The 57,671-nt window shown below is 50.4% G+C and carries 51 protein-coding genes and 1 tRNA gene (1 of these 52 running past the window's edge); 28 read left to right on the top strand and 24 right to left on the bottom strand.

Features of this window, described 5'->3' with window-relative positions; genetic code table 11:
- Positions 1–412: the beginning of an alpha/beta hydrolase gene (locus tag JW984_08225; GenBank protein ID MBN1573166.1), read on the bottom strand. 449 nt of this gene lie to the left of the window's left edge; 412 of the gene's 861 nt are visible here — the first part of the coding sequence; its start codon is at positions 410–412; its stop codon lies off the left edge, out of view.
- Between the two features lie 271 nt (positions 413–683).
- Here JW984_08225 and JW984_08220 point away from each other — a divergent pair, with 271 nt between their 5' ends.
- The 11 genes from JW984_08220 to JW984_08170 all read left to right on the top strand — a co-directional run bounded on the left by JW984_08220 (position 684) and on the right by JW984_08170 (position 10,748).
- Positions 684–782, top strand: coding sequence for an AURKAIP1/COX24 domain-containing protein (locus tag JW984_08220; protein MBN1573165.1), 99 nt, complete (start codon positions 684–686; stop codon positions 780–782).
- A gap of 758 nt (positions 783–1,540) precedes the next feature.
- Positions 1,541–2,137, top strand: a complete 597-nt coding sequence (locus JW984_08215) for an AAA family ATPase (GenBank protein MBN1573164.1) — start codon at positions 1,541–1,543, stop codon at positions 2,135–2,137.
- Between the two features lie 12 nt (positions 2,138–2,149).
- Positions 2,150–2,740 (top strand): YihA family ribosome biogenesis GTP-binding protein, encoded by a 591-nt coding sequence (locus JW984_08210; GenBank protein ID MBN1573163.1) that lies wholly within the window; start codon positions 2,150–2,152, stop codon positions 2,738–2,740.
- A complete protein-coding gene (gene ispE, locus JW984_08205) occupies positions 2,733–3,647 on the top strand; it encodes a 4-(cytidine 5'-diphospho)-2-C-methyl-D-erythritol kinase (protein ID MBN1573162.1) in 915 nt (304 codons plus the stop codon). The genes JW984_08210 and ispE overlap by 8 nt, the downstream gene beginning before the upstream one ends.
- Before the next feature lie 73 nt (positions 3,648–3,720).
- Positions 3,721–4,032 carry a septation regulator SpoVG gene (spoVG, locus tag JW984_08200; GenBank protein MBN1573161.1) on the top strand — a complete coding sequence of 104 codons (312 nt, stop codon included), beginning with the start codon at positions 3,721–3,723 and terminating at the stop codon, positions 4,030–4,032.
- A 541-nt stretch (positions 4,033–4,573) separates the two neighbouring features.
- A tRNA-Gln gene (locus tag JW984_08195) sits at positions 4,574–4,648 on the top strand.
- A 77-nt stretch (positions 4,649–4,725) separates the two neighbouring features.
- Complete coding sequence (locus JW984_08190; GenBank protein ID MBN1573160.1) at positions 4,726–5,688, top strand: ribose-phosphate pyrophosphokinase; 963 nt, start codon at positions 4,726–4,728, stop codon at positions 5,686–5,688.
- An 82-nt stretch (positions 5,689–5,770) separates the two neighbouring features.
- The gene (locus tag JW984_08185; protein MBN1573159.1) at positions 5,771–6,442 is read left to right on the top strand and encodes a 50S ribosomal protein L25; all 672 of its coding nucleotides are present in this window, start codon (positions 5,771–5,773) and stop codon (positions 6,440–6,442) included.
- A 217-nt stretch (positions 6,443–6,659) separates the two neighbouring features.
- Positions 6,660–7,316, top strand: coding sequence for an aminoacyl-tRNA hydrolase (locus JW984_08180; GenBank protein ID MBN1573158.1), 657 nt, complete (start codon positions 6,660–6,662; stop codon positions 7,314–7,316).
- A 58-nt stretch (positions 7,317–7,374) separates the two neighbouring features.
- Positions 7,375–9,465: a sodium-translocating pyrophosphatase gene (locus JW984_08175; GenBank protein MBN1573157.1), complete on the top strand. Its 2,091-nt coding sequence runs from the start codon at positions 7,375–7,377 to the stop codon at positions 9,463–9,465.
- Between the two features lie 287 nt (positions 9,466–9,752).
- On the top strand, positions 9,753–10,748 hold the full coding sequence (locus JW984_08170; protein MBN1573156.1) for a 4Fe-4S binding protein: 996 nt from the start codon (positions 9,753–9,755) through the stop codon (positions 10,746–10,748).
- Positions 10,749–10,982: 234 nt separating this feature from the next.
- Here JW984_08170 and JW984_08165 read toward each other — a convergent pair whose 3' ends face one another.
- The 10 genes from JW984_08165 to JW984_08120 all read right to left on the bottom strand — a co-directional run bounded on the left by JW984_08165 (position 10,983) and on the right by JW984_08120 (position 25,160).
- Positions 10,983–12,332, bottom strand: a complete 1,350-nt coding sequence (locus tag JW984_08165) for a potassium transporter KtrB (GenBank protein ID MBN1573155.1) — start codon at positions 12,330–12,332, stop codon at positions 10,983–10,985.
- A gap of 293 nt (positions 12,333–12,625) precedes the next feature.
- Entirely contained in the window at positions 12,626–13,162 is a 537-nt protein-coding gene (locus JW984_08160) for a hypothetical protein (GenBank protein MBN1573154.1), read from the bottom strand.
- 73 nt (positions 13,163–13,235) lie between these two features.
- On the bottom strand, positions 13,236–14,015 hold the full coding sequence (gene lgt / locus JW984_08155) for a prolipoprotein diacylglyceryl transferase (protein MBN1573153.1): 780 nt from the start codon (positions 14,013–14,015) through the stop codon (positions 13,236–13,238).
- An 8-nt stretch (positions 14,016–14,023) separates the two neighbouring features.
- Positions 14,024–14,551, bottom strand: coding sequence for a signal peptidase II (gene lspA / locus JW984_08150; GenBank protein MBN1573152.1), 528 nt, complete (start codon positions 14,549–14,551; stop codon positions 14,024–14,026).
- A complete protein-coding gene (gene ileS, locus JW984_08145; protein MBN1573151.1) occupies positions 14,551–17,346 on the bottom strand; it encodes an isoleucine--tRNA ligase in 2,796 nt (931 codons plus the stop codon). The genes lspA and ileS overlap by 1 nt, the downstream gene beginning before the upstream one ends.
- 345 nt (positions 17,347–17,691) lie before the next feature.
- On the bottom strand, positions 17,692–19,377 hold the full coding sequence (locus JW984_08140; GenBank protein ID MBN1573150.1) for a Na/Pi cotransporter family protein: 1,686 nt from the start codon (positions 19,375–19,377) through the stop codon (positions 17,692–17,694).
- A 214-nt stretch (positions 19,378–19,591) separates the two neighbouring features.
- The gene (locus JW984_08135) at positions 19,592–20,398 is read right to left on the bottom strand and encodes a hypothetical protein (GenBank protein ID MBN1573149.1); all 807 of its coding nucleotides are present in this window, start codon (positions 20,396–20,398) and stop codon (positions 19,592–19,594) included.
- On the bottom strand, positions 20,382–21,848 hold the full coding sequence (locus JW984_08130; protein ID MBN1573148.1) for a HAMP domain-containing protein: 1,467 nt from the start codon (positions 21,846–21,848) through the stop codon (positions 20,382–20,384). Before JW984_08130 ends, JW984_08135 begins: the two co-directional genes overlap by 17 nt.
- Before the next feature lie 66 nt (positions 21,849–21,914).
- Positions 21,915–24,281: a HAMP domain-containing protein gene (locus JW984_08125; protein ID MBN1573147.1), complete on the bottom strand. Its 2,367-nt coding sequence runs from the start codon at positions 24,279–24,281 to the stop codon at positions 21,915–21,917.
- 183 nt (positions 24,282–24,464) lie between these two features.
- Complete coding sequence (locus tag JW984_08120; protein ID MBN1573146.1) at positions 24,465–25,160, bottom strand: hypothetical protein; 696 nt, start codon at positions 25,158–25,160, stop codon at positions 24,465–24,467.
- Between the two features lie 210 nt (positions 25,161–25,370).
- Here JW984_08120 and JW984_08115 point away from each other — a divergent pair, with 210 nt between their 5' ends.
- Positions 25,371–25,844, top strand: coding sequence for a hypothetical protein (locus JW984_08115; protein ID MBN1573145.1), 474 nt, complete (start codon positions 25,371–25,373; stop codon positions 25,842–25,844).
- Between the two features lie 44 nt (positions 25,845–25,888).
- A complete protein-coding gene (locus JW984_08110) occupies positions 25,889–26,845 on the top strand; it encodes a radical SAM protein (protein ID MBN1573144.1) in 957 nt (318 codons plus the stop codon).
- Between the two features lie 135 nt (positions 26,846–26,980).
- Here JW984_08110 and folK read toward each other — a convergent pair whose 3' ends face one another.
- Positions 26,981–27,493 (bottom strand): 2-amino-4-hydroxy-6-hydroxymethyldihydropteridine diphosphokinase, encoded by a 513-nt coding sequence (folK, locus tag JW984_08105; GenBank protein ID MBN1573143.1) that lies wholly within the window; start codon positions 27,491–27,493, stop codon positions 26,981–26,983.
- Between the two features lie 208 nt (positions 27,494–27,701).
- Here folK and JW984_08100 point away from each other — a divergent pair, with 208 nt between their 5' ends.
- The 10 genes from JW984_08100 (at position 27,702) to JW984_08055 (ending at position 39,906) form a co-directional block, all read left to right on the top strand.
- Positions 27,702–29,138, top strand: coding sequence for an L-seryl-tRNA(Sec) selenium transferase (locus JW984_08100; GenBank protein MBN1573142.1), 1,437 nt, complete (start codon positions 27,702–27,704; stop codon positions 29,136–29,138).
- 137 nt (positions 29,139–29,275) lie between these two features.
- Positions 29,276–29,530 carry a translation elongation factor-like protein gene (locus tag JW984_08095; protein ID MBN1573141.1) on the top strand — a complete coding sequence of 85 codons (255 nt, stop codon included), beginning with the start codon at positions 29,276–29,278 and terminating at the stop codon, positions 29,528–29,530.
- 6 nt (positions 29,531–29,536) lie between these two features.
- On the top strand, positions 29,537–30,439 hold the full coding sequence (locus JW984_08090; protein MBN1573140.1) for an energy-coupling factor transporter ATPase: 903 nt from the start codon (positions 29,537–29,539) through the stop codon (positions 30,437–30,439).
- Positions 30,439–31,035 (top strand): hypothetical protein, encoded by a 597-nt coding sequence (locus tag JW984_08085; GenBank protein MBN1573139.1) that lies wholly within the window; start codon positions 30,439–30,441, stop codon positions 31,033–31,035. Before JW984_08090 ends, JW984_08085 begins: the two co-directional genes overlap by 1 nt.
- Positions 31,036–31,065: 30 nt before the next feature.
- A complete protein-coding gene (locus JW984_08080) occupies positions 31,066–32,838 on the top strand; it encodes a hypothetical protein (GenBank protein ID MBN1573138.1) in 1,773 nt (590 codons plus the stop codon).
- Positions 32,839–32,858: 20 nt separating this feature from the next.
- Positions 32,859–33,974 carry a DUF1175 family protein gene (locus JW984_08075; protein ID MBN1573137.1) on the top strand — a complete coding sequence of 372 codons (1,116 nt, stop codon included), beginning with the start codon at positions 32,859–32,861 and terminating at the stop codon, positions 33,972–33,974.
- A gap of 626 nt (positions 33,975–34,600) precedes the next feature.
- Positions 34,601–35,617 (top strand): patatin-like phospholipase family protein, encoded by a 1,017-nt coding sequence (locus JW984_08070; GenBank protein MBN1573136.1) that lies wholly within the window; start codon positions 34,601–34,603, stop codon positions 35,615–35,617.
- 193 nt (positions 35,618–35,810) lie between these two features.
- Complete coding sequence (locus JW984_08065; protein ID MBN1573135.1) at positions 35,811–36,890, top strand: hypothetical protein; 1,080 nt, start codon at positions 35,811–35,813, stop codon at positions 36,888–36,890.
- Positions 36,891–37,113: 223 nt separating this feature from the next.
- The gene (locus JW984_08060) at positions 37,114–38,199 is read left to right on the top strand and encodes a patatin-like phospholipase family protein (protein MBN1573134.1); all 1,086 of its coding nucleotides are present in this window, start codon (positions 37,114–37,116) and stop codon (positions 38,197–38,199) included.
- Between the two features lie 414 nt (positions 38,200–38,613).
- On the top strand, positions 38,614–39,906 hold the full coding sequence (locus JW984_08055; GenBank protein MBN1573133.1) for a DEAD/DEAH box helicase: 1,293 nt from the start codon (positions 38,614–38,616) through the stop codon (positions 39,904–39,906).
- 355 nt (positions 39,907–40,261) lie between these two features.
- Here JW984_08055 and JW984_08050 read toward each other — a convergent pair whose 3' ends face one another.
- The 12 genes from JW984_08050 to JW984_07995 form a co-directional block, all read right to left on the bottom strand.
- Entirely contained in the window at positions 40,262–41,623 is a 1,362-nt protein-coding gene (locus JW984_08050) for a sigma-54-dependent Fis family transcriptional regulator (protein ID MBN1573132.1), read from the bottom strand.
- Positions 41,620–43,893 carry a PAS domain S-box protein gene (locus tag JW984_08045; protein ID MBN1573131.1) on the bottom strand — a complete coding sequence of 758 codons (2,274 nt, stop codon included), beginning with the start codon at positions 43,891–43,893 and terminating at the stop codon, positions 41,620–41,622. Before JW984_08045 ends, JW984_08050 begins: the two co-directional genes overlap by 4 nt.
- 21 nt (positions 43,894–43,914) lie before the next feature.
- The gene (locus JW984_08040) at positions 43,915–44,481 is read right to left on the bottom strand and encodes a DUF4390 domain-containing protein (GenBank protein MBN1573130.1); all 567 of its coding nucleotides are present in this window, start codon (positions 44,479–44,481) and stop codon (positions 43,915–43,917) included.
- Positions 44,482–45,354: a UDP-3-O-[3-hydroxymyristoyl] N-acetylglucosamine deacetylase gene (gene lpxC, locus JW984_08035; protein MBN1573129.1), complete on the bottom strand. Its 873-nt coding sequence runs from the start codon at positions 45,352–45,354 to the stop codon at positions 44,482–44,484.
- Between the two features lie 92 nt (positions 45,355–45,446).
- Complete coding sequence (locus tag JW984_08030) at positions 45,447–46,118, bottom strand: hypothetical protein (GenBank protein ID MBN1573128.1); 672 nt, start codon at positions 46,116–46,118, stop codon at positions 45,447–45,449.
- Positions 46,111–47,127, bottom strand: a complete 1,017-nt coding sequence (locus tag JW984_08025; GenBank protein ID MBN1573127.1) for a hypothetical protein — start codon at positions 47,125–47,127, stop codon at positions 46,111–46,113. Before JW984_08025 ends, JW984_08030 begins: the two co-directional genes overlap by 8 nt.
- Positions 47,128–47,186: 59 nt before the next feature.
- Complete coding sequence (locus JW984_08020) at positions 47,187–47,927, bottom strand: hypothetical protein (GenBank protein MBN1573126.1); 741 nt, start codon at positions 47,925–47,927, stop codon at positions 47,187–47,189.
- Between the two features lie 282 nt (positions 47,928–48,209).
- Positions 48,210–49,385 (bottom strand): SPFH domain-containing protein, encoded by a 1,176-nt coding sequence (locus JW984_08015; protein MBN1573125.1) that lies wholly within the window; start codon positions 49,383–49,385, stop codon positions 48,210–48,212.
- Positions 49,386–49,420: 35 nt separating this feature from the next.
- Positions 49,421–49,975 carry a hypothetical protein gene (locus JW984_08010; protein MBN1573124.1) on the bottom strand — a complete coding sequence of 185 codons (555 nt, stop codon included), beginning with the start codon at positions 49,973–49,975 and terminating at the stop codon, positions 49,421–49,423.
- A 36-nt stretch (positions 49,976–50,011) separates the two neighbouring features.
- Complete coding sequence (locus JW984_08005) at positions 50,012–50,230, bottom strand: DUF2905 domain-containing protein (GenBank protein MBN1573123.1); 219 nt, start codon at positions 50,228–50,230, stop codon at positions 50,012–50,014.
- Positions 50,231–50,247: 17 nt separating this feature from the next.
- The gene (locus JW984_08000; GenBank protein ID MBN1573122.1) at positions 50,248–50,670 is read right to left on the bottom strand and encodes a hypothetical protein; all 423 of its coding nucleotides are present in this window, start codon (positions 50,668–50,670) and stop codon (positions 50,248–50,250) included.
- Complete coding sequence (locus tag JW984_07995; protein ID MBN1573121.1) at positions 50,660–51,244, bottom strand: epoxyqueuosine reductase QueH; 585 nt, start codon at positions 51,242–51,244, stop codon at positions 50,660–50,662. Before JW984_07995 ends, JW984_08000 begins: the two co-directional genes overlap by 11 nt.
- Positions 51,245–51,684: 440 nt before the next feature.
- On the opposite strand from JW984_07995, the gene JW984_07990 reads away from it, so the two are divergent.
- The 5 genes from JW984_07990 to JW984_07970 all read left to right on the top strand — a co-directional run bounded on the left by JW984_07990 (position 51,685) and on the right by JW984_07970 (position 57,128).
- Positions 51,685–51,882, top strand: coding sequence for a 30S ribosomal protein S21 (locus tag JW984_07990; GenBank protein MBN1573120.1), 198 nt, complete (start codon positions 51,685–51,687; stop codon positions 51,880–51,882).
- Between the two features lie 380 nt (positions 51,883–52,262).
- Positions 52,263–53,777, top strand: a complete 1,515-nt coding sequence (locus JW984_07985; protein MBN1573119.1) for a 1-acyl-sn-glycerol-3-phosphate acyltransferase — start codon at positions 52,263–52,265, stop codon at positions 53,775–53,777.
- A gap of 84 nt (positions 53,778–53,861) precedes the next feature.
- Positions 53,862–54,962, top strand: coding sequence for an FHA domain-containing protein (locus JW984_07980; GenBank protein MBN1573118.1), 1,101 nt, complete (start codon positions 53,862–53,864; stop codon positions 54,960–54,962).
- Between the two features lie 455 nt (positions 54,963–55,417).
- Complete coding sequence (locus JW984_07975; protein ID MBN1573117.1) at positions 55,418–56,044, top strand: hypothetical protein; 627 nt, start codon at positions 55,418–55,420, stop codon at positions 56,042–56,044.
- A 76-nt stretch (positions 56,045–56,120) separates the two neighbouring features.
- Positions 56,121–57,128 (top strand): hypothetical protein, encoded by a 1,008-nt coding sequence (locus JW984_07970; protein MBN1573116.1) that lies wholly within the window; start codon positions 56,121–56,123, stop codon positions 57,126–57,128.
- The last annotated feature ends 543 nt before the right edge of the window (positions 57,129–57,671 follow it).

The following is a 57,671-nucleotide window of genomic DNA, read 5'->3' as shown; positions in this document are numbered from 1 at the left end:
CGTGGATCTCGATCAAGACCATTTTAGACAAATATTTCGGATAGCGCTGGGCGAACTCCATTGCCACGTTACCACCGAGACAGTTGCCTATCAGGGTGACGTTTTTTAATCCCAGCTTGTCCATGAATTTCCTTCCGACCTCCACGAAATCCTCGACGGTAAAACCGGGCATCGGGGTGCTTCCGCCGTATCCGGGCCAGGCGGGACGATAGACGGTAAAGTACCGTCCGAAACCCTCGTGGCAAAGGCCGAAGGTGTCTTCGTGCCCTACCCAGCCGTGGAAAAAAACCAGGGGCGGCCCGGAGCCGCTGATCTTGTACGAAATAGTCAGTCCGTCAATGTCTACGGTCCTGAGCTCGTCGTTCTTTCCAGCAGTTGAGCATTTAATCTCTTTTTTCCTTCTAAATCTCATATCTTTCCAATCTGTTCAGACCTAAAAAAGCAACCAGTAAATATGATACAATATAAATAATATGTATAGTAAAAAATTTACCAGATATAAGGTGGAGTGTCAACCGATTAATTAGATAAATAGGCTAAAAATATGTCGTTTTTACATTTTTTGGGACATTCTTTGTACAAAAGGAAAATCGAAATTATTTTCAATTTTTCACAAAATTATCTTGATATATCAGTCTTAATTTGATAGAAGTTTAGATTATCTTAATTCTGGAGGTAACCGTTTGGGAAGTGTGATTAAAAAGCGCAGGAAGAAGATGAGAAAGCATAAGTATAAAAAGCTTCGCGACAAGATGCGGCACAAGCGCAGGAGGGGCAGGTAGTCCCTGCGGGCAGGAGCGGTGGTTTTTTAGACGCCGAGCTGTCCCGTATGTCCCGTCCGCCGTCTAATATCTCGATCAATAAATGGAGGGCCGGCAATATTTAGTGGGAGAACTGCAAAGTAATCTAACTAGGGAAGGTCGGTAAAGCAATCTAAAGGGAAGGGGATAGGATGTCGGGAAGACAGGCAAAGTAATAAGGGAAGCAATAAGATTTGGTGGAGACGATAAGTAACCTAACGGCGGCCGAGACGGACGGGCGGAGAAAGCAGGATTTGTAATAAGGCTAAAAACTACCTCCAAAGTGTCTTTCAGTAAATCTATTAAGAGCCGGTTTAACGGCTCTTCTTATATTGACATTAAGGGCGGATAAGCTTCTTCGTTTTCCATCACATATAGTTTTCAAGGAAACGTTTGCCGGGATTCCGGGATTCATATTATTGATTTTTGGCGGCCGAATATACAGTTCTAAAGTAGATCAAAGGCTTCAGGTTTAGAACGCTGCGGTTGTATACGGCCGCCCCCGGCGTTAAATGCTGCCCTAAATCCGGATTGTTTAGGGATTCCGGAAAGTTGATGATGAGATTAAGTCCCCGTTCCAGTTGCATGTCAACACCCCGCTCGGCCTATCCAAAAGGTTCCCGCACTTGTGCCATTCCAATATAGAGATTAATTTGAATGTTTATAGTCTGAATAAATTTTAAAGATCATTCCATGTACCTTTGAACCTATTTTCTATTTAATATTTTCATCCTAAACCGATGAAAAACATCAAAAGCCGCAAAGGGGAGCCGAGACAACACTTCCTCATTACAGGGCTCCCCGGCTCCGGAAAGACGACCCTGATCATCGATCTCATAGATAAAATCCCGGGCGAAAAATCGGGCTTTGTCACGAAAGAGGTGAGGAGCGAAGGCGAAAGGATGGGATTCGACATAATAACCGTCCCCTTCGGCGCCGGCTCGAAGAGGGTCCCGCTGGCGGTAAAGTCGAGCTTATTAAGCCCGGGAAAAGCGTCAAACATCGGTTCCGCGAGGATGGGAAGCTACACCGTCTTTCTGAAAAATGTCGAGGAGGTCGCCGTTCCCTCCATTTTGAAAGGCCTTGATTTCACGATCATAGACGAGATAGGGAAGATGGAATGCATATCGAAAAAATTCAGGAGCGCGGTCTTGGGGGCAATGGACTCCGCCGGAACGGTCGTCGCGACAATTTCCAAGAAATCGACGGGATACGATTTCATAACCGGTATAAAGCGCAGGGAAGACGTCAGGCTCTTTGAGATCACGAGGTTGAACAGGGACATCCTGCTGAACAAGATTTTGGAGGAGATGTCCAACGGCTGGCGAAAATATTAGGTTTTTTTAGCCATGAAAATCACAAAGGCGGAGTTTATCAGGGGGGCGACCGACCCGGGCGATTTTCTGAGGGGGCCGGGCGAAAGGCCGCAGGTGGCCTTCTCCGGGCGCTCCAACGTGGGGAAGTCCTCCCTGATCAACAGCATTGTGGGGAGAAAGAAGCTCGCCAGGACGTCCTCCACGCCGGGCAGGACGAGGGAGATAAACTTCTTTAACATCAATGACCGGCTCGTCTTCGTAGATCTCCCCGGCTACGGTTACGCCAAGGTCCCGGCCGGGATGAGGAGAGCGTGGCGCCCAATGGTGGAAAAATACCTCACCGGAAACGAAGCCCTAAAACTTGTCGTCGTGATTGTCGATATAAGGCGCGGGCCGGAAGAGGAGGAGCTTTCCTTTCTCCTGTGGCTCAAGGAAACCAACATCCCCTCCCTCGTCGTGGCCACCAAGGCGGACAAGGAGAAGCGCAGCAAAATAGACGGACGGCTCATCAAGATGGCCGAGACCCTCGAATGCAGGCCGGATGACATCGTTCTCTTCTCGTCTCTCAAGGGTACCGGCAAGGAGAAGCTCTGGTCAAGGATAAGGGAGGTCGTCGGTGTCTGAGATTTTAAAGTTCAAATCTCCCGCCAAGGTGAACTATTTTCTCAAGGTAGGCGAAAAACTCCCCAACGGCTATCACAAAATCGCAACGGTAATGAGCGCTATCGATATATACGACCATATCACCGTTGCCTTCGAGGGTAGTCGGATAGAGATCGAATCGGACAACACTAAAGTCCCGCAAGGCCCCTCAAACACGGTCTACAGGGCCATCGAGGCCCTCCTTAAAGAAGCAAACGTCGACATAGGTATAAAGGTAAATATACAAAAAAACATCCCCCTGGAATCTGGCCTAGGGGGGGCCAGCTCCAACGCCGCCTCGGTGATGCTCAAGCTGAACGACCATCTGAACCTCGGCTTAGGCCTAGACGAACTCCTCACCTTGGGGGTGAAAATAGGGTCGGACGTACCGTTCTTCATCTTCGGCTCCCCGGCTCTGGTCACGGGGATAGGAGAGAACCTCAAAAAGATCGAGGGCATCCCGGAGACATGGATGGTTGTCGTCAAACCGCCCGGCTCCGTTTCAACAAAATTAGCGTATAAAATGATTGATTTAGTATTGACATTTAACAAAAAAAGTATTATTATTCCGAAGTTTAATGGGACTCTTGGCGGTCTTATCGAGGGAATGGTAAACGACTTCGAGACCGTGGTGGGGGTCGAGCCGATTGTTAACGACAAAAGGAACGACCGGGATAGAGATGGGGGGGGGTATAGTGTTTATCTTCCCGAAGTGGGCCGGATCAAGAGAGAGATCGAAAGGCTCGGCTCATTAAAAGCAATGCTCACTGGCAGTGGGTCATCCGTTTTCGGCGTTTTCGGAAACCGGATCGAAGCAAAAAGGGCTTTCGAGGAGATACGTTCAAAAAATGATTGGACAGTTTTTTTGGCGCAAAATCTCTTCTACTAAGCGTTTTTTAGGAAATTTAACGGTTTTCAGCACGAAGGAACTTTTCAAGTAACACAAGGCTATGGAGGCATCAATGGAGATTACAGAGGTCAGAGTTTTCCCAGTAGGTGAAGAGAGATTAAAAGCATACGCAACCATAACGTTCGATGATTGTTTCATCATTCGAGACCTTAAGATCATCAATGGAAACAACGGACTCTTTGTGGCCATGCCGAGCAAAAAGAGAAAAGATGGAACCTTTCGGGACATCGCCCACCCCCTCAACAACAAGACCAGGGAGATGATAGAAGAAGTTGTCCTGAGAGAATATGAAAATGAGCTTGAAAAGGGGGGAGCCCCTGTAGGAGGGGAAGATACAGAGAAAAGCTTTGATGACGAATATTAGATTATTACCAAATCCGTAAATTGATCGGCCTCTTTGAGAACTGCAACACGGGACCGAAGATCCCTCGGTAAAACAGGGTGGACGGGAAGCAGGGGGGAGGGGATAAGAGAGAGGGGGAAAGGGACGTTGGGGTGAGCGTCGACAGGGGGAGGAAGGGGGAAACCCTATCGGCGGAAGGTGCTGTTTGCGGTGATTATTTATTGACGGCCTTTTACTTTTAAAGAATATCCGCCGTTGAGCCGTAAGCCTCCTCATAATTCTCGAAAAATTTGGGCAACGGCAATTTTAATGGGGCTATATCGTATTTCGTTATAGCATTTTTTACTTTTTTAAAACGGGAGACGCCTGGTAATCGATTATCTCAAAAACAGCTGCGGCACAGGGGGGAACTTGAACACTCGACCACACAAAGATTCATGGCAATGGAATGCGCCGGTTAGCCGATCATAAAAATTTTCGTGTTATCGAGGGATTCGATGTTTTATTCCGCTTCGGATCAAAAAAGAGACAGGTAGACCTGGGAGATAGAATCTTTACATCTTGGGGTGTCGACAAGCGGTAAGTCACGGGACTTTGGCTCCCGCATTCGGAGGTTCGAATCCTCCCACCCCAGCCAACTGGATAAATATAGGCCAATAACACAAGATAAAGACGGGTAAATCATAGATTAAAAAATAGCGACAGGGAATAGAGTTGAACAAGAAGATTAGGGTATTTACTGGAAATTCTAATCCGCAGATAGCCCGGGAGATATGTGATTTTCTGGGAATACCTCTGGGCAAGGCGGAGGTTGGCGCCTTTTCCGACGGCGAATGCTCGGTGGAGATACACGAGAGCGTCAGGGGAATGCAGGTCTTTGTCATACAGTCGACTTCTCCCCCGGTGAACGATAACCTCATGGAGCTCCTCGTTATGATCGACGCCTTGAAGAGGGCGTCGTCGGAAGAAATCACCGCCGTCATTCCCTACTACGGCTATGCCAGGCAGGACAAGAAGGTATTTCCGAGGGCGCCCATCACGGCAAAGCTCGTGGCGGATCTCCTTATTGCCGCCGGAACGCAGCGGGTTATCTCCATGGAGCTCCACGCGGGACAGATCCAGGGCTTTTTCAACATCCCCGTGGATCACCTTTACTCGTCCCCGGTAATGCTCGAATACCTGAAGGATAAATTCGGAAAGGATATGATAATCGTATCCCCGGACGCCGGCGGCGTTGAAAGGGCAAGGGCCTATGCCCAGAGACTCGGAGTGGGACTCGCAATAATAGACAAGCGCAGGCAGGGGCCGAACGTCGCCGAGGTGATGCATATAATCGGTGACGTAAAGAGCCGGAACGCCGTAATATTGGACGATATGGTCGATACGGCGGGAACGCTGGTCAAGGCCGCGGAGGCCCTGAAGGACAACGGCGCTAACAACGTCTACGGGGTCCTCACACACCCCGTCCTTTCGGGCCCGGCGGTGGACAGGATAAACAAATCGCCCATAGAAGAGATTATAGTCTCAAATACCATCCCCCTCAATAAAGAGGCAAAAAAATCCGGCAAAATAAAGGTGCTAAAGGTCTCAAAACTCTTCGGGGAAGCAATAAAGAGGATCCATAAACGAAAATCCGTAAGCGAGCTTTTCTATAAAAACCAAAAGCAGAAAAGATAATTAAAAAAGGACTCAATATCTATTCTTAAATATGTTGAGATGGGCTTTTAGGCCCTTATTTACTAAAAAAAGGTGACAAGAGATGGAAATTGAAAAATTGAAAATTTCAACGAGAGAATCTTCGGGGAAAGGAGCCGCCAGAAAGCTGCGGGGAAGCGGTATGGTCCCTGGAATCATTTACGGGTACAAGACCGAGCCCCTGATGATAAAAACCAACACCCACGATCTTAAAATGACCATGAAGGGTCTCGAAACCACAAACCCCTTCTTCAATATAATCGGAGAGGACGAAGGGGGAAAGAGACTCGATGGCAACATCGTCATTTTAAAGGAGCTCCAGGTTCACCCGTTGACCCGCGAATACCTCCACATCGATCTTCACAAGATCGACATGGAAAAGGAGTTGACCGCAGAGGTTCCAATACATTTCGTCGGAAAGCCGCAGGGCGTAAAGATGGGCGGGATTCTGCAGGAGATCCGGAGGCAATTGGAGATATCCGCCCTCCCTGCCGACATCCCCGAATATATAGAGGTTGATGTTTCAGAACTCAATGTTGGAGATTCCATTCACTTAGGCAACATCCAGCTTCCAAAGGGCTGCCAAACCGATACGAGCGTCAACTACACGATTGTCATTGTGGTTGCGCCCAAACTTTACGAGGAAGCCGTTGAAGAGGAGCTTGAGGCCGAGGAGGCAGCCGCCGAGGGCGAAGGGGAAGAAACGACCGAGGGTGAAGCGGAAGGAGAAGAGTAGACACTGTTGCCGCGATTTCCATCGGAGTGGCCAATTGGATTTTTTCAGGGAGTGGGCGATCCATTCGTTTGGAAGACTTGGGGCACCGTTGGAATCTCTAAAAGGTTGGAGTATTACGGCTGACCTCGATCGGATCCGATAATTCGAGAGAGAGATAGATATTTTTTGATCTTTTTTCTCGGCGATTAAACCCAAAACGTGGGTTACTTTTATAGATATGAAGGCCATCTTTGGGCTTGGAAACCCGGGCAGAGAATACAAAAAAACCAGACATAACGTCGGGTTTATGGTCGTCTCCTCCTTCGGGGAGGAGATCGGAATATCGATAAAAAAGCGAAAGTTCAACACCAAGATCGGTATAGGCAAGATCGGGGAGATTGAACGAGACAAAAGGGGCGATGGAAACGGGGGGGGTAAGGGTAATGACGGGGGAGTGAAGGGTAAAAACGGTGGGGGGAAGGATAAAGCAGGGGACGAGACGCTGCTTTTGGCCCTTCCCCAGACATATATGAACAGATCTGGGTACTCCGTATCGGCCGTCTTGGATTTCTACCGCCTCTCGCCCAAGGATATCATCGTCGTTTCCGATGATGTCGACCTTGACTTCGGGAGGATCAGGATTCGCCCGAGGGGGGGGTCCGGTGGGCACAGGGGAATGAAATCGATCATTGACGAGCTTGGCACATCGGACTTCATAAGACTTAGAATTGGAATTGGAAGGGACGATGATGAGAACACCGCCGATTTCGTTTTAGGCCGGTTCTCATCAAACGAGGCCCTTCAGCTTGAGGATATAATAGAGAGGGCGAAAGAATCCCTCTTCGTGATTCTACACGACGGAGTGGATTTTGCCATGAACAGGTTTAACGAATAGTTCAAAACCTCGGAGTGGCGGTCCACATTACTACAGTCTATTTATTGTGGAGGAAAGTATGAGTTACAAGTTGGCGTATTTTGCGCCGATAATTGGTCTCTTAGGACTCTTGACGGCACTGTTCATTTACATGTTCGTCAAGAAGCAGGACGACGGCACCGAGTTGATGCGGGACCTTGCCCAGCAGATACACGACGGAGCGATGGTGTTCTTGAAGAGAGAGTATTCGATACTCCTCATATTTCTCGCTGCCGTTGCCGTTTTATTGGGTCTCTTTGTCGATAAAAGCTGGATGACCACAATAGCCTATATCTCCGGCGCCTTTTCATCTATGTTAGCAGGCTTCTTCGGAATGAAGGCCGCCACAAGGGCAAATGTCAGGACATCTCAGGCGGCGGCAACGAGCGGCCTTGAAAAGGCCCTCACGATCTCATTCATGGGCGGCGTGGTTATGGGACTTTCGGTCGCCAGCCTCGGGCTTGTGGGCGTGGGGATCTTCTTCATAGTCTTCGGTGACCTCGAGACCGCCCAATACATCAACGGATTCGCCATGGGAGCCAGCTCCATCGCCCTCTTCGCCAGGGTCGGCGGCGGAATCTATACAAAGAGCGCCGACGTGGGCGCTGACCTCGTGGGAAAGGTCGAGGCCGGAATCCCCGAGGACGACCCGAGGAACCCCGGAGTCATCGCGGACAACGTGGGCGACAACGTGGGTGACATAGCCGGTATGGGCGCCGATATCTTCGAGTCCTATGTTGGGGCGATAATCGCCACCATCGCCATCGGCGCGACAGCTTCAATAGCCACGCTCCAGAGCGTCTTAAACGCCGGAATAGATGTAAATGAAGAAACCGCTACATTTCTTAAACAGGGCCTGATGGCGCTTCCCCTTGTGGTTGTGGCATTAGGTCTTCTCTGCTCGCTGGTGGGAATATTTTCCGTCAAGATATTCAGGAAAATCGGCCCGGCCGAAACACTGAGATACTCGACGTTCCTCGCCGCAGGTCTCTTCCTGATTGGTAACTACTTCGTAGCCAACGCCTTCGGAAGCAACGGCGCCTTTGTCGCAATCCTCTCGGGAACCTTCGCGGGTATCCTGATCGGGCTTGTTACGGAATGGTACACGTCGGAAAACACCTGGTTTACGAAGAATGTCCCCGTAATCCGTGTTGCGGAGGCCTCCCAAACGGGACCGGCGACAAACATCATCACGGGCCTCGCCTTGGGGATGGAGTCCACCATAATCCCGATCATTATCATCGTCGTCGCAACGCTCTTCTCATACAAGTTCGCCGGCATATACGGAATCGGCATCGCAGCCGTGGGTATGCTGGGAACAGTGGGAATTACAATGAGCGTTGACGCCTATGGTCCCGCCGCCGATAACGCCGGAGGAATCACCGAGATGGCGGGCCTTGGAAAGAACGTTCGGGAGATTACCGACAGCCTCGACGCATTGGGCAACACCACAGCGGCACTCGGCAAGGGCTTCGCGATCGGATCGGCCGCTTTGACGGCGCTTGCCCTCTTTACCGCCTACACCCAAACCGCAATGATCGATGTCGTAAATCTGATCCACCCGTTTGTCGTGGTAGGAATATTGATCGGGGCCAGTATACCCTTCTTCCTCGGCGCCAAGACCATGACCGCGGTCGGAAAGGCCGCCATGAGCATGGTCGAGGAGATCAGACGCCAGTTTCGTGAGATACCGGGGATCATGGAAGGTAAAGGGAAACCGGACCCCAGCCGCTGCGTGGACATCGCCACAAGGGCATCCCTCAAGTACATGATCGTTCCCGGGCTTGCGGCCGTAATCATGCCGCCCCTTGTTGGATTTCTCCTTGGCAAAGAGGCCCTTGGAGGAATGCTTGCCGGAGCGACCGCCACGGGCGTCCTCATGGCGCTCTTCATGGCGAACGGCGGAGCCATCTGGGATAACGGCAAAAAGTATATCGAGCAGGGACATTTCGGAGGCAAAGGCTCTGGTCCCCACAAGGCGGCCGTCGTTGGCGATACCGTAGGCGACCCCTTCAAGGATACATCGGGCCCCTCAATGAACATCCTGATAAAGCTGATGAGCGTTGTGTCCCTTGTCATCGCTCCTGCCCTCGTAAAATTCGGCGAAGGCGTCCTGGAGAAGTTCTTTTAGGACTTAAATCAAAGCCTTGAAAAAAGGGGGGAAGAGCCATTCTTCCTCCCTTTTTTTATTTATAATCCCGTTAATTCAAGTCTTCCTCCCCATACTTTCTTGACAAAAAACATGGCTAAATGTTACTATGGCACAAATGATGTTTCGCGTGCCCCTTCAATTGTTCTCTGATTCACTTTCTGGCGCGTTTTTCAGTTAATGCCCTTAAATTAGATATTTGGTGTATTCCTTGAATCTACAAATAGGCTATTTTCAAATGTTTTCTCCCACTATTGACGGAGTAAAAAATGACTGAAGAAAAGAGTATCTACGAACAGATGTCCGACAGGATAATGACCTCTGGATCTAAGATGATCCCCCAGCTATTCGAGTTCATCGCAAATAAAGAGGAGGCGATCCTGTTGATGGCGACTCCCGGGACAGCGGAAGAGCTTTCGGAAAAGATCGGAAAGGACAAGGAGACCACCCAGAAGATGCTTGACGAGCTTTTTCACAAGGGCCTTATCTTCAAGTCGAAAAAGGAGACCGGCACGATCTACAGGATGTGCCGCGACCTCGTTCAGTTCCACGATGCCACGATCCTCTGGCCGGAGGCCCCCAAGTCGTATCACGACATGTGGCTGAAATATATGAACGAGGAGTGGCCCGGCTACGCCAAGATAGTGGAGCAGGTGATAAAAGACCCCTTCACCCGCATCGTCCCCATCGGGGAGACGATCACACCGGAATCGAAAATAGAGGCGATCGACGACGTAATGACGATCCTCGACAACGCCAGGAGGTTCGCCGTGACCAACTGCACCTGCCGGACGATAGACGGGAAGTGCGGGGCGCCCCTGGAGGTCTGCCTTCAGGTGGACAAGTCCGCCGACTATTCCATCGAGAGGGGAACGGGAAGGGAGCTTACCAGGGACGAGGCGAAGGCCTTAATAAGAAAGGCGGACGACGACGGGCTTGTCCACGTCATCATGAACAGCAAGTCTAAGCAGAATTTCATCTGCAACTGCTGCAGCGACTGCTGCCAGACGCTGCCGATATTCATCAACGAGGGCGTAAAGATTGTCGCCCCGAGCAGGTTCTCGGCAAGGGTGGACGCCGACCTATGCACCGGCTGCGAATCCTGCATCGAGCGGTGCTTCTTCGGGGCGCTTGCGATGACAGAAGACCTGACCGCCGCAGTCGACCCGGAGAAGTGCATGGGATGCGGGCTATGCGTTCCGGTATGTCCCGCGGAGGCGATTGAGCTTTACGAGACGCGGGAGTCGGAGTCGATCCCGGCTTAGGTATTTTCATAAGCTGATCTTGAATATCAAAGGCTGCTTCAATCGTTGTTTTTCGGTGGGAGTAATTAGTCCTATATGTTTATGAAATATGATAAGGTTATTGTTGAGTGTAAATCTTGCTATCCGGCATTGGCTTTATTTAAAATAAATGAGATTCAAAAAAATAGCACAAGAAGTACAATATTTTTGATTCCCTTCAAAACTTCATACACATACTTTATATCTTTAAAAAACCTAAATTGCAAGATCCGACCTCTCATTATCAAAAATAAGCTCGGGTTTTACGTATAGCGCCATACCAAAAGTAAGAGGACCCACACGGCCTATATACATCATAAGGATCACAATCAATTTACCCAAAATAGTCAATCCTGTTGTGATCCCCATGCTCAAACCGACCGTCCCGAGAGCAGAGGCTGCTTCAAAAAAAATATCTAAAAATTCTCCGTTTTCTGTCAAGGTAAGCAAATATGTGCCGATAATAAGTGTAGAAATATAAAAGCTTAGCGTCGCAATGGCTGTCTTAATACGGTCTTCTGGCACTATTTCACTAAAAATGTGTACATCTTTTTCGCCTTTAATAGCACTTTTCATCAATCCCCAAATAGCCGAAAACGTAGTAGTTTTCAATCCGCCGCCAGTACCCGAGGGCGAAGCGCCGACAATCATCAAAATACAAATAAGCATTATAGCCGATTTAGACATAGTACTAATATTGACAGTGTTGAATCCCACTGTTGTAAAAGCGGTCATGGCTTGGAATAACGAAAACAAAATCCTATTTTCAGGAGTAATATCGCCTCCGAAGCTTTCAGTTAAAAACATTAAAACCGACCCGATTAATAAGAGCCAAAATGTTATTGTGAAAATAACCTTTGTGGTCAGAGTAACACGCTTTTGTTTGCCCTTTATGAGACGCCAAACATCCACACATACGATAAATCCCATCGCTCCTAATATACTTAAAACCGAAATAATTGCGTTGATATAGAAGTTATTCGCAAATCCCTCGAAGCTATTGGGAAATAGACTAAAGCCGGCTGTACAGAAAGAGGAAACGCTGTGAAATATCGCGCTCCAAAGGGGATTCACTACACCTTTCTGCCAGAAAACAAAAAACAACCCTATCGCTCCGAGAATTTCGATTACTGCGGTAAAACGTACTACGCTTAATACAAACTTTTCAATTTTAAAATTATTAGGAATGCTAAACACAGTCTGCTCAATATTCTTTGTGCGACCATCAAGGTATTTCTTTGTAGACAATATAACGAACGAACTAAAAGTCATATATCCGATTCCGCCCAGTTGAATAAGAACAAGGATGACCAACTGCCCCCAGAAATTATAATCATCACTCACAATAACTGTCGTTAATCCGGTTGTCGAAACTGCGGAAGTGGCAATAAATAGATTATCAAGGGGATTAACATAAATTTTATGCATGAATGGCATGCATAAAAGAACAAATCCTATAAAAATGTAAGAAAGATACCCAAAAACAACCAAACGTATCGGATTTGCTGTCCTTAAGCGATAAAGAATAGCATAAAAATTATCTTTTATATTGAGCCTCTTAATCATATTCAATTCTTTTAAAATTCGGACCTATTAAAACATCTATATATCATTTACTCAAATTCAGTAAAATATTACTATTTATTATATAATCCCTACTATATTGATTGAAAAGTCAAAACAGAAAAGCATATCTTTGAATAGAATCGAGGCTTTTAAGAACAATTCCTATATTTTTGAGACTTTTAAAAAATGAAGGTGTAAAGAATATAATACTATGTAGACTCTTTTTTTCAACATCTATTCACTAATAATGACTCCATATTTAATGGATGCTCCATAAAAGCATAATAGAAAGATCAGGCCTTGGCCTCCCTCCCCGACTTTTTTATTATAGACCTCGCATCCTCCTCCACGTTTGTGGAGACAAAGTAGAGTGCGGCAACAACGAGGATTATATATATCGGGGCCTTGAGCTTGAGGTACGGATTCTCGTAGAGATATAGCCCGCTCAAGTTCGCGATGTTATATATTACAAATACAGCGGCGTCTATTATAAAAAGTAGTTTGAGGCGCTTCCTTATGCCTTCGCGGAAATTCCAGTACAGGCAGGCCAAATAGAATAAGATGGGCGCGCTTACAAGATAATAGAGGGCGAAAACTCCCGAGAGGGCGAGGTCGAGTCCCCCGGGCTCTCTCGGAAAATCCCTGACAGTATTGGTCAACCAGCCTAGTAGCAAGGCGAAGTGGGAGAAGAAGTTTATCGACAGGTTGAAAAATCCCAGCGTCATGGCGAAGAAGCCGACATACCAGAACCCGAACGGCACATCCTCCCAAATACGATAGTCGGGAAAGATAAATTCCAGCCTTCCCTCTTTTTTTCCATTTTTACCCATTATTTATTTCCTTTCACTTTCCGTTTTACGTTTTCCGTTTTCCGTTTTAATATTTCGGCAGCGGCGTCGCCGATTACTTTTTCCCCTTTTCTTCGGGCGCTTTCTTGGCCCTGAAGTAGAAATAGAGGGGAACGGCGGCGGCAACCGTTATGAGACCTATCAGCTGGGACGTGGAGATCATTCCATCGAAGAAGAATCCCCTCGGGTCGCCGCGGAAGATCTCGACGATGCTCCTCGTCGACCCGTAAAGGATGACGTAAAGGAGCACCAGCTCGCCCTTGAAGGCTGATCTCTTTCTCCTGAAGAAGAGAAACAGGAAAATCGTAAAGTTAAAGAGCATGTGATAAATCTGAGTCGGATGGAGGGCAATACCGTTGGGGGCGATGGTGGATTTTATGAACACGATCCCCCAGGGGAGGGTGGTCTCCTTTCCGTAGCAGCATCCCGCCATGAGGCAGCCTATCCTGCCCACAGCCTGGGCCAGGGCCAGGGGGACGATTCCCATATCCGCCCAGAGCCACCAATCGAGCTTTTTTGACCTCAAGTATATAAATGCGGCGATCAGCCCTCCGAAGAAGGCGCCGTACCATACCAGCCCCCCCTCCCATATCATCAGGCTTCTGAGAGGATGATTGATGTAGTAGTCGATATTCACGGCGACGTAGACCACCCTCGACCCAAGGATGGCGGAGAGCAGCACCCAGAAGCCGATGTCAACCCCGGTATCGAGATCGAATCCTCTTCTCCTCACCTCGTAGAGAAAAAGTGAAAAACCCAACAGGAACGCCAGAGCAACAAAAAAGCCGTAGGTGTAAAGGGTGAACTTGCCGATATTTAAAAGGTATGGATGCATATTTTCTCCTATCGCCCCGCCTCGGTTTCCCTTTCGCGCTTGGGCTCCGCAATAATAAGCTCATAGGCCAGAAGCACGATCCCTACCGTTATGGCGGAGTCGGCAACGTTGAACACCGGCCAATGGAGCCTGTAGATGTGCATACTTATAAAGTCCCTGACCCCGCCGAGCATGATCCTGTCTATGAGGTTTCCGACCGCACCGGCAAAGACCAGGGAAAGAGAGACGATATAGACTATCTTGTCTTTTTTTGCCTTAATAAGGAGATAGAAGATAAGAAGCATGGCCATAATCGAGACCCCGATCAAAAACGGGATCTTCATACCACCCGGAAGACGGGACATGATCCCGAAGGCGGCGCCGGTGTTCAATATATAATGAATGTCGAGGAAGTTCGGGATTATCGTCAGCATCTCCTCCAGCCTGAAGCTCTTGTCTATATAATTCTTCGTCACCTGATCTGCAACGATAACAAAAGCCGTTATGATTAAAAGAATCGAATACTTTACTATATTTGCTTTTTTAGAGGCCCTCATCAACTCCCTCCTTCCTTGAGGTTCCCGGCGCAGCGCAAACATACTTCCGGGTGCTTTTCATCCTTCCCGATATCTTCGGTGTAGCTCCAGCAGCGGGGACATTTTTCCCCCGGAGCCTTTTTAACCGATATAAAGAGATCTTCAATCTCCTCGCTCTCGAAGGAGTCTTCGAGGGGCGCATCGACAATCTCCACCCTTGAAACAATAAATACGTCTCTCAATATCTCGGAATTGGCTCTCAAGAGCTCCAGCTTTTTACCCTTGGCGGAGATCGTCACGAGGGCGTCCAGAGAATGTCCGATCGACTTATTACGTCTCGCCTCTTCCAGCGCTTTTGTAACGACGCCCCGAATCTCGAGGACCCCGTCCCATTCCCTCTCCAGGTCGTCGTTTACAAATGAATCGTCCGCCCTGGGAAACGACGTCGTGTGGACGCTCCCCGATCCATTGTTTCCGGGGATTTCCCCCCAAATCTCTTCCGCGGTAAACACAAGGATGGGGGCCATCAGCCTCACAAGCCCGTTAAGGATCGTATACATGGCGCTCTGGGCGGCCTTTCTCGCCTTGGATTCAGCGGCGCTGGTGTAGAGCCTGTCCTTCAAGATATCGAGGTAAAAGGCGCTGAGGTTCACGGCGCAAAAGTTGTGGATTGAGTGATAGATTGTGTGAAACTCGAATTCTTCGTACGCCTTGAGAACCCGTTTTATAAGCTTGTTGTATTTTATAAGCAGATAGCGGTCGAGGCCCGCGTACGCCTCCCCATCAACCAAATCCGTTTTGGGATCAAAGTCGAAAAGGTTGCCCAGTATAAACCGCGACGTGTTTCTTATCCTCCGATAAGCCTCCGACTGCCTGTCCAGTATCTCCCAGGAGACGCGAATGTCGTCCATGTAGTCCTCGGCGCTCACCCAGAGCCTCAACACCTCCGCCCCGTATTTATCTATGACCTCATTCGGAAACATCACGTTTCCCAGAGACTTGCTCATCTTCCTACCGTCTCCGGCTACCAAAAAGCCGTGGGTCAGGACCTCCCTATATGGGGCCCTCCCCCTCGTTCCCACGGAGGCCAGAAGCGAGGAGTGAAACCATCCCCTGTGCTGGTCGCTACCCTCAAGGTACATGTCGGCGACTTCCTTGAGCCCCGGTCTCTTCTCGCATACGGCGGCGTAGCTCGTTCCGGAGTCGAACCAGACGTCCAGGATGTCCTCCTCCTTCTTGAAATTTTTCCCGCCGCAGTTTTTGCACTCGGTGCCGGGGGCGACGAGCTCGCTCACATCCTTCTCGAACCAGACATCAGCGCCCCCCTCCTTAACGAGATCGACCACCCTTTTGAGAGAGGCCTCGTCTATCAGCTCCGTTCCGCACTCCGTGCAATAAAAGACCGTAATGGGAACCCCCCAGGACCGCTGCCTGGATATGCACCAGTCGGGACGGTTTTGAATCATCCCGTATATCCGCTCCCTCCCCCACTTGGGGATCCAGCGGACCTTGTCGATCTCCTTCAACGCCTGTTTTCTGAGGTCGTTTTCCTCCATGGAGATGAACCACTGGGGCGTGGAGCGAAAAATAATCGGCTGTTTGCACCGCCAGCAGTGGGGGTACTGATGTCCAAATTCCTCTTCTTTCAACAGGGTCCCCGTCTCGGCGAGCTTCTTGTTTACGTCTTCGTTGGCGTCGAAGACGAATTTTCCGGCGAAGTATTGAACGTCGTCGGTGAATTTCCCAAGGTCATCCACAGGCGCATAGGCCTCCAGCCCGTATTTCTGGCCGGAGAAGTAGTCGTCCTGGCCGTGGCCCGGGGCGGTGTGAACGGCCCCCGTTCCGGCGTCCAGCGTGACGTAGTCAGCAAGGATCAAGACCGACTCCCTGTCGTAGAGGGGGTGCTTCGCCTTCTTCCCCTCGAGGGACTTTCCGGGAAACTTGACCAGAACCTTGTAGTCTCCCATCTTAAAAGAGCTCAAGACGATGTCCGCCAGCTCCTCGGCGAGGATAAAGACCTCGCCCCCCTTGACTTCGGCCGCCACGTATTCGTAGTCCGGGTGAAAGGCTATGGCGAGATTGGCCGGGATCGTCCAGGGAGTCGTCGTCCAGATAATTACCGACACATTTTTACCCTTGAGCTCCGGAAAGTCGTTAGAGAGGTCGTCTATCATAGGGAACTTGACGTATATGGATGTGGAGGTGTGGTCCATATATTCCACCTCCGCCTCGGCGAGCGCGGTCACGCAGGAAGCGCACCAGTAGACCGGCTTTTTCCCGCGGTAGAGGGAACCGGAGAGGGCAAATTTCCCTAACTCTTTTATGATCGTTGCCTCGTATTCGTAATCCATCGTCAGGTAAGGATCGTCCCACTCCCCGAAGATACCGAGGCGCTTAAACTCGCTCCTCTGGATGTCGATATATTTTTCCGCAAAAGTGCGGCAGCGCTTTCTGATCTCGCTCTTCGTCATGGTGAGCTTCTTATCGCCGAGCTCCTTATCCACCTGATGCTCGATCGGAAGGCCGTGGCAGTCCCAGCCCGGGACGTAGTAGCTGTCGTATCCCATCATGAATCTCGACTTCACTATGATGTCCTTCAAGACCTTGTTCAAGGCCGTCCCCAAGTGGATATTGCCGTTGGCGTAGGGCGGACCGTCGTGAAGGATGTACTTCTCCCTCCCCTTCGATGCATCTTTTATGAGATCGTATATTTTTATGGAATCCCAATGCTGCAGGAGCTCGGGCTCCCGCTTGGGGAGGTTGGCCTTCATGGGAAATTCGGTCTTGGGAAGGTTTAAAGTCTCTTTGTAGTCCATCATATCTCCACGATTCCTTTTAGATTCCTTCTATATATAGAAAAAAGATGCAAAAGTCCACTGCCCTTTTCGGATAAACCTTATTATATATAATTCAATACGACTTTTTGTCAAGAAAAAAGGGTTCTAAAACAACCGACAAGGAGAAATATTGTATAGAGCCCTTTTATCAATCCATTTCGGCAAGTGAAGGATGAAACAGGGTGTATAATGTTATCTTTCGGCGTAAATTATCACAATAAGTCTCCGTCCGCAATTTCCATCCCTATTGCCAGCTTAATTCAGGAAGCTTTCAAATGAGCGAACTGTTGCAGACAATAATCCTTAGGGTCATGGGGCGTCAGCCTACTTGATTCCGACCACGGCCTCCGCGATGTTAAACGTATGGTCACCGATTTTCTCGAAGTTGGTCAACATATCTATAAATATCAGCCCCGGGTCTACCTGGCAATTCCCCTTGTTGAGCCTGTCGACATGGTCGTTTCTGAAGGTGTCCTCAAGGTAATTTATCCTCTTTTCGTATCGGTCCGCTTCGGATTTTATAAATATGTCTTTCGTCTCCATGCTGTTGATAACGAAATCGAGAAACTTCCTCGACACCTGATATATCTCCCGGATATTCTCGATGGCGACGTCGGAAAAAATTAACTTCTCCGCCTTCTTTCGCTCGATAAGCTGGGTCAGGTTCTCGCAGTGATCCCCGATCCTCTCGATATTGTTCACCATGTTTATGATCGAGGTGATCTCCCTCGATATCTCCGGCGTGATCGACTCCTGGGATATCCTGACGGAGTAGTCGGTGATCTCCCGCTGGAGCATATCCACGGTGTCCTCCATCTTTCTGACGTTCTCGAGACGTTTCATGTCCCCGTCAAAAAGGGCCCTCATGCTCTCGTCCAGCATATCGAGAGATATCTTGGCCATGTGGATAGTCTCGTCTCTCGCCTCCCCTATGGCGATGCTCGGCGCGGAGACGACATTGCCGCCAAGGTATTTCAGGTGAAACTCCGGCTTTACCTCCTCGCCCGGTATCATAAAAGTCGAGATTTTCGCCAGGACACCGATCATTGGTAAGAAGAGTACGTTGTTTACGACGTTAAACATTGTATGGGCATTTGCAATATGCCTGGCGGCATAGGGGACATCACCAATCTCCATATTATACTTTGCCGCCTCCTCGGCGGTCGTAATAACAAAGCCTACCTCTCCCGGTGTTATCAAATTCACAAGCTTAATGAAATAGGGCATCAAAAGAAAGATGTAGATAACGCCTATAACGTTAAACATAGTGTGCGCCCTTGCCGTCCTTTTCGCCGCGACATTTGTCCCGATCGACGCCAATTCGGCAGTGATCGTGGTCCCGATGTTGTCGCCCAGTATCAGGGCCACGCTCGTGGGAAAAGAGATCAGGCCCGTGCTGGCAAGGGCCATTGTTATCCCCACGGTTACGGAAGAGCTCTGCATCATCATGGTGAAAACAGTCCCGATAATGAGGGCGACGAAGGGGAATCCGTCGAGATTTGCGAAGAAATTGAAGACCGCCTCCGAACCCTTCATAAAGGCAAAGGCGTCCTTCATGGTAGAGAGCCCGAAGAAGAGCAGCCCGAAGCCCATCATGGCCTCTCCGAAGTAAACCAACTTTTCCCTCTTTGCAAAGAGCTTAAGGACAACCCCGACTCCTATCAAGGGGAGGGCGTAGTCCTGCACCTTAAAGGCGATCATCTGAGCGGTTACCGTTGTGCCGATATTGGCGCCGAGTACGACGCCTATTGCCTGAACCAGGTTGATGAGCCCCGCGTTGACGAGGCTGACCGTCATTACGGTCGTGGCGGAGCTCGACTGGATAATGGCCGTGACGAACAAACCGGTCAACATCCCTATCACACGGTTTTTCGTAATGCTCTTCAAGAAATTCCTCAAGCGGTCTCCGGCGTATTTCTGGAGGCCGTCGCTCATCGTGCGGATGCCGAGAAAGAAAAGGCCCAGCCCCCCCATGATCCCGAAGATTACTGTCTGCAACATTTCACCCATTTGAAAAAACTTCCTGTATTATGCTGTTAAGAGGATAAATATCCCAAAATCATCATCGACGGTGGAAGATCGGCCTCTCCCGCCATTCGATGATAACAACCAAAAAACCTCATGCAGGTTTTTTTGCGTTTTCCCTCTGAAACATAAAAGGGTTTTTTATATCTAAAAGAGAAGGAGTTTTCAAGCAAAATCGTAATAATTAATGGAAAAACTCCTACCTCTTGACCTTTCTTTCCTCCTCCCTGACGCTCAGGACGTTTCCGTAGTCGTCTATTGTCGCAATGATGTTCAGCTTGTCCTCCCCGGGCATAAAGACGACGTGCCAGACAGGTCTATCCCTCCCCCGCCCTAATAAAACGGCAACGGCAACGTGTTTGGCATAGTCTATCTTCGGGAACCTCTCATCTTCGAGGGCGGCCCCAAGCGCCCCGGCATATCCAAGGTTCAATTTGTCGAGTTGCTCCTCCATCCTGCGAACACCCGGCTTAGTTCTCCTCGCCAAGGTCTTGATGTCGTGCTCCTTCTGGACATTTTTCTTGAGAACTTCCCTGGAGTTGTCGTCAATAACCACCGTCATCAGCTCAGTATCCTGGAACATAACCCTTACGTTCCAGGCCCTGTTCTTGGGAAGGCCGAAGATCATCACCCTGACGGGGATGGCTTTGGCAATCCTCTTGAAGTCATCGTCGTCGACCGCCTTTGCCATCACGTCCAGAACCCTCATGGCAAGGGCGCCCTCCGACTCCGGGGTCTCCGGGGGCGTTTTTGGCTCATCGACCACAGGCGGCGCATCCATCCCCAATTCCATCCCCGGCTCGGTCTCGGGGGCCGTTTTCGCGATATCCCCGTCGTCTCCGCCTATGCCGTCCCCCACCTCCTTCGACGCCTCCGTATCCGTTGAATCCTCGATCACGATTTTCAGGCTCTCCTCTTCCCTGCTGCAGGCGAAACCCAATATCAAGGCCGCTCCAAAAAGAGCGGTCAATAATATTTGTCCAATTCTATTATGCCTTCCTGTCATATTTCTCTCCTTCTCCCTTTTTTACTCCCAAGATGTTGAAAACCTTTATATCCCTTTTGAGCCCCTTCAAGGCCTGGGGGCCAAGCTCCACCGCTTCAAGCCTCTCCCTCGCCTTCATATAGGTGGTTTCGCTCACAAGTATCTGCCCCTTTTCGGTTATCGACTCCAGACGCTGGGCGACATTTACGGTGTCCCCGATGACGGTGTACTCCATTTTCCTTTCGGAGCCGATAATCCCCGCCACGGCCTCGCCGGTGTTTATCCCGATCCCCATGTATAGGGGATGTTTCCCCTGACGTTCGCGCCTCTCGTTCAGCTTACCAAGAGCGCCCTGCATCTCCAGAGCGGTCATAACGGCCCTCAAGGGCGGGTGCTTCTGCTCCAGGGGGGCGTTCCAGAATGCCATGACGGCGTCCCCTATGAACTTGTCGAGAACCCCCTCGTATTTGAAGATGATGTCTATCATAACGGAGAAATAGTCGTTAAGGGTGGAGACCAGCTCCACCGGCGGCGTCTTCTCGGCTATGGTTGTAAAGCCCTTTATGTCGGCAAAGAGGACGGTTATCACCCTCTTTTCCCCGGTAAGGACTATTTTGTTCTTCTGGGAGAGGAGCTGGTCCGCTATCTCTCTAGTCACGTACCTCTTGAAGGTGTCCTTGATGAACTCCCTCTCCTTCAACCCCTCGGTCATTTTATTGAAGCTCTCCGCCAAGAAACCGATCTCGTCTTTGGTGATTGCCGGAACCCTCACCGCAAAGTCGCCCCCCGCCACCATCTCCATGCCGGATACAAGGGAGTCTATCGGACGGGTGAGCCTGTTTGAGAAGTAAAACGACAAGGTCACAGCAAAAACGATCAAGAGAAACGTAACCGCAAGGGACTTTCCCGCCATCTCCCAGATTCCCTTTTGAAGGTTCTTCAGATAATAACCCAAATATATCGAATATTTCAAGTCCCCCGTGTTTTTATCCATGACCGATGCCTCGACCTTTTTCAATCCCTTCACCTCGAGGTTTTTTAGCCCTGTAAGGCCTTCGTAAGCCTCGGAGCCTGCCCCCTCAAGTCCCGCCCTCGGATTCACGGAAGAGACGATATCTTCGCCGTCGCCGTTCTCGATGACGATGTAAATAAGGTCGAGATTGTAATTTACCGTCTCGTACTTTACGGAGTAGAGGGATCTCACCCACCGATTGAAGTCATCCGTCGGCATTTTACCCATTGTCAGCTTGATCACCGTTACGATCCCGGCTATCCTGAGGTCGGCGTCCCTCTTCTTTGCGGCCACCTCCCGGTTAACCGTAATAGCCGTCACAAGCCCCATCACGACAAATATGACCAGTGACATCGTAAGGGCCATCTTGTACTTTAGCTTCATTCCCTTCCCGTATGCAGGGGGCACAAATCCCCTCCCCCTTACATTGACGCCCTTGACCCCCTTACTCCCATCCATTATCGGTTCCTCTCATCTGTCTCCTCCCCCCCGTATCCTCACAAACCTATCGCCGTTTAAAAAAAATCAAACGCCCTTCAGCTCCCTCTTTTTCACGCCTTTTTTGTTCCGGCCCTTCGATATCGGGAGCCTTATCTCAAAAGAGGTCTCTCCCGGCTTCGACTTTACGTTGTAGGCCGCCCCGTAGGGCTTCAACAGGAAGTCCACCGTGAAGAGTCCCAGCCCCGTCCCAGAATCCCCCCTCCCTATTTGATCCCTCTTGGTTGTAAAAAAAGGTTTGAAGATATTCGGGATGTCCCGCTCGTCTATCCCGACACCCGTGTCCTGAAACGTCACCACGATATCGTCTCTACCGACCGCGGTCTTAACGGTCAGCTTTCTCTCTTCGGCCTCCCTCATGCCGTCAACGGCGTTCAGGATAATGTTGACAAAGCTCTGGGAAAAATCGGAATGCACCCCTCTAAACGGGGGGATCTTCTCGTCTAATATCAGCTCCTTTACGATCTTGTGTTTGAAGAAGAGATCCGCCTCCAGGAATTTTATCTCTTCCGCCAATATTTGATTAATATCCAGCTCCTCCACCTCCCTCTTCCCCTCGTTTCTTACCTTTGCCATGAGGTTTCTGACCTGATCCGAGAGCTTCTTAGAGAGGTTGTACGCCTCCCTCGAGTCGGAGATGAGATTTTGTCTCCACTCGCTCAAATCGACAATCTCCTTTTTCCCCTTTTGTGTAAGCTCGCTCTCGAGGTCTTCAGAGTTTACCTTTAAAAGGCTCACCAGGGCCTGAAGGGGGTTGTTAAGATTGTGAAAGAGCCCCTCGGCCAATACCCCGATCTGGGAGTGCTTCGCCCGCTCCATGAGCTCGAGCTTGAGGTTCTCACTCTCAGTTTCGAGGGTGTGAATATCGGTAACGTCTTTTAGGTGAGCGAGAAAGAGTGGTGTTCCCTCCTTGTGTTCCCCCCGGCCCTCACTCTCCTCGCCGGAAAGCGAAAATATTGCGACCTCGAGATACTTCCTGTCTCCGTCAATCCCGACCATCTCGATTTTTATCGGCTTTCCCGAATCATCCTCCAAAACCTTGCCGTGAATCGCCCCCTTTGCATCTACCCCTTTGGGCGCAAGGGAGATAAACTCGTCGAGCTTTCTCCCCAAAAGCTCAACCGGCTCTTTTCCCACGAGACTGCCCATGCTCCGGTTTGCAAACTTTATCTCCCCGTCCTTGTCGAAGACCACCCAGCCGTCCCCGGAACCCTCCACAACCATCCTGTATTTTTCCTCCGACTCCTTCAGCTTGCGGCTCCTCTCCCTGACAAGCCTCTCGAGCTCCTTGTTGTAGCTCTCGATGAAATCCCTCGAATCGCTCAGCTCCCTGGCCATGCGGTTGAAGGAGTCGGTAAGGACGCCGATCTCGTCTGAAGAAGTCGGCACTATCTCCTCTGAAAACTCCCCCTTTGCGATCAGCTCCGTCGCCCGGGTGAGCTTTTTTATCGGGCGGGATATTGCGTCCGACAATATGAATGACACGATCGAGGTTGCGATAAGGATGACAATCACCGCATATGGGAGGCCTTTTCGTATCTTGTCTGCGATCAGAAAGGCCTCGTCCTCTTCGAGGAAGACCACCACCCGAAGCCCCTCCGGGCCTATATCCTTGAGGCCGGAAACAAGTGTCCCGAAAACGATATACTTTACTGCGTTGTCGTCAGTATAATGAACTATACCCTTTCCCACCGTGGTGATCCTGTTGATGTTCTCGTCGGTAAACTTCGTAAACATCATATCGGTTCCCACCCCGGCAATTCTCCTGCCCTCACTGTCGATGACGACGGCGCGGCCCGTTTTTCCTATTCGGGTTAGATTTGTCACGTCCCACAAACCCTCCAGATTGAAGACGCCCACAAGGACGGATGTTTCCCTCTCTCCCCGTTCGGAAACCGGCACAGGCGGCAAAATCGGCACAGACACTATAAAGGCGGGGGTCGAGAGCTTGGAGGAGACGAAAGGCCCTGTTATCCTTGGAGAGTCCCGCAGGAGGGCCTTTGCCTCCACCCTGTCTGCAGGAAAACCGTGAATGCCTCCCCTGGCCGTAACCTCCCCTCCACTTAAAATAAAGAGGTCCATTATATCGGGGGAGAAGCTCTCCATTTTCTTCAACTCCAACCCCTTCTCCTCCGCCGTCTTGTTATCGTCAGCTATAACCGGATTTCTGGCAAGGAGCTTCATCGTCTTGTAGGAGCCGTTGATCAGTCTCGTGATGTTGCCGCTCAATCCCGTCCCGACCTCGACAAGCCGGTTTTCCGCCTCGATGGCCACGACTCGATTGATCTCGTAGTAGGTGTAAAAGGAGATAAAGATGATCGGAATGAGCCCGACGTAGGTGAAAAGGAGAAAAAGCTTTAAAGAGATCCTTACCTTTCGCCTTTTTTTATCCATCACTCAGGCCGGATACGGTTTTTGAAGGGGGGCCCAAAACAAATGACAAGGCGTCTTGACGGCCCCGGCATAAAAAATGAAAACGATGTATATGGTTTTGACTCGAAATCAAGATGATCGGTTAAAACGGATTCCGCTGATATAAACTCCTCACATTAAATAAACTTTAAAAATCCATTCTAACTATTTCAAAAGCGCAACCAGAAGCGCCGCCCCCCCGAGGAGAAAAGCGACCACCAGTCCGGTAATCAATATCCAAACCCTGTTGAAGACGGTAAAGAGGCGCCGGTTCTGCTCGTGTATCTCGTTTTGGAGCATGGCAACGAGGCCCATCTGGTGATCCGCGGCAGTTGAAACGTCCGACTCGATCCTTTTTACCTTCAATGCCAGAATATCCTCCAGCCTCCTTGTCTCCGCGGAGCTTTTTTCTGCGAGGTGCTTCAGCTTGGTCTCAAACCTCCTGTTGTCCTGTTCCCTGATTACATCCATCCACTCCCTCAAAAAATACTTCATATTATCGTCCCCCATGACTCTCCCCCTTCTTTCCCCCTCAGAGGCTCCCCCGGAAATTTCACTCCCCTTATTGCTTACTCCCGTTTCTCTTTCGACCTCACCCCTTCTATCCAAGACCTTACCCTTGGGCCGTACCTTGATTATCCTGGCGATCTCATCGGCGTGCCTCTCATACCGATCGAGAAACTCGTCGGTGACCTCCATGAGCTGGTTGTGATCGAGGCTCTTCAGATAATCCTCGACCACCTCATAAAGGGTCGCTATATTCTCGTCCTTGGCATTATCGTCTAAAATATCGTCTCCGCCGACCCTGTCCCGCCCCCCCTTGTCCCTCCCCTCCCTTATCTGTTTTATCCATTTTTTCATAACGTCTACCTTTTAAGCGGCCTCGCCGCCCCGGCAACAGGTCTCAAAACAATTTCTCATTGACACATAGGCTATCATCTCCACGATTTTTGGTCAAGAAATAATATTGATTGGCAAAGGGTCAAATTCCATTGAAAATCCGGCGATATTGACTTTTTATACGTCAGGTGTTATATAGAATTGGACTTAAACAGATGAAAGGTAGAAAGTATGAAACCCCCGAGGAAGCTTACAGTGACTCCCCTTATCGTGGTCTTCTGGGACGAGCCGATGTGGCGGGGCAAGAGAAAGGTTTTCACCGACAGGGTCGACGACCTCGAGGCCGCCTTCGGCGATTTTACCCCCTGCTCGATGACGATCTACGCCGGGCCCGACTACCACATGAGCGAGGACAAGACCTCTCCCGCCTACTGGCAGGCCAGGTTCTTCACCGAAAAGGGTTGCAAGTACAGGGGGATCAGGGTTCCGGACGAGGATGGAAGAGAGGGAGCCGAGGTGGTGCTTCCTCCCCTCGGGCCGGGCTTCTATCAGGACTGCATGTTTCCTGAGGGGCTGAACTGGACCGAAGAGATCGACGGGAGGATGGTCTTCACCAAGATAAAGTCGATTAGGTTCGTCGAGCACAAGTTCACCATATTCAACGACTACCTCCCACCCCAGCTCAAGGAAAAGACTAAAAGGTAAATCCAAATTTCTAAATATTCGCCGAATCGGCCAGGTTGGATATAATGGATCATCTCACCATATCATTTCTCCTCACCCGTCGCTGCAACGCCCGGTGCAGGCACTGCGGCGCATGGCCCGCCTCAAAAAGGTCGGGGGCAAAACCGGAGGCCGACTCCGACTTTGACACCTCCGACATCAGCGACTTCATAGACCAGATCGCCGAGACGCCGAAGATCGAGGCGGTGGGGCTCACCGGCGGGGAGGCCTTCATCGTAAGGGATCTCCTCTATTGCGCGGTCAAGAGATTGAGAGATAAAAGTATCCCCTACACGATCGTGACGAACGCCTTCTGGGCGAAGAGTCTTGATGCGGCAAGGGAAGTCCTTTCCGACTTCAGAGACACAATAGGCATAGGGCTCTCCGCGGACACCTTTCACAACGAGTTCATCCCGATAAAAAACGTGGTCAACGCCGCAAGGGCGGCCGAATCCCTGAAGATCCCCTACATCGTCAGGGCGACTATGAAGGCGGACGACACGGAAGAAGGATTGAAAACCTGGTTTGAGGAGGAGGGGCTTCCGAACCTCGACATCGTTCAGTTCGCGCCGGTGATGTACATCGGGGAGGCGACGGAGAAGATGGCGCCGGAGGAGTTTCCAGATCAAAACCCGATTGCCCCCTGCCTCTCCTTAAGGACGCCCTTCATCGTCCCTGGGGGGGACGTGTACGCCTGCTGCGGGGAGGCGGCAAACATCGAGGGGGAGCACCCCCTTCACATCGGCAACATGAGGGAGACACACCTGAAGGATATTATCAAGAGATACGACTCCGATCCCTTCCTCAAGGCCATTTACACAATCGGCCCCAGGGCGATGTTCGACCTCCTGGATGAAAGGCCCGAGACTTTAAGGGACGAGCTCCTCCTTCGCTCCCCCTGCGGGACGTGCAGGCTCCTGTTCGAGGATATGGACAGGACGGAGAGATTATCCGAAATATTAGGAGAAGAGACTTCCTCTTAAATCTGCGAAGGGGATAAACTGTTTTAAAAGGTGTATTATTCAAGCTACCACACCGTCTGACCATTGAATTCTTGAAAGGACGGTCGGCCCCGAATTATTCACGAAGCCGTGAAGATGAGCGGTTAAATTTCAAGTTTAATCCTCCTCCCGATATTTCACTACACCTCCTATATCACCCAGATCGTCGAGAAGCTCCGCCACGCTCTTTTTCAACACGGGATGAACCGCGTCCGGGGCGATCTCCGCCAAAGGAACGAGGACGAACCCCCTCTTCGTCATCTCAGGATGGGGGATTTTTAGCTCCATATCATCGACTACGGTCTCTACGGCCCGATCGCCGAAGAGGAGGATGTCGATATCGATGATCCTCGGCCCCCACCTGACCGTATCGGCCCTCCCCATCCTCCCCTCTACTCCCTTAAGCCTCACCAGCAGCTCCTCCGGGGAGAGGGTCGTCTCTATCTCTAAAACGCCGTTCAGGAACTTCGGCTGATCGGTGACGCCCACCGGCTCCGTCTCGTAGATGGCAGACGAGGATATTACGTCGACGCCCTCTATCCCGGAGATCAGCGTCTCGGCCGTCTCGAGGTTTTTTTCCCTGTCCCCGATATTCGACCCGAGCCCCAAAAATGCGGTATTCTTTCTCATGGCCCTTTTATAGCACGTCGGTGAAATCCACCGCAATACTAATCTCTGTAATCTCTCCAATCTCCTCAATCCCCTCAATCTCTTCCATCTCTTTATTTTACTTGAAAAAAAGTTTATTTATGCTATAAAATAGTATCGTCTTTATAACAATGAGCCTTCGGGAGGATAGAAAAACCATTATTTCCAATTTTTTCGGATTCTTACCATTATGACTGAAAAAGCAGCGAAAAAAGAAGAGGACGCTTCGGCCTTAAAAGAGAAACTCTCCTCACTTCCGGCGGTGGACAAACTCCTTCTCCACCCGAAGGTGGAAGACCTTGCCGACAAGTACTCCAAGAAGGCGGTGAAGAGGGCCGTTCGGGAGGCGATCTCCATCACCCGGGAGAGACTCCTCTCCGACGATGAGGAAGTCGAGATATCCGAGCCGTCCATGATCTCCCTCATCGAGGACTGGCTTCTGGTATCCCACAAGACGGCCTTGAGACCGGTCATAAACGCCACAGGGATAGTCCTCCACACGAATCTCGGGAGGGCGCCCCTCGGAAGGGATGTGCTGGAAAACGTCATAAGGATAGCGGGGGGGTATTCAAACCTCGAGTTCGATCTGGAGAAGGGCGAGAGGGGGTCCCGTTACGATCACATTGCCAAGCTGATAAACGAGATCACGACGGCCGAGTCGTCCATCATCGTAAACAACAACGCCGCGGCCGTCCTCCTCGTCGCGAACACCCTTGCGAACGGGAAGGAGGTAATCGTCTCCCGCGGCGAGCTTGTGGAGATCGGGGGCGCCTTTCGGATCCCGGATGTAATAGAAAAAAGCGGCGCAATGCTGAAAGAGGTGGGAACGACAAACAGGACGAGACTCTCCGACTACGAGTCCGCCATCGGGCCGGAGACCGGAATGATATTGAAGGTGCACACTTCAAACTATAAAATAGTCGGTTTCACGGAAGATGTCCCCGCATCAGACCTTGTAAAGCTCGCCAATAAACAGAAGATCCCCGTGATGGAAGACCTGGGGAGCGGGTGTCTGGTAGACCTGTCCCGGTTCGGGCTCCCGAGGGAGCCTACGGTTATTGAAACGGTTAAGTCGGGCGTGGATGTGGTGACGTTTTCCGGGGACAAGCTCTTGGGCGGCGGGCAGGCCGGCTTCATCCTGGGCAAAGAGGACACTATTAAAAAGGTGAGACAAAACCCCCTCAATCGCGCTCTGAGGATCGACAAGTTCACCCTGGCGGCGGCGGAGGCCACGCTTTTAATGTACAGGGACGTCGAGGTTGCCTTGAAGAAAATACCCGCCCTCTCGATGATTACAATGCCGTACGACAAGACCCAGATGAGGGTGAAAAGGATAGTAAGGAAGATAAACAGCGTGCCGCACCCCGGGTTCGACGTGGTGAGCGCGGACGATTTTTCTCAGCCGGGGGGCGGGTCTTTTCCCACGGCGGACATCCCCACCAGGGTAGTCTTGATATTCCCCATCGAGATCGGCCCGGAAAAGCTGGAGGAGAGGATGAGGGCGCAGGACCCGCCGATAATCGCCCGAATCGCCCAGGAGAGGGTGATCATCGACCCGAGGACGATAACCGAGAGCGATATCCCGAACCTGACCGATGGGATTCTCAAGGCAATGGAGGCGATCTGAATCGGCAGGGGTTGTCTTCTCCCTTGGATTTGCCGCAGGGCCTGTTTAGATATTTTTAACATGATATTAGTTTCAAAGGTAAAATCAAAAGTGCCAATCTAAATATCTCTATTGTTTTTGATTTTAGGAGGAAACCGATGTCTGAAGAAGTAAAGGTGGGTGAAATAGTCAAATTCTTCGCCAAGCCGAGCGTTGCCGCCATCAAGGTAACCGAAGGTATTAAGGTTGGGGATGAGCTTCATTACAGGGGCGCCACCACCGACTTCACAGAGGTGGTTGAGTCGATGGAGGTGGACAACAAAAAGGTTGCGGAAGCCGCCACAGGCTCGCTCGTTGGCATCAAGGTAGGCGAGAGGGTAAGGCCGGGAGATACGGTACTTAAGACGTCCTAAAGCTTTATGCTTATAGAAATCAAAGATCTGTACCAGCACTTCAATCGGGGGACGCCCATTGAAAAGGAGGTCCTTTCCGGGGTGAGTCTCAATATCGAGGCGGGTGAGTTTATCGCCTTGATCGGGGAGACCGGCTCCGGGAAGACGACCCTGGCGCTTCACCTGAACGGTATTCTTACCCCGACTAAGGGGAGCGTCCGTGTTGGGAACTTCGTTGTCGGGCCGGACACGAAAAAGACGGGGGCCTTAACAGAGATGGTCGGGCTGGTATTTCAGTATCCCGAGCACCAACTATTTGAGGAGACGGTTCAAAAGGAGCTGAAGTTCGGCCTGAGACACAAAAAGGAGAAGCCCGACGAAGAGGAGATCGAGAAGATGGTGAGGAGGGCCGCCGATCTTGTCAATCTCGATTATGACGCCCTAAAGGATCGCTCCCCCTTCACGCTTTCCAGCGGTGAGCAAAGAAAGGTTGCCATCGCATCGATACTGGCAGTCGATCCCGAAATCCTTATATTCGACGAGCCCACCCAGGGACTCGACGCAGAGTCGAGGACGGATACTATTGGAAACATAAAGGAGCTCAACAGAAAGGGTAAAACGGTAATAGTGATCTCCCACGTAATAGAGGAGATTATAAACGCTGCCGGCCGGATAATCATCCTGAGCGGCGGAAAGATCACGGCGGATTGTCCGTCCTCGGAGCTCTTTTCCGACAAAAGGGCCGAAGAACAGCTTGGGAGCTTTATGCCGGAGGTAACGGAGCTTTTGGTCCGCCTCAAGGAGAGGGGATGGGACGTCAGCACCGATACCTTCAAGGCCGAGGACGCCTTAAGGGAGATCCTGTCCGTTTTAAAAAGGACAACAAGTACCATAAAAAAAAATAGTGCCACAGATTCGGGGAGGTTATAATGAAATCAATAAAAAGAGGATTTATTCTTCCGGTTCTGCTTTTAGTGCCCATTGTCATCGTATCCTGCGGGGGAGAGAAAAAGGTATCCCCGACGGGGGATACGACAGATAAGGTGAAAAAGGGGGGGGTGTTCGCCGACATCGTCGCCGCACTCTCCGAAGATGCTTCAAAGCCTCCAGATCTCGCCTTCGAGAAGGGGGAGATGACAAAAAAGGAGTGGAAGCTCTTCATCCGGGCGCGAAACCGCCTATACGTCCCAATCGAGACTTACGACTACTACTACTCCGAGGATGAATCCGGTGAAGAATCGGAGGGGGAGGAAAAAGTCGACTCCCTTGACGACATACTGAAAACGGAGAGGGAGCAGTATCTGACGCTTCGGCAATCTCTGGGAGATACGCCAAAATCCTACGATGAAGTCAAAAAGGACGTCGACCAAAAACTGAACGATTTTTTTGACGACCTGACAGAGCTCATGGAGACGGTCCCTGCGGCGGAAAGGGAAAAAGTCCTGGAAATAGTCTGCCTCAGATTCAGCAACACCCTTCTCAAGCAGGGAGTACTGCCGGAGTCGTTTACGGCCGAGTCCCACTAAAAACAGCCAAAATAACGAAGGAGGATCGTTATGAAAACGAAATCGCGTCGTAAGTCGTCAAGGGAGATCCTGTGTTCAATCACGGTTTCCATCGCGATTTTTATTCTCTGCATGCTCTTGACGGCCCCCTTGGCAGCGGGCAACGAAACGGGGGGTCTTATCGATAAAGTCTCCGGTAAAGCGGAGACGATTATATATTTTAAGGATATAAAAAAGGGCTTAAGGCCGTTTCTTAGGAGCGGCTTCTACAGAGAGGCCGAAGACCTGTCCATCTTTAAGGGGCCGATAAGGACGGACGTCTCGGCTCCGGCGATCTCCACTTTGGGGGATGTGGAGAAATCCCTCGGTCTTTCGATAACCCCGGGAAGGATTATTCTTCTGATGGGAAAGGACGCCGCAATATATAAAACCCGGACGGGCGGCGGCAAGGCATCGGTCGCGGTCCTTGAGGTCGGCTGGCTTAAGAGGTTTCTTATCAAGATCGTATCCAGCCTCAAAGGCTCCATATCGAGAGAAAACATCGACGGCATTTCAGCCTTCTCGACAAACGCGGGAAACAAAAAGGTCTATTACGCCTTGACGGCGAGCCACGTTATATTTTCCGACTCCTCACTGGCACTCAAGTCTCAATATGACACCCTTGCCGGCGGCGGAGACACCATCGTAAACAATCCTGACTTCAAGAGGGGAATCTCCGCAGTACCCGCCGGATACCACGTTTTGATCTATCACAAGATAACGAAGCCCGAACCCTACGAGACGAAGCTCATAAAAAGGGGAGAGAGGCTGTTAGGTGAGGTTGACACCATCTTCACATCGATAACATTTACCAAAAGCGGCGCCGACGTGAGTCTTTACGCGCCCCTGAAGTCGGATGAGACCGAAAAGATCATCGCGGGTCTTGGAGATGTAGGCAAAAAACCGGCGCCGGAGATAGAAAATCTCCCGTCCGAGGCCGCGGGATTTGTCGCCTTTAACTCCTACGATCCGACCATCCTTTACGCAAATTTTGTCAAGAACTGGTTTTCCGGCGTCTTCGAGCAGGTAAACTACATATCGATCCTCCAGAAGTGGAAGACCGAGGCGGGCTTTGACCTCGAGGGGGGGATCTTAAGCAACATCACGGGTGGAACCCTCCTGGCGGTGACCGGAATCGGCTACGAGGGGAGAGAGCCTTACGTAAAGGTGTTCTCCTGCCTCGGTATAAGGGAGGGCGGAGAGGAAGCGGTCTCCGAGAACCTCTCCAACATCTTCGACTACGCCTTCTGGGACGACGGCCCAAGCTATTTTGAGTACAACAGGGCAAGGCTCTACTACATGGGCGAGCTGAGGGAGGAGGAGGTGGACTGGAGCGGCAGCAAATATATCAAGACCAGCGTGGCGAACCCGGGCTTCGGGATAAATCAAAACAGGCTCTATTTCTACAGGGACATATCTACGATAGAGCGGTTGCTTAACGCCCCCGTACTCAATAAGATAAACGAGGCGGGCGGTAAAAAGCTTTTTGACGAAGACTTTCTCGTAAAAAGCGGCGCCTACCTCGACGCCCAGAAGGATCTCCCCTTAGGAAACTATGATCTCTATCTCTACCTGTCGGGCGAAAACCTCACCAATACCGTCGAGAAGTATATAATCAACCTGAACGCCCACTACCGCTACTTCCTTTACGAGGATGCGGAAAAGAGGCTCATCCCCTTGCTTGAGCTTACGAGGGAATCCTTCGTCTCGTTCTACGGCGGCATAAACTTCGGACAAGACGCGATTGAAGGCAAGTTCAGGCTCGTTGCGAAAGACCTCAACTGAAATCCGCCGTGGAGGGGAAGGTGAGGGAAAAAAGGCCGGGCAAATGCTATTTTCGGGGGAGGTTATTTCTCTGTCTCCTGGCCCTCCTTTTTGCCTCCTGCTACGGGGACCCGGAAAAGCTTGATATAAAAGCCTCAAAAGAGGAGATTCACGCCAACGGGGAGGAGACGATTACCGTAATAATAAGGGTTGTGGACGCAAAAGGTAGGACCGTAAAGAACGCGGAATTTCCGGTCGAAGTCTCGGTTTCAGGCGCCGACGTAGTAACGATAGGTCAAACACCCGTCATGCTCGAGGAGGGGACAAAGGATTTGACCCTCATCTCCACCTTCGAGTCAGGAAGCGTGAAAGTCACGGCGGCGGCCAATGGTATCAACGGGGGAGAGGCGAATTTTATCGTCGTACCCGATTACCGCGACGGGGACGGGGACGGCTTTCCGGACGTGGTGGAGCTCTTCGGAGACACGGATCGTCTCAACTTCAGGCGGTGGCTCTGCGCCGTTGCTGAATCTCAGCTCTACGAGAAGAACCGCCGCTGGGCCGACGTAAACAACGACTGCGCCGGGCTCATACGCTTCGCCTACTCGGAAGCGCTTAAACTTCACGACACCCGCTTCTTCTCCGTCTACAGCGCCCTCGTAAATCCCGCCAATCCGGACATAAAGAAGTACAACTACCCGAACGTGCCCCTCCTTGGGGAAAAAATCTTCAGGACGGGGGACGGCCCATTTTTCATAACCGATATCGAAGAGGGTGCGGAAAAGTTCTCCCCGTCGGCAACGGCGGGGCACTTACTTCTCTACAACGTAATCCCCCTGGGTAAGGGGGGCGAGGGTATTCTCCCCGGTGATCTCATCTTCTACTTCAACCCGGACAATCAGAAAATGCCCTACCACGCGATGATTTTTCTCGGGGAGTGGGGAACCGAAGAAGATGGCGATGATCTCACAGCCGAAGGCAAAAAGAAAATCACGGACGACTGGGTGGTCTACCACACCGGGCCGAGACATACAGACCGGGGCGAGGTGAGGAAAGTGAGGCTCTCCACCCTGATGCAGCACCCCGAGATGCGCTGGCGCCCTGTAACGGAAAACGAGAACTTCCTGGGGTTTTTCAGGTTTAAAATATTGGATTAATCATGCGACATTTATTGTGATTTAGTCATTATTATCTTGACATATGAATATACTATATATTAATATGTCAAAAATTATGTTTCTTTGTGCCCCATAATTGTCTTCATTCACGTATTTTACAGGTTGATGCTCCACACTTTTTCTCATCTTGAGCCTGAACCATAAATTAGTCTACCAATTTACAATAGATCAAAACCGGTTCGGATCGAAAATTCCCGCAGTACAGGTATGTTTTAAGATTGTTTTTCAAGCAAAATGAACTATAGCATATAGTTCTTTTTGCTATGCTAAATATATGGTTATACCGTTAAACGGCCCGGCGGATGGTGTTACGTAACGGCAAAAAAACTTTCTGTCTCTCCTCTTAATATCTTCGATGACAACCGGCTTACAGTGGACCTAAACAGGTCGACGAAAAAGAGGGCGAAATATCCACGATGACACGACGGATTTACGATTGGCTAAGAATAACCTAAAACCGATCTCACTGGTCTGGCTTGCTCCGAAATGTTGAAACGCTCCCGTCCGGATAAAGGGCACCAAGGGTTTTTAATGAAAGGAAAGACTATAACCTTCTTAAGTCTTTGGGAATCTCGATTCACCAAATAAACAGAAGGAGGAAAAAAATGGCCAAACAAGAGAAAAGGCCGATGGAAAAGTTTCGGAAAAACGTCGCTATATCGATCGACGGCGGCGGGATCAAGGGTGTGGCGGCCGCAAGGGCGTTGATCGACCTCGAGGCTGAGCTTTTGAAGAATAATAAATCCTTTGTCGATACCTTTCATCTCGTGGCGGGAACCTCTACAGGGGCGATAATCGCCGCGTGTATTGCCTCCGGGGTAAAGGCCGAAAAGATATTTGACCTCTATACAAGTCTGGGCGTTTCGGTGTTCAAGAAAAGCCCCCTTCGACCGTGGCCGTTTTGCAGTCACCGCTATACCAATAAGGTACTTGAGGAGGAATTGAAAAGGCTCATCGGCGACAGAAAGATGAAGGATTTTTGTCAAGGAGAGCGGCCAATAGACCTCGTCATCACAACCATCGACATCTTTGAAAACCGCACCAGATTCATCAAGCCGTGGAACAAGCCGACCAAAGAAGAATTGAAGATCGCCAAAAAAGAGAGTAAAGAGGAGGTCGATTTTACCGAGTGGACCGTTGTCAAAGCGGTGCTTGCGTCCAGCGCGGTGCCCTCATTATTTTTCCCCGTGGACGGCCACTACGCGGACGGGGGATTCGGGGCATACGGAAATCCCTGTTACTATGCGGCCTTCGAGCTTGCATACTGCCTCGGCTGGAATGCGAAGGACACCACCCTCATAAGCATAGGAACGGGTAAAGAAAAGCCGATAGAAGATATACCCAAAACCGCCTTCGGCTGGATCATGCCCATCATCGACTCCTTTCGCCAGTCCTCCAACGACCAGCAGGTTTTTCTTGTACAGAACTTCTTCAAGGAGCTTGATTTCCGCCGCTTTCAGGTCGACATAGAAGAGTATATAAAGCTGGACGACGCCTCCCCTAAAAACATCGAGCTCCTTGAAAAGTACGGGGAGGAGCTGGGGAAGAAGATCAAGGAAAATGATTGGGAGGAAAAAGAGCCTATTCAACACCCCGGCGGGAAATGCTTAAAGCTGAAATGATATATCCTGGTCTTAGAGGTAAAAAAACGCGGGCTTAAACGGTCTCTTAATTCATCGGTGAACCTTGAGGCTCGATCATTTTTTATAAAAGATGACCTTCAATACTTTTACGTAACAGGAGGCCTTTTCTCCAACCTTTGGGGAATTTGGTCTGGCTGATTTTTTAATAATCAATATTTAACAGGAGGGCAAGATGCAAAAGGACTTTCACTATTACTGTATCGGAGTCCTGGCAAAGGCCGCAGGCTTCAGCTCGAAAGACGCCCTCACAATAGCCTACGCGTCACAATACGTCGACGATGCGACGGAAGGAACCCAGATACCTGTAAACGCCCCAAACAATATTAGAATAGACCCTGTGCGCACGGCACACAAAGGTTTAATGTGGTTGCTGGGAGCAAAGTGGTCTGAACAAAAAAAAGTATACATTCCTTTTCACTTTATTCCACCTTTGTTTTACGAGCCGCCGGGATGGGGATTTGGATTTATAACAAAACCGGGGTCGGATTTCGCCAAAATGCTTTTAAAAGAAGCCTGCAAGGGGAAAAAGGAGTGTAAATGCTGGGAGCCCATGATAAGGGATTTTAAGCTGTTTCGCCTCTGCCGCATAGGAATAGCCCTGCACACTTATGCGGACACATGGGCGCACCAAGATTTCTCCGGAAGGAACGATACTGAAAACGAGGTGAAAGGCATTTACATATACAAGAAAAATAAAGATAAGCCCAGTTTCCAAATAAATCTGCGCAAAGCGTTGCCCTGTACCGGTCATGCGGAAGCCGGGAAACTGCCGGACAGGGCATTTTTAAAGTGGGGTTACCATAGTATATCACACGTCGATAATTCCCCTCGCTTAAACGCGGAAGTATTCACGGAAGCTGCAGAATCGATCCACCGTGAATTGTCAAAGGTCGAAAAGCCAAAACCGGAATCTCCCAATATCCCCTGGGAAAAGATCAAAGAGAAAATATTTGAACAATTTCAGTACGAGGGAAAAGACGTTGACGATCGCTGTGATAAATGGAGAGAATTTTTCATAAATATGTTTGACGATCTGGATGATCACAATAAGTTTAAATATAATGAGGAGGATTGGAGGAAAACCGCATTAGACACACCAAAGGAGGAAGATTACAATTGGGAAGACTTTTCCAAGACCGACAGAAGATGGAATAGATTCACCTTGAAAAAGGAATACTTCTTATCACCGTTTTACCATTTCCACAGGGCCGCACTGCTGCAGCGACACTTCGTGCTCGAAAGGCTGCCGTGACGAAATAGAAATTTCTGAAACCGAAGAGCGGTTGAAAAACATCAAATCTTCAGCCTATTGATATTTTTGATAATCATCATTGAAAGATACTATTTTGTTGTAAGACCACACGACAGTTCTTGTTACATGCGAAAGACAGGGCACACTTTAAACAAGTCACTTGAGGCACACCACTGTTCTTCAAAAAGGCGGGCTTTCAATACTGTTTATAAAGGAGAAAATCATGGATCCATTCAAAAAAAACGTCGCAATATCAATTGACGGAGGCGGGATAAGGGGCATCATTGCCACCAAGGCGCTATGGATGCTGGAGGATTATCTAAAAAAAACTGGATACATAAAGAATACCCTCAACGAAAAGGTACATCTGTTCGCGGGCACATCCACCGGCGCAATAATCGCCGCCGCATTGGCCGCAGGAATTCCAGCCAGAGATCTCACCAGATTTTACAGAAATCTAGGAAGGGATGTCTTTAAAAAATTCTTCCCAGGCAGCGCCTTTCTAAGAATGGTCGTTACTGGGGAGCACTACTCTAACAAGAAGCTGGAATCTCTTCTGAATACTATTTTAAGTAAGAAGATCGGTCATGGAACAAATATGAATTATTTCTTCTCTTTAAATCCCCCAATAGACGTTGTCTTCACTACCTTTGATATTACATCAAACAGAACACGCTATATAAAACCGTGGAATGCGCCGGAAATGAAACCAGATACAGATGAGAATTTTACGCCAGATGAGAATTTTACAGAGTGGCCCGTGGTTAAGGCGGTTCTGGCGTCGAGCGCCGCTCCTACATATTTCCCTTTCATCGAGGGCGAGCACGGGCTATATATGGACGGCGGTGTGGGATCATACAATAATCCCTGTTTTCTCGCCGCATACGAGATATACGTGTATCTACAGTGTATTTGGGGATGGAAACCCGAAAAGACGACGCTTATCAGCCTGGGTACTGGAGATGAACCACCAATTTTTACTAAAAAAAGTAAAAACAAGAAGTTACTATTTAAAATGTTTGATTTGGTTTTTGGCGCCTTCATGCAGTCGGCGGCCAAACAACAGGTTTTTTTAGTAAATTCCTTCTTCGAAGCTCTCGATTTCCGCAGGTTCCAGGTTAATTTGAAAAAGAAAGTCGACTTGGATGATGCAAGCGAAATTGATGATCTCGAGAAATATGGGGAAGAGATGGGAGAAAAGATATTAGGAAATAAACCAGAGGAGATAGGAAGGATTTATGAGGGATTTGAAGTCAGCTTCAAGTGCCCCATAGTAACTTCCCGCAAGAGAATACCGAAGCGTAAATAAATATTTCCACTATATAATATAGAGAATATCCGGTTTAGAAAATAAAGTCAGGGAAAAAAAGAGGGACAAAGCGCCAGAATAGTCTCTTAACGCTTAAGATTTAGGCTTTGTTTAGGGACCTTTGAAGCCACGTAATAGTCTATTACGCCTTTCGAGTGCGTTTGAATGGGGGTGACTTTTTCATCTTTGCTTCCCCATAAAGATATTTATCGACGGTCAACCAACGGCCTCTTCCATCCGGCTTGATCGAGAAAAAGGTCTGTTAAAAGGCTTGCTTTTCGGGTGGGAATAGAGTAAAATAATAAAAATGAAATTTGCGACACTTCTTTTTAGTTGTTCAGAATTTTATTTGTGAAATAAGACACGACCGTTGGATCGACAGCTGATATTTACAGTTAAATAGTTAAAGAAGATATGCCTAGCACACAACTCCTTAAGGAATACGACAAGACCCCGGATTTAGACCTCCCTCCGATAAAGACCTTTGAAGAATTCAACTTGAAAGATTCTATAGCCTTGGGCATCAAAGATATGGGATTTTTGCAACCGACGAATATCCAATCGATGGCCCTCCCATACACCCTGGGGGGGCTCGACCTTATCGGTCAGGCCCAGACAGGAACGGGCAAGACCGCCGCCTTTCTTATAACAATATTCGAGAAGCTCCTCAAGACCGGGGAAAAATCATCATCTCTTCCGAGGGCCTTGATAATCGCCCCCACGCGGGAGCTGGCCGTTCAGATAGAAAAAGAGGCCCGCTCATTAGGCACCCATACCGATCTTACCTTTGTGGCGGTCTTCGGCGGAGTGGACTATAAAAAGCAGGCCGAGTGCCTCAAGAAAGGCGTCGACATCGTAGTCGGGACGCCGGGTCGCCTCATCGATTACATGAAGCAGGACATCCTGAAGACGAAAGGGATCGAGATTCTCGTCATTGACGAGGCGGACCGCCTCCTCGACATGGGCTTTATCAGGGACTTACGCTTTATGTTGAAAAGGCTGCCCAAGTACTCAAACAGACAGACGATGCTATTTTCCGCCACGATAAACTTCAGGGTTATCGAGGCGACATACGAATATATGAAAATCCCCGTTGAGGTATCGGCCACCCCTGAGAGCATTACGGTGGACGAGGTCAGCCAGACGCTCTATCACGTCGAGAAGAGGAAGAAGTTTCGTCTTCTCTTAGGACTTGTCCAAAGGTCCGATGCCGAAAGGCTCCTTATCTTTTCCAACACAAAAAGCGGGGTCATGATGATAGAGGAGCGGCTGACCGAAAACGGAATAAAGGCGTTTGCCCTGACCGGCGATATACCCCAGAGGAAGAGGCTTAAGATCATCGAACGCTTCATGGGGGGGGAGATAAAGATAGTCATCGCCACCGACGTCGCATCCCGGGGGCTTCACATCGAGGACGTCGGTTACGTCATCAACTACGACCTGCCCCAGAATCCCGAGGACTACGTCCACAGGATAGGAAGGACCGCAAGGGCGGGAAAGAGGGGCACGGCCATATCTCTGGCCTCGGAGGACGACGTCTACTACCTGGAGCCTATCGAGAAGCTCATCGACGGAAAGCTCCCATTTGTGGTCGCGGACGACGATGACTTCGGCAGAGAGGTTGACGGGCCGTTAAGAAAAAGGCGTCCGCCAGACGCAAAGAAGAGAGGGGAAAAAAGAAAAAGCGGCAGAAAGAGGAGAGGTTAGTTGATCATCGACGCCCAAAAAGCTCCTCCGGTCAAGGCCGGTAGGACTTTTTTATAAGCCGACTTGAATTTATATGCGATCAAGGGGGCTCCCCAATCCGCTGAGGGGGAGAAACTTCGATCGTTTTCATAATGCCCGGTTTACGAGTCCCCCCTATTTAACAAGGCACATAAACTTCATGGCAAAAAGGAGAAGAACAGGCCGATGCCGGCCTGTAACATAGGATTTAACGGGCTATTAAAAATGAAGCCCTTAAAAATGAAGTTAAAAAGCCCCTTGATGAAAACCTTCCAAAAATTTATAGTCCCAGAGCCGATTTTACTTTAGATAATCCTTCCGGGAGCCGACAAACTCCTCACTTCTTCATTTCGATATCGTAGGCCCTGATCTTCTTGTGGAGGTGGCTCCTCTCCATCCCCAACGCTTTTGCCGTTTTCGAGATGTTGTTGTCGTTCTCCTTGAGTTTCTTCTCTATGAAAACCCTCTCGAAGTTGTCCCTCGCATCCTTTATGTTGTCGCCCGAAAAGAGGGAACCACCCGGCTCTATACCCACCCCGGCCTTGATGTAAGCCGGGATATCGTTAAGCCCGATAACGTTGTCAGGACTCATGATTATCAGCCTCTCGACGAGGTTTTTGAGCTCCCTCACGTTTCCCGGCCAGTGATAGATTCTTAGCAGTTCCATTGCCTTGTTATCGATCTTCTTTTTCTGACTCATATCATGCCTGGCAAACTCGTTTATGAAATGATCGATCAAGACCGGTATGTCCTCCAACCGCTCCCTCAAGGGAGGGACATAGAGGGGTATCACGTTCAGGCGAAAGTAGAGGTCTTCCCTGAATGTGCCCTCCTTTATCATTCTCAAGAGGTCCCTGTTCGTTGCGGCAAAGACCCTGACGTCGACGCGAATGGTCTTGTTCCCTCCGACCCTCACGAATCTCTGCTCCTGCAGAATCCTAAGAATCTTGGCCTGTGTTTTGAGGCTCATGTCGCCTATCTCATCGAGGAAGATCGTGCCCCCGTCCGCCATGTCGAACTTGCCCGATTTTTTCCCGGTGGCCCCGGTAAAGGCGCCCTTCTCGTAGCCGAAGAGCTCGCTCTCGATCAGCTCCTCGGGGATGGCGGCGCAATTCACCTCCACAAATGGCCCGTCCTTCCTCATGCTCATCGAGTAGAGTTGCCTTGCCACGAGCTCCTTTCCAGTGCCGTTCTCCCCGCTTATCAGGACGTAGCTGTCCGTGGGGGCGGCCCTCTTTATCTCGTCAGAGAGCTTTTTCATCGAGCCGCTCTCCGCGACTATGGTGGACGTCTGGTCAAATTTCTGCCTGTAAAGGGAGACCTCCTTCTCCAGGTGTCTCTCTCTCAGGGCGTGGTCAATGGTGATGACGATCTTTTCGAGGGACAGGGGCTTTTCGATGAAGTCGTATGCGCCGAGCTTTGTGGCCTTGACCGCCGTCTCGATGCTCCCGTGGCCGGAAATCATTATCACCGCTACCTCGGGAAAGTCCTCTTTCAGCTTTCTCAGCGCTTCGATCCCGTCTATCTGGGGCATCCATATATCAAGGAGTATAAGGTGGGGACGCTCCGTCTCCACAAGCTCCAACGCCTCGGCTCCGTTGGCCGCCGTAAAGACCGCATAACCTTCGTCGGCAAGCGCCCCGGAAAGGGATTTCCGGATGCTCTCCTCATCGTCTACTATCAATATCTTCTTCTTCATGATGTGCTCACGGGAAGGTCTATGATAAATTTGGTGCCCTTGGGCTTGTTGTCCATGACCTTTATGTAGCCCCTGTGGTCGGACACTATCGTGTTTACGATGGTAAGACCGAGTCCCGTTCCGTTCTTCTTCGTGGAATAGTAAGGCTCGAAGAGACGGTTTTTACCGTCGGGCGTAATTCCCATTCCTGTATCCGAAATAGTAAGACGAACCACGTTAAGGTATTTTAGAAAAGAAGTCTCGATTTTGATCTCCCCTTTTCGCTCCTCTTTCTTCTTCCCCTTCTCCTTGTCGATGGCCTCCACCGCATTTTCCATGAGGTTGATAAGAACCCGCTTTATCTGCTCCCCGTCAAGGTTCATTGTCGGTATGTCCTTGTCTTCCTTGAACTTATATATAATGTTTTGATTTGCGTCCTTGTATAGATTCATCGCTTCCTTCACGATCTTGTTCAGATCGTTCGGCTTGGGCTTGGCGGAGGGCATCCTCGCAAAGAGGGAGAACTCGTTTACCAGCGATTTCATCTCGTCCACCTGCGTGATGATTGTCCTTGTGCATTCGTCCAGGACCTCGCCGTCCCCGTCTATATTGTCGAGGTATTTCTTTCTTATCCTCTGGGCCGAGAGCTGAATGGGGGTCAGGGGATTTTTTATCTCATGGGCGATTCTCTTTGCCACCTCCCTCCAGGCGGCCATCTTCTGGGCCTTCATTATCTCGGTTATGTCGTCAAAGACCGCCACCATACCCATGTAGTTTCCCTCCTCGTCAACGAGATCATTCATGTTGGCCATAAGCGTCAATGTCCTGTCTTCCAGGGGGATCTCCACCTGCCTTTGGACGAAGCCCTCCTTGGAGTTCTTCAGGTCTTCGATAAGACTCATGACTATCTTGTAGTGAACGGGACGGAGCACCTCGCCATAGGGACGGTTGATCACCTTCGACGTCTTTATCCCTATCATCCTTTCGGCGGCCTTGTTCACGGTGGTGAGAATCCCGTCCTTGTCGATGGAGATCACCCCCGCCGTCACGTTCCTCAAGATTATCTCCATGTAGCGCCTTCTCTGATCCAGCTCCAGGTTAGAGCTGGACAGTTCGTTGTACGCCCTTTTGAGCCTCCTCGACTGCATCTTAAGGTCCTGGGTCATGTTGTTAAAGGAGTCCACGAGGAGGCTTATCTCGTCCTTGGAGATGACGTCCACAAATACGTCGAGGTCCCCCTCCGCCACCTTTTTCGTCCCGTCAACGAGCATCGAGATCGGGACCGTAATCCCCTTTGCGAGATAGAATCCGAGCCACGTGGCGATAAAGACCACCAAGAGCGCAATCACCGCAAGGGTAATGAGGTAGCTGGTAACGACCGGCTCCTTATAGAGCTTGTTCCTCTTATACTCGTAAAGGAATGTCTCTATCTCCCTCATCTTGGCCATTAGCGATTTCGGCACGAAATTCGCCGTCATGACGATCGACTCGACGGAGTTGCCCCTCTTTATCGGGTAGAGGGCCCAGATAACGTCCCCGTAACCTACTATCTGAATCGTCGCCACCGATTCCCCCTTAAGGGCCTGCTCGAAGACCGACATGTTCAGCCGCTCCAGGGACTTCTCCGGTATATCCTCCCCTACCGACGAGGCGAGCTCCTCCATCTTCGGCGAAAATACCTTTACGAGATCCAGTCCCCTCACCCTGCGCTCCCTCTCGACATACCTCTTCAGCCTTGGAAGTCCCTCCTTCTTGAAATAATTAGAGTTTTCCGCCGCTTCTCCGATCTCCTTTGCCGAATCAAGCACGTTTTCCGTGGAGCTGCTGTAATAGGTCTTTGCTATATCGAGGGAATCCTCGAGGGAGCTCTCTACCTTAATGTTGAAGAATTTGTCCATGCCCCCCGAGAAAAAGAGGATGGCGGCAAAGAACATTATAACGGTCGGAAACAGGGTCAGGCCGGCAAACCCGAGCACCAATTTCGTCCTCAACCTTGCGGCCTTTAGCTGCCTCTTCCTCTCGAAGAAGAGCTTTACGAAATTTCTTATTACGAGGAATATAACGAGAACGAGCAATATAATATTAATGTCGACAAGGGCGATCAAAAGGAGGTTCTCGCCTATCCCGATATCGAGGTTTTTCTGGGTGAGGTAATTGCCGAAAAGGGTCAGGAAGAGGATGACCACGACGGAGACCACGATTATAATCCTCTCCCTGCGCTTTCTCGCTTCCTCGGAGGAGATATTATCCTTCCAGATCCTCTTCGTTCCTATTTTGCCTCTAAATTTCATCACTAAACTGAAAAGAGCCTATTATTTGTACTGGAATTCCTCAACGTACCACTCGGTCTCGAAATCCCACAGGCTGATAAAGAACAGCACGTAGCGGAGGGACTTCGGGATATCGACCTTGTCAAGCTCCCCCTTTATTTCAAGGCGGTACGTCTCGCCTTTTTTAAGCGTCTTTAAAGGGAAAATCGGGTAGTTCCTGACCCGGGCCATTATCAGCTTTGCCTCTTCAAAGTCTTCGACGACGACCGGCCTCATACCGTCCTCCTCCTTGATAACGGTGAACTTATCAAGGAGGGAATCGTACTTTAAGACATGCCTGAAGGTGTTGTTCTCGACGAGGGAGTCGAACCAACCTCCCCTGTGCCTCTTGAGATTGACGTGGAAGGTAAACGCCGTCGTTATCCCGCTCTTCACCGCCTCCTCCATCTCCGGCGTGAAGCACCCTTCGATGTTGAAGTATATGTAGACGTAGCCCCGGTAGGGTGTAACGATGACGTTGGTTATATAGGCCTTCTGTGCGAGGACCCTTGACCCGAAAGGCATTATCAAAAGAAGAGATGTTAAGAATATTACAAGTCGTGTCTTCATTTAGTCAACTGCCCCCTCGACAACCTCGTATCTTCCAGTTTTGGCGAGCTCCTTTAGAAGGAGGTGGTTCAGCTTGTGCCCCGATTTATAGGCGGTGAATTTACCGATAATCGGCATCCCGAAGAGCGCCAGGTCCCCCAGGGCGTCGAGGCATTTGTGCCTCACGCACTCGTCCGGAAACCTAAGTCCGTCAGGATTTAGCACCCCCTTATCGCTTATAACCAAGGCGTTCTCTAGCGTCCCCCCGAGGGCCAGGCCGCGCTCGTGCATGGACTCGACATCCTCGAGGAGGCCGTAGGTCCTCGCCGGGGCTATCTCCTTATCGAAATAATCGGCCGTCACTTCAAACTCCAGCCGCTGCGTCCCCACGTGGGGATTTTCGTACACTATGGTGTAATCGATGTAGAGGCCGCCGTCCCACGGAGAAAGCACCGCCAGGCCGCCGCCCGATTCCACGCCGACCTTGCCCGTAACCCTCGCAAACCTCCTCCTCTCGGCATAATCCATGACGCCGGCGGAGTTCAAGAGGGATATATACCCCACCGCGCTCCCGTCCAGAACGGGAAGCTCCGGGCCGTTAACGTGTACGTTTACGTTATCCACGCCGAATACGGAGAGGACGGCCATGAGGTGCTCCACGGTGGAGATGCTGACATCGCCAGAGGTCAAGGTCGTTGCCAGCATGGTGTTTTTGACCATAGAAAAGTGGGCGGGAATCCTGACCGGTTCGGCCCCGTCCCGAGCGATGAAGGCGATCCCATACCCAGGCGCGGCGGGCTTTAGGGTCACGGTTACGGGACTGCCGGTATGTATCCCCACGCTCGTCGTCGAGGCTTCCCTCTCAATCCCCCTCTGATAAAGGTTCTTATACATATTTGCTATTATATATCCCTATTATGCCCCGTTCAAGCCTTTTCAACAGCCGTCCTCCCCTTTTCGGCATGACTTTCCATCTAACCTTTCCGCTACGGGCTCAATACCTTGGGGTTTTCCGCAATCAGCCCCTTGGAAACAGCTATTTGTGACGTCCCTTCCCTGTAGTAGGCGCCGTCCTCCCGAAACGGGATGAACGAGAGTATCGGATCGGTGAGGTGGATTTTGAGGCCCGACACGAAATCGACGGAGTTTCTCCTGGCCTCGCTCAAGGTTGAGAGGAAGACTATCTTCGAGTAATTCCTCGCCGTGGCCTCACCCATTACGGGCCCCCATATATGCCCCTCCCTCGGCTCCGACCTCTCAAGGACAGACTGTTTGTACGTGAATTTCTTTGAAATGTTCAGGCGGTGCGGCTCCGTCCTGGTCAACGCTGCCAGGATGTAGAGCTTTAAAGGATGGTTTTCCACGAAGTCTATCGACTTGGCGAAGGCGATATGACGGATGTAGCCGTGAAAATCTTCTATCCTCCCCATCGGGGTATCCACTGTAAGTCCGTAGACCCAAAAGGGAATGTAGTAGGGAGTTGAATCGGATTCTCCAATAAATTGAGCGTCCCGCTTCTCAAGCTTCCCCCCACTCTCATCCCAGAGGTTAAGGCACCTCCTGCAGAGAAACAGCGCGTCCATAGATCCGATCCCGATGTCGTCCGCGCAGCTGGGACACCTTAGGGGGAGAAGCCTAATTGAGGGCGCCTTATCCAACGGTGTAGTCCTCCCTTTGTCTGGGTGAAACGAATAGTCTCCTTATTGCCATGAGGAACTTATCCGTCCCGACCGATAGGACGGCAAACACCGACAAGGCGATGGGAATTAATATATAAATTCCGGGAAAGAGGGAGAGGATAAAGGCGGCAAGGGAGAGTATCAAGACGCCGGGCACGGGGTTGAATGCCTTCATCTTTTTCGGTATCCTCGCCCTGATGACGTCTCCACCGAGACCGTCCACAACAACCCGAATCGCCTCCCCGTCGAGGAGAAAACGAACGAGGTATAGGGGATAGTTGATCTGAGATATCTCCTCCGCAATCCGCTCGACCTCAAAATAGTTAATTCTAAACCTCTGCTGGGGCTTGAGGGAGGAGGTAAGGACGGCCCATGCCCTCTCCAGTGCCATCTCCGGGTCCTCGACCGCATCAAAGACCATCCACTTTGCGCTTACAAGGTCTTCGTCAAATACGTGAAGCTTTAACACGCTCGATTTGGTGGAGATACCGAAAGTGCCAAGCTCCGACACGTCCAAGGCGGGGAAAAAGTAATTGATCTCCTTGAATGTGTTTCCATTAACCAGCTTCTTGGGGCTTCTGACTATTATTACCTCGCCGGTCTCGGACACTGTTTCCCTGTAGACCACCTCCCCCCCCTCCTCACCGATGTACAAACCTCCCCCCTTCACCTTGGCCCGATAGACCGGCACATAGACCAGCTTCGCGTCTATAAGGCGGATGCTCCTCTTCTCCTCCTCGCCTTTAGTCCTTGACTTCACGAATTCCCTTACCGACTTCAGGGCATCGGCCCGCCTTATCATCTTCGGGAAATAGAATCGCTTAAGGCCGCCCCCCCCTACGACGATATGGGAGAGGCCGCAGTGAGAGCAGACCACCTTCCTGCTCCCCTCGACAAACGATATCGATCCCCCGCAGGAGGGGCATGTTACCGCTATGGTGAAGAGTCTCTCGGCAGAATCGACCGATCCGATTTGCTGCAGCTCCAATTTCACACCAAAAAAGATTTATGAAAAAAATCCATGTCGTCCAGTAAACAAACGACGGATCACTTCCTCAAGTAAAACCACGAGGCCGCCGAAAACAGGAGGGCGGCGGCGGCCATCGATATGCCCCTTATAAGTATGTCTTCTGAAATTGAAAAGCCCAGGATAAGAAAAGTTGCGAAGGCGGCGGTAAAGAAGATCAGGTGTTTTACCGGGATCTTGTAGGGATCGACCACCGCCTTCGTGTCGGAGTATATCTTTGTTGACTCCCCCACGACGGACGCCCTGTGGCGCTCGCCGTTCTCCCTGTAATCGATGAAGTATATGGGGAGATACACGAGCCAGAGCCTCTTTACCTCCCTCTTCTCATCGTGGGTATCCGTGGTCCAGACTGCCGCCGCCTCGTGACTCACGTCAGGAGTCATCACCTCAATAAGAGACGTGTCCCGGTCGAAGGCCTTGAGATCCCCGGCGGGAATTTTTACAGACGATATCTCGGTGTGGAGCGTCTTTGCCGCGGGCTGGGTCACGGTCTGACCGTTCTCGAAAGAGGCGTGCCATACCGGGAAGAGCTTGAAATCGATCCTTATCTCCTCGACGTCCTCCTCCACACCCGTCCTCTTAAACCACCCCCTAATTACCCCCCTAACCCAGATGTCGTTTCTCCCGTGCCTCAAGACGTAGCATTCGACTGTTCGGTCCCGCTCAACGACGAGGGAGGATTTGCAGTAAGGGCAGGTCAGAAACCGCTTGAACTGATCTATCTTTATCTTTGCCCCACATTGAGAGCATGTGAGTATCATCTATTTTATTTTCGTCAAGACCGCCTGAAAGCAATCCCTCTATATACTGGGGGGGGCGATGAAATCGAACCATATCTCTAAACATCGCCCCCCCTCATTGTAAAGCCGTCTTCGATAAGCTAATATTCCGGGGCTACAAAACCCTTCAATCAAATCCGAAATCAACAGAAAGCGGAAACAGGATATTCCGTCCAAAACGTCGGGCACGGCTCATATCCATTTGTTTCACAATAGACCGCTTTTGAAGGACGACGAGGCAATCGCCCCAATCGAATCAGACCGCTATTCCACCTTCTCCCCGCACTCGGTGCAGAACTTCGTCCCGTCGGGGAGCGTCGCCCCGCACTTTTTGCACTTCGTCTCCTCCCCGACCACCTTGCCGCACTCCGGGCAGAATTTGGCCTCCGGTGGAAGCTCGGCCCCACACTTACCGCACCTGTTGACAACGACGAGCTGTGTCCCGCAGCTGGGGCAGAACCTGGAGTCCAGCTGGACGTTTGCGTGACACTTTGGGCAGTTCACGAATCCCTGCTTCTTGATCGCCTCCGCCGTGGCGCCACCCTCCATCATCGTCTTGAAGATCATTCCGGGCACCATCATCCCGAGACCGGCCCCTACGCCTACCCCCATTCCCGCCGCAGCCCCGGACGCCGCCGTTCCGCCCACACCTCCGCCAACGCCGGCTGCAGCCGCTCCTTCACCCCCCTCGCCAAGCATACCCACGGCCTTTGCGGCCTCGTATTTCAGGAACTCGTTCATGTTGCCGACAACCCCCATGCCTGTGCGCTCGTCGATAATACGCTGTACCTCGTCGGGCGGAGTTATCTCGTTTATATAAAAATCGATCAGCTCGATCCCGTATTTCTCGAAATCGTCCTTTATCCTCACCTTCGCCACCACGGCGAGCTCTCCGTAGTTCTGGGGAAGGTCAAGAATCGTCTTCATATGTTCACCCAGGAGATCGTTCAGGCGCGAGACGATAACGTCCCTCAAATATCCGGATATGCCCTCGGTCGTCATCATCGACTTCGTGGCGACCAGTGTATTTATAAACAGCAAAGGCTGGGTGATCCTCAACGTGTAGTTGCCGTAAGCCCTCAACCTCACGAGCCCGAACTCCTTGTCCCTGAAGGCAACGGGATTTCTCGTCCCCCACTTGAGATCGGTAAAGATCCTCATGTTGAGAAAGATGACCTCACAGCGAAAGGGGCTTGTGTGTCCGAAGGGGAGCGCGAGAATCTTCGTTAAAATAGGGAGGTTCATCGTGGTCAGGGTGTGCCTTCCTGGCCCGAAGACATCAAGTCCCTTCCCGTCCCTGAAGAAGATGGCGGCCTCGTTCTCCCTGACAACAAGCTGTGCCCCGAGCTTCGTCTCCGCAGAGCCGGACTCGGGAATCCGATGAACCATCTCGGTTTCGTCTTCAAAAAAGTATTCGATAACTTCCAAAAATTGAGACATAAGAGGTGACCTCCTTTTATCCTAATTTGTCTTTTTTATGCTTCTTCGCCCTTAAACTGGCCGCCCTTCGTCACGGCGTATTTCCTGTCCTGAACGATCGTCTCCATCTCCGAGATGAAATCCGCGAGGGCGTCTATCTCTCCCTTCAGTTTCTCGTCGTTATCGAGGACCTTGTCTATCTCCGAAAGACGTTTGTCGGTCTCTTCGATCTTGGCCAGCATCTGAAGGTCGTAGTTGAAAAGCGCCTCCAGCTCCTCATCCCTGACCTTGATTCTGTCAAAAAGACCGGAGTAGCCGTGGGCGGCGAACTTAACCGTGTCTCTCAGCTTGTCGAGTCTCCTTGAATAGCGATCGAGCTTTTCCAGACCCTCAAGCCTGCCAGATTCGGCCCCGGCCTCCATGACCTTCATCACGGACCTCTTCAGGCCGTCGAATCTCTCGGCCATATGTTCCCGGATCAGTTTATCGACCTCCCGATCGTTCTCCCTCCTCAGATAGCTGCCGAGGAGCGGGATGAACTCGATAATACCTTCCAATTTCTCAGCAATCCCCTCCGAAATTCCCTCCCAGAATACGCCCTTATCAGGCATGATAACCTCCAAAAAAAATACCTGTAACTTTTGACTTTACTTTCTAAAAAACAGAAAAACGAGACTCAAAATCACGCTGATCAAAATCATCTTGGTCAGTGGAAAGTAGAGGGTAAAGTTCTCCCTCTTTGCGATTATATCCCCGGGGAGCTTCCCCAAAAACGGCACCTTCCCATGAAAAATGAGGAAAAGACCCAAAACTACAATAAGAAGGCCGATTACTACGAGCATCCTCCCTATATCGCCGGTGCCCATAATCCCGACCCCCGACCCTAATGGATCCCCTCAAAGGCGACCCAGAAGGGAGAGATCTCCCCCCTGTGGCTCACCGGGACCATAACAGTGCTTCTCAGCGGTAGATCGACCACCGCAAAGAAGGAGCTGCCGTCGTAATCGAAAACGTAGGCCTTCACCACATAAGGGACTCTCCTCGGCTTTAACCCTATGACAAGGCTCTTCCCCGGCTCGACCCTCCCCATAAAGTAATCGTCCACAACGATGTTTATCGGAACAGGCCCGTGCATCGGCGGGACAATGTCGGTGTCGTTGTAGACCTTCCCTAAAATCAGATTTTCATCCTCCCCGGTTACTCCGGAAAAAGGACTTAAAAGAATAAAAAAGAGCGAAACAAGAAAAAAAGTCAGGAGATAGAGCCACCTCCCCCTATCTCTCAAAGCCAAAAACTTAAATATCATTGCGATTACCTCCCTTTATCCCCATAAGGGCTTTTATTCTCTTGCCGTACCTCTCCTCCTCGCTTATTATGCAGCCGCAGTACTTCTGGCTGTACATACCGCTCTCCCGACAGAGCCTCCTCCCCTCATCCCACCCTTCACGGTAGTCCTCGTAGTGAAAAGGCACCCCCGATCTGGCGGACTCCTCCTCGGCTATCCTGACCAAGACATCGTGGTCCTGGTACTTGCTGAAAAAGAGCGTCGAGGTCACGGCGTCGACCTTTACATCCTCCCCCCTTGCCGCCTCAAAGGCCTCGGACAGCCTTATCCGATAACACGCCTCGCATCTCTTGACATCGGCACAGAGGGTCCTCCTCAGAAAATCGGAGACATCGTAGGCGGCGTTGACAATCAGGGGGGCTTCAACCTCCCTGTAATACTCCACGACCGCGCTCAGCCTTTTCTCAAACTCCGTGAAGGGGTGGATGTTCGGATTGTAAAAAAAGCCCACCACCTCCATGCCCCCCTCTCTGAGCCTCCTCAACGGATAGATCGTACACGGTGCACAACAGGAATGGAGAAGAATCCTTTTCACGTCCCCCCTTGCCGCGATTTTCGTCACCTCAAATAAATTGCATATCCATAGTGATTTTGGAAGTCCTATCTTTTCATGCTTTGAATAAAAATAACAAATTATCTTGGAAATGTCAAGAGCGGTGAGATTCAAGTTAAAGAGATAAAATTCTACCACTTATAAAGACAATAATCCCCCAAAATCGCTTTTATATAACATTTATGCTTGATTTTCCCCAATAAAAATGCTAAAAAGGGAGATGGGCAGGGGCAAAAGCAAATTTGCGTTTGGTCAGTTGGGAACGAGAAAGGGCGAAAGTAATTTTTGCTTAAGCAGGCGGGGGCGATTAGGAGGGAAGGGGCGGAAACAATTTGCGCTTATGCCTTGTTAAAAATAGATTGTAAAATCGGGGAAAGTAACAGATAAATTTATCCCAATCCAAAGAGGGGAGGTGTAACTGCTTGGAGGTTAAAGTTTTCGACAACGACGTAGAAAAGGCGCTGAAAGTTCTTAAGAATAAACTTGCAAAAAGCGGATTCTTCAAAGAGATGAAGGAAAGGCGCTTCTACGAGAAACCGAGTATCAAAAAGAAGAGAAAAAGGGCAGAGGCTAAAAAGAGGGCCGCAAAAGCGATGCGGAGGAGAAAATTTCAATATTAGTAGGGGATCCGCTTCTCTTAATGGATACAAATTAGACAATAGAAACCATCACAAATACCAGAAAATCAATCGTTTCTTCACGATAAGTCCTCTCTTAGGGAGGGGGCCGGAAGAAACAAGTCTTGATTTCTGATATGCCTCTTTATCAAAGAGCGGGTGATAATTTGACGTAAATCGAGAGGTCTTTGCTCCAAAATTCGAAAAGGCTCTTGAGAAGCCTTATGGAACAGGCAGAACAACCATAAATTATTTAAAGGGGGTGTATAGATATTCCCCCTTTTTTCTTTTTTAAGGCAATTTATTAATAACATTGAGATTTCCGAAAATATGTGATAAAAAATTTATATCCCAACATTATATAACCGTTTTAAGGGGTCCATATGTGGGTAAATATCGCCTTAATGTCCCTGATCTTTTTCCTTATTTTTTGTATTTTTTTCAGAAGGAAACTAAAAAAATACGGCAAAGACCTTATCAGAAAATCAAGCCTCAAGGTAATCAGACGCTTCCGCGTGAGACTCGACAGGTTCAAATTAACGAGGAAAAAGTATATTAAGTTCCAGCTTCTTAAGGAGAGGGAAATCTGGGAGGAGATGGAAAGATACGCAGAGAAGAACGGCATTTCCAGGGAGGAGGCACTGGAAAGGGTGGAGGGTTATATCGACGAGATACTCCCCTTTTTCAACATCCTCTCATATTACAAATTCGGTTACACTATTTCTCACTTCCTCTTGAATCTAATCTATAACGTGGTCATCGACAGGGATAATTTTAGAGTTATATCGAAGATTCCAAAAAACAGCGTTGTCATATATATTATGAATCACAGGAGCAACGCGGACTATGTCCTTGTGGCCTACATGCTTGCGGAACATATAGCCCTGTCGTACGCCGTCGGGGAATGGGCCAGGATTTGGCCTTTGGAGTACATATTCAAGAGCTTCGGCTCATACTTCATCAGGAGGAAGTACAGGGAGCCACTGTACCATAGGGTTCTGGAGAAATACGTTCAACTGATCAGCAAAAACGGGATCACCCAAGGGATATTTATTGAAGGGGGACTTTCGAGAGACGGCAGAATCCTTCCCTCAAAGGTAGGCCTTATGGACTATATAATTCGCACTAAATTGGATCCCGATTTTACAAAGGATATACTTTTCGTGCCCACGGCGATAAACTACGACCGCGTTCTCGAAGACATGAACCTGCTAAATGAGATAGCCGGGGCAAAGCCCGAAAAACATGGATTGAAAAAGATCGTCTCCGGGGTGATGTTAATCTTTAAAATCCCAAAGGTCGTCATCAGAAACGGGTTTTTCTATATATTCAAGGGAATCAGAAAATACGGATACACCTCGGTGGCCTTCGGCCCCCCCATCTCGCTGGACCGCTACATCGAGAAATACTGCAGCAACATATTAACGCTCCCGACAAAGACGCGTATTCCCGAAGTCAAGAAATTCGCCGACTATGTTTTAAAGAGGGTCGCGGCGGTAATCCCGATAACGCCGGTGCCGTTTTTGGCCTACGCAATCTTAAAAGACGGCAGAAACAGGATCCCGGAGACGGACCTCATTAAGAGCATGACCGAGATAAAAAAGGAGCTTATAGCCAAGGATGCAAGGATTGTTATGGGAAACGATTTCCTTGATTTGATTAAGGAGAAACAGAAAATAGAGGAGATGGAACAAGACCGTACGATGGAGCTCGTCAACTTCGAGTACGGCGTAATAGAGATCGAGGAGATGCAGAAGAGCATGGATCTCGCCCTTGAGGTGCTGAGCCTGAGAAAGATCGCCAAAAAGAAAAAGGGGGAGATCAGGATAAATCCTGACAGAAAGGACATCCTCGATTACTACAGCAACTCCATAATCCACCTCTTCGAGTCATTTTAACCCCGGAAACGTCTCTCCTTAAAATAATGGAAGATGCGGGATTTTAAATGAGATAAAATATTTACCCTTATTGGGGGAATAAACATGAAAGTTTTTAAAATCACATATGAAGATGGAAAGGTAAAGAGGCTCGAATCGGAAGACCAGACCTTCAAGGTGGGAAGGGCCTCAAACAACAACATCGTCATCAGAAACGATAAGGTCTCCAGAGAGCACGGACACTTCACGGTCGGCGGGGGGATGGTGACCTATTTCGACCGGAGCAAAAACGGAAGCCTGGTCAACGGGGAGAAGGTCCACAACTCCGGCGTACACCTAAAGATCGGCGATGTGGTGGAGCTCCCAGGCGCCAGGATAGAGTACAAAGGAGACGACATGAGGGACAAGGAGGCGCCGCCGACAGTCAGCCTTGCGGCTCCGATTATCGCCGCCGTCTCGTTTCTCGTCGTGCTTTTAGGAGTAGCCGCCCTGATTTACTTCTTCGGCTACGCAAAAAGGCCGCAATACGACTCCCTGAACTGCTGCAAGATCAGCAATTTTCAGGCCGGGGTAATCACGATCGACCCCATGGGAAACGCCACCGTCTTTGAAAGCCCGACGATACCCCGAATTCCCGACACGAAATTCGGCGTCTACTTTCAATACGAAAGCAAGAGCGAAAAGCCCATCAAGTATCACCAGGAGATGCTCTACCCATATCTGCCGGAGAACTGGGAAACTTGGATAACCGACGAGGGTATATTCCAGCTTTTCCCGTCGGAGAACCGGGGCGTATTCAGCACAACGCTGCCCGCCGAAAAGACCAGCTTCACAAGAGTCGTCACACTGGATGCCCTCTACCCCGTAGGGACACAGACGTGGAAGATATACCTCGACAACGAGCTTTATAAAACCGTATCGTTTACGGTCGTCGCCCAGGAGCTGCCACCGGCGCCGGAGGAGAAGAAGGAGGAGCCGGAGGAGGAGGTGAAGAAGCCGCCGGTAAAGAAGAAGACGACGCCAAAGGTTGAGGAGAAGGAAATTCCACCTATAACTCCTGAAGACGGAACGGGAACAACCCCCGATGATGGTACAGGAACGACCCCCCCGGACGGAGGCGGCACAACATCACCCTACGGCGGCGGGACCACGGACGATTCCCAGAATAGGAGTCTGCTAAGGCTCCTCTTCCCCTGGATGCGCTGAGACTATTTGCGCACGGGGCTGATTTCATAGCTGTAATTCCATTGGGAAGCGGGAATCCATACAAAAAAGTACTGTGATTCCCGTGTTTATACTGTCATTCCCGTGAAAACGGGAATCCAGAAAGATATCAACTGGATTCCCAATCAAGTTGGGAATGACAGGATAGTGGATTCCCAATCAAGTTGGGAATGACAGGATAGTGGATTCCCAGTCAAGCTGGGAATGACAGAATGATGGATTCCCAATCAAGTTGGGAATGACAGGATAGGGGGCATTCCTCAAAAATAAATTGTCATTCCCGTGAAAACGGGAATCCAGATTAATATCGACTGGATTCCCAATCGAGTTGGGAATGACAGAATAGCGGGAATCCAGAGAAATATCGACTGGATTCCCAGTCAAGCTGGGAATGACAGGATAACGGGAATCCAGATTAATACCATCAGGAAATTCAAATGATCCTCCTCTTTGAAATATTGAGCTTCGCGCTGACTGGCGCCCTCATCTTCCACAGCGTGAAGGTGAGGGGAACCGCCTTCACTATCCTCTTCTTCGTCACGGGGGCGGTCCTCGGGATATTGCGGGAAAACGTCGTCGCGCAGGTAACCGACCTCTACTCGTACAACCCGTCCGCTTTCACCTTCTGGATAGGGGCGGCTCCGCTGGTCCTCGCCGTCTTCTGGTCGTTCACCACGTACATCTCCATGACCCTCTCGGAGAGGCTCGTCCACGGCGACTTCGTCGAGGGGAAGAGGCTCGTACCGATTCTCCTCGTCTCGATGGTCTTCATGGGGGCGTACGCCGCCATGAACGAGGCGATGGCCTCCGTCTTCCCGATGGTCATCTGGAAACTCCAGCCCGCCGCAACGATCTGGGGGGGCGCGCCGATCATGGTCGTCTTCGGTTACGGGGGGCTCGCCCTGATTTTTCTCACTGGCGTATACATCATCCAAAAGAGGCGGTGGAGGGTCTGGGTCAAGGTCGTCGTGGGTGTTTTAAGCACCCTTCTGATGATCCCCCTCCACCTCGCTTGGATAGCAGGCGTCAGGGCTGTAATAGCCAAGGCGGTGACCCTGCTGTGACTTTTTTATGCCGGGATTCTCGCAAACGGCGGGCCTTCTCGCCTTAACATTCTAGATTTATCTCTTGGGAAAAAACATGCCCCGATTCGTGACGATGGGAGAGCTTCTGATCGACTTCATCTCCACCGAGAGGGGATTCTCGGTGGGGGACGCGCCCGCCTTCGCCCCCGTCGCAGGGGGCGCCCCCGCAAACGTCGCGGTGGGTATCTCAAAGCTGGGCGGGGACGTCGGGTTCATCGGCAAGGTCGGGGACGACCCCTTCGGCAGAAAGCTCAAAAACCTCCTCGATCAAAACGGCGTCGACACGACCGGACTTTCGTACTCCGCCGAGGCGAGGACGATGCTCGCCTTCGTGAGCCTGACCCCCGACGGCGAGCGGGACTTCGTCTTCTTCCGCCACCCGTCGGCCGACATGCTGATAACGAAATCAGACGTCCCGGCGGACTGCCTCAAGGGGATTTACGCCTTTCACTTCGGCTCCATCAGCCTGATATCGGGCCCATCCAGAGAGACGACCCTTTATCTAATAAACGAGGCCAAGAGGCTGGGCGCCATCGTCTCCTTTGACCCGAACGTCAGGATGTCGCTCTGGCCCGACAAGACGATAGCGGTTCACGAGATAAGGGGGGTAATCCCCCTTTCCGATATCGTGAAGCTGTCCGAGGAGGAGGTGCACTTCATCACAGGCAAAGCCGACCCGAAGTCCGCTGCCAAGGAGATCCTCACGATGGGGCCGAAGCTGGTCGTCGTGACCAAGGGGAAGGACGGCTCGGTGGGGGTCACGGCGCGCTACGGCGTCGAGGTGCTCGGGTTCGACGTATCGACGTCGAGCACGGCCGGGGACACCACAGGCGCCGGGGACGCCTTTACCGCCGCCATGCTGTGGAAGATGTTTGACCTGAACGTCGCCGACCTCTACGCTTTGTCCGACCTTGAGATGATAAACATCTTCAGGTTCGCCAACGCCGCCGGCGCCATCACCACGACCAGGCGCGGCGCCATCCCGGCGCTCCCGACGGTCGACGAGATCGATTCGTTACTTACGCTCGATCGAGGCGGTAAGGGTGAGGGATTCAACACGTGATAAAGTGTACAAACGTAATAATCATGTATAAAAGGGAAAGGGGAAGGCCAAAGATATTGGAATCAACTGGATGAAAAAGGTTGGAGATGCGGAAATCGTGATTCTGATAATTATGGAAAACCTGCTAAAGATCAATCGGGGAAGCCAACATTTGAGGAAAGGTTTACTTCTGTATTGTTAGGTATGTTTTTTGATCTTGATAAAAAGTGAAAGCTTTAACTATATTGAAATTTCTAATCTCGTTAGAAATGTAATATGCCATATCTCTGTTCCCCCACACACACAAAACCCGCCCCAGCGCCCGAAACCCGGGGACGTATGCCCAGCCCTGCAGATAAGAGGGCGCGGGTTATCTTGAGGGCCGAATACAACCCCGCCCTGTTCAGTGAGCGGAGGTTCACGGCTCCTGTCCCCTTGGTTCCCCACCGCTAAATTCGAGTCCCCGTCGTCCTAAAATCTGTAATGGACCCCAAAAAGTAGACAAGGGGGATAGTTGGATGTAAGATGGTACTGTTCTCCAAATTAGAAAGGAGAGGCAATGCC

It is taken from the genome of Candidatus Zymogenus saltonus, from assembly GCA_016929395.1.
In the GTDB taxonomy this organism is placed as follows: Bacteria; Desulfobacterota; Zymogenia; order Zymogenales; family Zymogenaceae; genus Zymogenus; species Zymogenus saltonus.
This window is presented reverse-complemented; position numbering and strand designations above follow the sequence as displayed.

What these genes read in the sequence shown, in the direction of transcription:
- JW984_08215 (MBN1573164.1), top strand. Translation starts at nt 1,541, where the DNA reads ATGAAAAACATCAAAAGCCGCAAAGGGGAGCCGAGACAACACTTCCTC.
- JW984_08210 (MBN1573163.1), top strand. Translation starts at nt 2,150, where the DNA reads ATGAAAATCACAAAGGCGGAGTTTATCAGGGGGGCGACCGACCCGGGC.
- spoVG (MBN1573161.1), top strand. Translation starts at nt 3,721, where the DNA reads ATGGAGATTACAGAGGTCAGAGTTTTCCCAGTAGGTGAAGAGAGATTA.
- JW984_08185 (MBN1573159.1), top strand. Translation starts at nt 5,771, where the DNA reads ATGGAAATTGAAAAATTGAAAATTTCAACGAGAGAATCTTCGGGGAAA.
- JW984_08180 (MBN1573158.1), top strand. Translation starts at nt 6,660, where the DNA reads ATGAAGGCCATCTTTGGGCTTGGAAACCCGGGCAGAGAATACAAAAAA.
- JW984_08175 (MBN1573157.1), top strand. Translation starts at nt 7,375, where the DNA reads ATGAGTTACAAGTTGGCGTATTTTGCGCCGATAATTGGTCTCTTAGGA.
- JW984_08170 (MBN1573156.1), top strand. Translation starts at nt 9,753, where the DNA reads ATGACTGAAGAAAAGAGTATCTACGAACAGATGTCCGACAGGATAATG.
- JW984_08165 (MBN1573155.1), bottom strand. Translation starts at nt 12,332, where the DNA reads ATGATTAAGAGGCTCAATATAAAAGATAATTTTTATGCTATTCTTTAT.
- JW984_08160 (MBN1573154.1), bottom strand. Translation starts at nt 13,162, where the DNA reads ATGGGTAAAAATGGAAAAAAAGAGGGAAGGCTGGAATTTATCTTTCCC.
- lgt (MBN1573153.1), bottom strand. Translation starts at nt 14,015, where the DNA reads ATGCATCCATACCTTTTAAATATCGGCAAGTTCACCCTTTACACCTAC.
- lspA (MBN1573152.1), bottom strand. Translation starts at nt 14,551, where the DNA reads ATGAGGGCCTCTAAAAAAGCAAATATAGTAAAGTATTCGATTCTTTTA.
- ileS (MBN1573151.1), bottom strand. Translation starts at nt 17,346, where the DNA reads ATGGACTACAAAGAGACTTTAAACCTTCCCAAGACCGAATTTCCCATG.
- JW984_08140 (MBN1573150.1), bottom strand. Translation starts at nt 19,377, where the DNA reads ATGGGTGAAATGTTGCAGACAGTAATCTTCGGGATCATGGGGGGGCTG.
- JW984_08135 (MBN1573149.1), bottom strand. Translation starts at nt 20,398, where the DNA reads ATGACAGGAAGGCATAATAGAATTGGACAAATATTATTGACCGCTCTT.
- JW984_08130 (MBN1573148.1), bottom strand. Translation starts at nt 21,848, where the DNA reads ATGGATGGGAGTAAGGGGGTCAAGGGCGTCAATGTAAGGGGGAGGGGA.
- JW984_08125 (MBN1573147.1), bottom strand. Translation starts at nt 24,281, where the DNA reads ATGGATAAAAAAAGGCGAAAGGTAAGGATCTCTTTAAAGCTTTTTCTC.
- JW984_08120 (MBN1573146.1), bottom strand. Translation starts at nt 25,160, where the DNA reads ATGAAAAAATGGATAAAACAGATAAGGGAGGGGAGGGACAAGGGGGGG.
- JW984_08115 (MBN1573145.1), top strand. Translation starts at nt 25,371, where the DNA reads ATGAAACCCCCGAGGAAGCTTACAGTGACTCCCCTTATCGTGGTCTTC.
- JW984_08110 (MBN1573144.1), top strand. Translation starts at nt 25,889, where the DNA reads ATGGATCATCTCACCATATCATTTCTCCTCACCCGTCGCTGCAACGCC.
- folK (MBN1573143.1), bottom strand. Translation starts at nt 27,493, where the DNA reads ATGAGAAAGAATACCGCATTTTTGGGGCTCGGGTCGAATATCGGGGAC.
- JW984_08100 (MBN1573142.1), top strand. Translation starts at nt 27,702, where the DNA reads ATGACTGAAAAAGCAGCGAAAAAAGAAGAGGACGCTTCGGCCTTAAAA.
- JW984_08095 (MBN1573141.1), top strand. Translation starts at nt 29,276, where the DNA reads ATGTCTGAAGAAGTAAAGGTGGGTGAAATAGTCAAATTCTTCGCCAAG.
- JW984_08090 (MBN1573140.1), top strand. Translation starts at nt 29,537, where the DNA reads ATGCTTATAGAAATCAAAGATCTGTACCAGCACTTCAATCGGGGGACG.
- JW984_08085 (MBN1573139.1), top strand. Translation starts at nt 30,439, where the DNA reads ATGAAATCAATAAAAAGAGGATTTATTCTTCCGGTTCTGCTTTTAGTG.
- JW984_08080 (MBN1573138.1), top strand. Translation starts at nt 31,066, where the DNA reads ATGAAAACGAAATCGCGTCGTAAGTCGTCAAGGGAGATCCTGTGTTCA.
- JW984_08070 (MBN1573136.1), top strand. Translation starts at nt 34,601, where the DNA reads ATGGCCAAACAAGAGAAAAGGCCGATGGAAAAGTTTCGGAAAAACGTC.
- JW984_08065 (MBN1573135.1), top strand. Translation starts at nt 35,811, where the DNA reads ATGCAAAAGGACTTTCACTATTACTGTATCGGAGTCCTGGCAAAGGCC.
- JW984_08060 (MBN1573134.1), top strand. Translation starts at nt 37,114, where the DNA reads ATGGATCCATTCAAAAAAAACGTCGCAATATCAATTGACGGAGGCGGG.
- JW984_08055 (MBN1573133.1), top strand. Translation starts at nt 38,614, where the DNA reads ATGCCTAGCACACAACTCCTTAAGGAATACGACAAGACCCCGGATTTA.
- JW984_08050 (MBN1573132.1), bottom strand. Translation starts at nt 41,623, where the DNA reads ATGAAGAAGAAGATATTGATAGTAGACGATGAGGAGAGCATCCGGAAA.
- JW984_08045 (MBN1573131.1), bottom strand. Translation starts at nt 43,893, where the DNA reads ATGAAATTTAGAGGCAAAATAGGAACGAAGAGGATCTGGAAGGATAAT.
- JW984_08040 (MBN1573130.1), bottom strand. Translation starts at nt 44,481, where the DNA reads ATGAAGACACGACTTGTAATATTCTTAACATCTCTTCTTTTGATAATG.
- lpxC (MBN1573129.1), bottom strand. Translation starts at nt 45,354, where the DNA reads ATGTATAAGAACCTTTATCAGAGGGGGATTGAGAGGGAAGCCTCGACG.
- JW984_08020 (MBN1573126.1), bottom strand. Translation starts at nt 47,927, where the DNA reads ATGATACTCACATGCTCTCAATGTGGGGCAAAGATAAAGATAGATCAG.
- JW984_08015 (MBN1573125.1), bottom strand. Translation starts at nt 49,385, where the DNA reads ATGTCTCAATTTTTGGAAGTTATCGAATACTTTTTTGAAGACGAAACC.
- JW984_08010 (MBN1573124.1), bottom strand. Translation starts at nt 49,975, where the DNA reads ATGCCTGATAAGGGCGTATTCTGGGAGGGAATTTCGGAGGGGATTGCT.
- JW984_08005 (MBN1573123.1), bottom strand. Translation starts at nt 50,230, where the DNA reads ATGGGCACCGGCGATATAGGGAGGATGCTCGTAGTAATCGGCCTTCTT.
- JW984_08000 (MBN1573122.1), bottom strand. Translation starts at nt 50,670, where the DNA reads ATGATATTTAAGTTTTTGGCTTTGAGAGATAGGGGGAGGTGGCTCTAT.
- JW984_07985 (MBN1573119.1), top strand. Translation starts at nt 52,263, where the DNA reads ATGTGGGTAAATATCGCCTTAATGTCCCTGATCTTTTTCCTTATTTTT.
- JW984_07980 (MBN1573118.1), top strand. Translation starts at nt 53,862, where the DNA reads ATGAAAGTTTTTAAAATCACATATGAAGATGGAAAGGTAAAGAGGCTC.
- JW984_07975 (MBN1573117.1), top strand. Translation starts at nt 55,418, where the DNA reads ATGATCCTCCTCTTTGAAATATTGAGCTTCGCGCTGACTGGCGCCCTC.
- JW984_07970 (MBN1573116.1), top strand. Translation starts at nt 56,121, where the DNA reads ATGCCCCGATTCGTGACGATGGGAGAGCTTCTGATCGACTTCATCTCC.